This window comes from Bradyrhizobium ingae (genome assembly GCF_055791185.1).
Window position 1 is genome coordinate 222382 of the sequence record NZ_JBVUBB010000008.1, and the last position, 55242, is coordinate 277623.

The 55242-nt window shown below is 63.9% G+C and carries 55 protein-coding genes and 1 tRNA gene (1 of these 56 only partly in view); 27 read left to right on the forward strand and 29 right to left on the reverse strand.

Annotated features, from left to right (window positions below):
* From ACV1FX_RS15345 to ACV1FX_RS15355, 3 genes are all read right to left on the reverse strand, one after another.
* Positions 1–20, reverse strand: the 5' end (the start) of a protein-coding gene (locus ACV1FX_RS15345; RefSeq protein ID WP_254099838.1) for a hypothetical protein. It extends 232 nt beyond the left edge of the window; 20 of the gene's 252 nt are visible here — the first part of the coding sequence; the start codon lies at positions 18–20; the stop codon falls past the left edge of the window.
* A 24-nt stretch (positions 21–44) separates the two neighbouring features.
* Entirely contained in the window at positions 45–260 is a 216-nt protein-coding gene (locus tag ACV1FX_RS15350; protein WP_473118388.1) for a hypothetical protein, read from the reverse strand.
* 102 nt (positions 261–362) lie between these two features.
* Entirely contained in the window at positions 363–569 is a 207-nt protein-coding gene (locus tag ACV1FX_RS15355; protein WP_280966661.1) for a YdcH family protein, read from the reverse strand.
* A 24-nt stretch (positions 570–593) separates the two neighbouring features.
* Between ACV1FX_RS15355 and ACV1FX_RS15360 the strand changes: the two genes are divergently transcribed.
* Both ACV1FX_RS15360 and ACV1FX_RS15365 read left to right on the forward strand, forming a co-directional pair.
* Positions 594–842 (forward strand): hypothetical protein, encoded by a 249-nt coding sequence (locus ACV1FX_RS15360; protein ID WP_473118389.1) that lies wholly within the window; start codon positions 594–596, stop codon positions 840–842.
* 58 nt (positions 843–900) lie between these two features.
* Positions 901–1086 (forward strand): YdcH family protein, encoded by a 186-nt coding sequence (locus tag ACV1FX_RS15365; RefSeq protein WP_449376847.1) that lies wholly within the window; start codon positions 901–903, stop codon positions 1084–1086.
* Positions 1087–1200: 114 nt separating this feature from the next.
* Here ACV1FX_RS15365 and ACV1FX_RS15370 read toward each other — a convergent pair whose 3' ends face one another.
* Positions 1201–2304 carry an NAD(P)/FAD-dependent oxidoreductase gene (locus ACV1FX_RS15370; RefSeq protein WP_473118390.1) on the reverse strand — a complete coding sequence of 368 codons (1104 nt, stop codon included), beginning with the start codon at positions 2302–2304 and terminating at the stop codon, positions 1201–1203.
* Positions 2305–2515: 211 nt separating this feature from the next.
* Between ACV1FX_RS15370 and ACV1FX_RS15375 the strand changes: the two genes are divergently transcribed.
* From ACV1FX_RS15375 to ACV1FX_RS15400, 6 genes are all read left to right on the forward strand, one after another.
* Positions 2516–5200, forward strand: coding sequence for a sensor domain-containing protein (locus ACV1FX_RS15375; protein ID WP_473118391.1), 2685 nt, complete (start codon positions 2516–2518; stop codon positions 5198–5200).
* A gap of 41 nt (positions 5201–5241) precedes the next feature.
* Complete coding sequence (locus tag ACV1FX_RS15380; protein ID WP_473118392.1) at positions 5242–6705, forward strand: glycerol-3-phosphate dehydrogenase; 1464 nt, start codon at positions 5242–5244, stop codon at positions 6703–6705.
* A 75-nt stretch (positions 6706–6780) separates the two neighbouring features.
* The gene (locus ACV1FX_RS15385) at positions 6781–7950 is read left to right on the forward strand and encodes an ABC transporter ATP-binding protein (protein WP_473118393.1); all 1170 of its coding nucleotides are present in this window, start codon (positions 6781–6783) and stop codon (positions 7948–7950) included.
* Entirely contained in the window at positions 7947–8858 is a 912-nt protein-coding gene (locus ACV1FX_RS15390; protein ID WP_473118394.1) for an ABC transporter permease, read from the forward strand. The genes ACV1FX_RS15385 and ACV1FX_RS15390 overlap by 4 nt, the downstream gene beginning before the upstream one ends.
* A gap of 1 nt (position 8859) precedes the next feature.
* A complete protein-coding gene (locus ACV1FX_RS15395; RefSeq protein ID WP_473118395.1) occupies positions 8860–9672 on the forward strand; it encodes an ABC transporter permease in 813 nt (270 codons plus the stop codon).
* A gap of 13 nt (positions 9673–9685) precedes the next feature.
* Positions 9686–10186, forward strand: coding sequence for a DUF6622 family protein (locus tag ACV1FX_RS15400; protein WP_473118396.1), 501 nt, complete (start codon positions 9686–9688; stop codon positions 10184–10186).
* Here the strand turns inward: ACV1FX_RS15400 and ACV1FX_RS15405 are convergent.
* The 4 genes from ACV1FX_RS15405 to ACV1FX_RS15420 all read right to left on the reverse strand — a co-directional run bounded on the left by ACV1FX_RS15405 (position 10183) and on the right by ACV1FX_RS15420 (position 15625).
* Positions 10183–11034: a carbohydrate ABC transporter permease gene (locus ACV1FX_RS15405; RefSeq protein ID WP_458144929.1), complete on the reverse strand. Its 852-nt coding sequence runs from the start codon at positions 11032–11034 to the stop codon at positions 10183–10185. The genes ACV1FX_RS15400 and ACV1FX_RS15405 overlap by 4 nt on opposite strands.
* The gene (locus ACV1FX_RS15410) at positions 11031–11903 is read right to left on the reverse strand and encodes a carbohydrate ABC transporter permease (RefSeq protein ID WP_473118397.1); all 873 of its coding nucleotides are present in this window, start codon (positions 11901–11903) and stop codon (positions 11031–11033) included. Before ACV1FX_RS15410 ends, ACV1FX_RS15405 begins: the two co-directional genes overlap by 4 nt.
* Before the next feature lie 103 nt (positions 11904–12006).
* Positions 12007–13392 carry an ABC transporter substrate-binding protein gene (locus ACV1FX_RS15415; protein WP_473118398.1) on the reverse strand — a complete coding sequence of 462 codons (1386 nt, stop codon included), beginning with the start codon at positions 13390–13392 and terminating at the stop codon, positions 12007–12009.
* A gap of 286 nt (positions 13393–13678) precedes the next feature.
* Positions 13679–15625 carry an AsmA family protein gene (locus ACV1FX_RS15420; protein WP_473118455.1) on the reverse strand — a complete coding sequence of 649 codons (1947 nt, stop codon included), beginning with the start codon at positions 15623–15625 and terminating at the stop codon, positions 13679–13681.
* 267 nt (positions 15626–15892) lie between these two features.
* Here ACV1FX_RS15420 and ACV1FX_RS15425 point away from each other — a divergent pair, with 267 nt between their 5' ends.
* The 3 genes from ACV1FX_RS15425 (at position 15893) to ACV1FX_RS15435 (ending at position 17977) form a co-directional block, all read left to right on the forward strand.
* Positions 15893–16600, forward strand: coding sequence for a CoA transferase subunit A (locus ACV1FX_RS15425; RefSeq protein WP_473118399.1), 708 nt, complete (start codon positions 15893–15895; stop codon positions 16598–16600).
* Positions 16601–16673: 73 nt separating this feature from the next.
* Positions 16674–17324, forward strand: a complete 651-nt coding sequence (locus tag ACV1FX_RS15430) for a CoA transferase subunit B (RefSeq protein WP_473118400.1) — start codon at positions 16674–16676, stop codon at positions 17322–17324.
* A gap of 17 nt (positions 17325–17341) precedes the next feature.
* On the forward strand, positions 17342–17977 hold the full coding sequence (locus tag ACV1FX_RS15435) for a GNAT family N-acetyltransferase (protein ID WP_473118401.1): 636 nt from the start codon (positions 17342–17344) through the stop codon (positions 17975–17977).
* A 168-nt stretch (positions 17978–18145) separates the two neighbouring features.
* On the opposite strand, the gene ACV1FX_RS15440 is transcribed toward ACV1FX_RS15435, so the two are convergent.
* Positions 18146–19024 (reverse strand): formylglycine-generating enzyme family protein, encoded by an 879-nt coding sequence (locus ACV1FX_RS15440; protein ID WP_473118402.1) that lies wholly within the window; start codon positions 19022–19024, stop codon positions 18146–18148.
* A 53-nt stretch (positions 19025–19077) separates the two neighbouring features.
* A complete protein-coding gene (gene nirK, locus ACV1FX_RS15445; RefSeq protein WP_473118403.1) occupies positions 19078–20175 on the reverse strand; it encodes a copper-containing nitrite reductase in 1098 nt (365 codons plus the stop codon).
* A 285-nt stretch (positions 20176–20460) separates the two neighbouring features.
* On the opposite strand from nirK, the gene hemN reads away from it, so the two are divergent.
* Entirely contained in the window at positions 20461–21813 is a 1353-nt protein-coding gene (hemN, locus tag ACV1FX_RS15450; RefSeq protein WP_473118404.1) for an oxygen-independent coproporphyrinogen III oxidase, read from the forward strand.
* Positions 21814–21899: 86 nt separating this feature from the next.
* Positions 21900–22097, forward strand: coding sequence for a DUF1858 domain-containing protein (locus ACV1FX_RS15455; protein ID WP_473118405.1), 198 nt, complete (start codon positions 21900–21902; stop codon positions 22095–22097).
* On the opposite strand, the gene ACV1FX_RS15460 is transcribed toward ACV1FX_RS15455, so the two are convergent.
* Entirely contained in the window at positions 22098–22805 is a 708-nt protein-coding gene (locus ACV1FX_RS15460) for a Crp/Fnr family transcriptional regulator (RefSeq protein ID WP_473118406.1), read from the reverse strand.
* 137 nt (positions 22806–22942) lie between these two features.
* On the opposite strand from ACV1FX_RS15460, the gene ACV1FX_RS15465 reads away from it, so the two are divergent.
* Positions 22943–24154 (forward strand): NnrS family protein, encoded by a 1212-nt coding sequence (locus tag ACV1FX_RS15465; protein WP_473118407.1) that lies wholly within the window; start codon positions 22943–22945, stop codon positions 24152–24154.
* 176 nt (positions 24155–24330) lie between these two features.
* Here ACV1FX_RS15465 and ACV1FX_RS15470 read toward each other — a convergent pair whose 3' ends face one another.
* Positions 24331–27648, reverse strand: a complete 3318-nt coding sequence (locus tag ACV1FX_RS15470; protein ID WP_473118408.1) for a PAS domain-containing protein — start codon at positions 27646–27648, stop codon at positions 24331–24333.
* Positions 27649–27960: 312 nt separating this feature from the next.
* Between ACV1FX_RS15470 and ACV1FX_RS15475 the strand changes: the two genes are divergently transcribed.
* The 4 genes from ACV1FX_RS15475 (at position 27961) to ACV1FX_RS15490 (ending at position 31474) form a co-directional block, all read left to right on the forward strand.
* Positions 27961–28344, forward strand: a complete 384-nt coding sequence (locus tag ACV1FX_RS15475) for a phasin family protein (RefSeq protein ID WP_473118409.1) — start codon at positions 27961–27963, stop codon at positions 28342–28344.
* A 538-nt stretch (positions 28345–28882) separates the two neighbouring features.
* A complete protein-coding gene (locus tag ACV1FX_RS15480; RefSeq protein ID WP_473118410.1) occupies positions 28883–29317 on the forward strand; it encodes a phasin in 435 nt (144 codons plus the stop codon).
* 198 nt (positions 29318–29515) lie between these two features.
* A tRNA-His gene (locus ACV1FX_RS15485) sits at positions 29516–29592 on the forward strand.
* 106 nt (positions 29593–29698) lie between these two features.
* The gene (locus ACV1FX_RS15490) at positions 29699–31474 is read left to right on the forward strand and encodes an adenylate/guanylate cyclase domain-containing protein (protein WP_473118411.1); all 1776 of its coding nucleotides are present in this window, start codon (positions 29699–29701) and stop codon (positions 31472–31474) included.
* A gap of 199 nt (positions 31475–31673) precedes the next feature.
* Here ACV1FX_RS15490 and ACV1FX_RS15495 read toward each other — a convergent pair whose 3' ends face one another.
* The gene (locus ACV1FX_RS15495; protein ID WP_473118412.1) at positions 31674–32078 is read right to left on the reverse strand and encodes a nuclear transport factor 2 family protein; all 405 of its coding nucleotides are present in this window, start codon (positions 32076–32078) and stop codon (positions 31674–31676) included.
* Between the two features lie 218 nt (positions 32079–32296).
* Between ACV1FX_RS15495 and ACV1FX_RS15500 the strand changes: the two genes are divergently transcribed.
* Both ACV1FX_RS15500 and ACV1FX_RS15505 read left to right on the forward strand, forming a co-directional pair.
* Positions 32297–32557, forward strand: a complete 261-nt coding sequence (locus tag ACV1FX_RS15500) for a hypothetical protein (RefSeq protein ID WP_473118413.1) — start codon at positions 32297–32299, stop codon at positions 32555–32557.
* Positions 32558–32687: 130 nt separating this feature from the next.
* Positions 32688–33599, forward strand: a complete 912-nt coding sequence (locus tag ACV1FX_RS15505) for an OmpA family protein (RefSeq protein ID WP_473118414.1) — start codon at positions 32688–32690, stop codon at positions 33597–33599.
* An 18-nt stretch (positions 33600–33617) separates the two neighbouring features.
* Here ACV1FX_RS15505 and ACV1FX_RS15510 read toward each other — a convergent pair whose 3' ends face one another.
* A complete protein-coding gene (locus ACV1FX_RS15510; protein WP_473118415.1) occupies positions 33618–34562 on the reverse strand; it encodes an AEC family transporter in 945 nt (314 codons plus the stop codon).
* A 331-nt stretch (positions 34563–34893) separates the two neighbouring features.
* Between ACV1FX_RS15510 and ACV1FX_RS15515 the strand changes: the two genes are divergently transcribed.
* On the forward strand, positions 34894–35274 hold the full coding sequence (locus tag ACV1FX_RS15515) for a hypothetical protein (RefSeq protein WP_473118416.1): 381 nt from the start codon (positions 34894–34896) through the stop codon (positions 35272–35274).
* Positions 35275–35650: 376 nt separating this feature from the next.
* The gene (locus ACV1FX_RS15520) at positions 35651–36328 is read left to right on the forward strand and encodes an AAA family ATPase (protein WP_473118417.1); all 678 of its coding nucleotides are present in this window, start codon (positions 35651–35653) and stop codon (positions 36326–36328) included.
* A gap of 79 nt (positions 36329–36407) precedes the next feature.
* Here ACV1FX_RS15520 and ACV1FX_RS15525 read toward each other — a convergent pair whose 3' ends face one another.
* The 5 genes from ACV1FX_RS15525 to trxB all read right to left on the reverse strand — a co-directional run bounded on the left by ACV1FX_RS15525 (position 36408) and on the right by trxB (position 40560).
* Positions 36408–36590: a hypothetical protein gene (locus ACV1FX_RS15525; protein ID WP_473118418.1), complete on the reverse strand. Its 183-nt coding sequence runs from the start codon at positions 36588–36590 to the stop codon at positions 36408–36410.
* Positions 36591–36679: 89 nt separating this feature from the next.
* Positions 36680–36946 (reverse strand): hypothetical protein, encoded by a 267-nt coding sequence (locus ACV1FX_RS15530; protein ID WP_473118419.1) that lies wholly within the window; start codon positions 36944–36946, stop codon positions 36680–36682.
* A 292-nt stretch (positions 36947–37238) separates the two neighbouring features.
* A complete protein-coding gene (dapA, locus tag ACV1FX_RS15535; protein ID WP_473118420.1) occupies positions 37239–38210 on the reverse strand; it encodes a 4-hydroxy-tetrahydrodipicolinate synthase in 972 nt (323 codons plus the stop codon).
* A 455-nt stretch (positions 38211–38665) separates the two neighbouring features.
* Positions 38666–39589 carry a LysR family transcriptional regulator gene (locus ACV1FX_RS15540; protein ID WP_027525214.1) on the reverse strand — a complete coding sequence of 308 codons (924 nt, stop codon included), beginning with the start codon at positions 39587–39589 and terminating at the stop codon, positions 38666–38668.
* A gap of 5 nt (positions 39590–39594) precedes the next feature.
* Positions 39595–40560, reverse strand: coding sequence for a thioredoxin-disulfide reductase (trxB, locus tag ACV1FX_RS15545; protein ID WP_473118421.1), 966 nt, complete (start codon positions 40558–40560; stop codon positions 39595–39597).
* A 271-nt stretch (positions 40561–40831) separates the two neighbouring features.
* Here trxB and ACV1FX_RS15550 point away from each other — a divergent pair, with 271 nt between their 5' ends.
* A complete protein-coding gene (locus ACV1FX_RS15550) occupies positions 40832–41311 on the forward strand; it encodes an Lrp/AsnC family transcriptional regulator (RefSeq protein WP_473118422.1) in 480 nt (159 codons plus the stop codon).
* A 109-nt stretch (positions 41312–41420) separates the two neighbouring features.
* On the opposite strand, the gene ACV1FX_RS15555 is transcribed toward ACV1FX_RS15550, so the two are convergent.
* From ACV1FX_RS15555 to ACV1FX_RS15570, 4 genes are all read right to left on the reverse strand, one after another.
* Positions 41421–41819 carry a DoxX family protein gene (locus ACV1FX_RS15555; RefSeq protein ID WP_473118423.1) on the reverse strand — a complete coding sequence of 133 codons (399 nt, stop codon included), beginning with the start codon at positions 41817–41819 and terminating at the stop codon, positions 41421–41423.
* Between the two features lie 144 nt (positions 41820–41963).
* Positions 41964–42437, reverse strand: coding sequence for a transcription elongation factor GreA (gene greA, locus ACV1FX_RS15560; protein ID WP_027525218.1), 474 nt, complete (start codon positions 42435–42437; stop codon positions 41964–41966).
* Between the two features lie 207 nt (positions 42438–42644).
* Positions 42645–46109, reverse strand: coding sequence for a carbamoyl-phosphate synthase large subunit (gene carB, locus ACV1FX_RS15565; protein ID WP_473118424.1), 3465 nt, complete (start codon positions 46107–46109; stop codon positions 42645–42647).
* A gap of 142 nt (positions 46110–46251) precedes the next feature.
* Positions 46252–47421, reverse strand: a complete 1170-nt coding sequence (locus tag ACV1FX_RS15570) for an MFS transporter (protein ID WP_473118425.1) — start codon at positions 47419–47421, stop codon at positions 46252–46254.
* A gap of 109 nt (positions 47422–47530) precedes the next feature.
* Between ACV1FX_RS15570 and ACV1FX_RS15575 the strand changes: the two genes are divergently transcribed.
* A complete protein-coding gene (locus tag ACV1FX_RS15575; RefSeq protein ID WP_473118426.1) occupies positions 47531–47908 on the forward strand; it encodes an ArsR/SmtB family transcription factor in 378 nt (125 codons plus the stop codon).
* A gap of 351 nt (positions 47909–48259) precedes the next feature.
* Here ACV1FX_RS15575 and ACV1FX_RS15580 read toward each other — a convergent pair whose 3' ends face one another.
* Positions 48260–48964 carry a class I SAM-dependent methyltransferase gene (locus ACV1FX_RS15580; RefSeq protein ID WP_473118427.1) on the reverse strand — a complete coding sequence of 235 codons (705 nt, stop codon included), beginning with the start codon at positions 48962–48964 and terminating at the stop codon, positions 48260–48262.
* A gap of 113 nt (positions 48965–49077) precedes the next feature.
* On the opposite strand from ACV1FX_RS15580, the gene ACV1FX_RS15585 reads away from it, so the two are divergent.
* On the forward strand, positions 49078–49608 hold the full coding sequence (locus tag ACV1FX_RS15585; protein ID WP_473118428.1) for a Dps family protein: 531 nt from the start codon (positions 49078–49080) through the stop codon (positions 49606–49608).
* Positions 49609–49614: 6 nt separating this feature from the next.
* Here ACV1FX_RS15585 and ACV1FX_RS15590 read toward each other — a convergent pair whose 3' ends face one another.
* On the reverse strand, positions 49615–50391 hold the full coding sequence (locus tag ACV1FX_RS15590; RefSeq protein WP_473118429.1) for an outer membrane protein: 777 nt from the start codon (positions 50389–50391) through the stop codon (positions 49615–49617).
* A 178-nt stretch (positions 50392–50569) separates the two neighbouring features.
* Between ACV1FX_RS15590 and ACV1FX_RS15595 the strand changes: the two genes are divergently transcribed.
* Positions 50570–51562, forward strand: a complete 993-nt coding sequence (locus ACV1FX_RS15595; protein WP_473118430.1) for a helix-turn-helix domain-containing protein — start codon at positions 50570–50572, stop codon at positions 51560–51562.
* A 53-nt stretch (positions 51563–51615) separates the two neighbouring features.
* Here the strand turns inward: ACV1FX_RS15595 and ACV1FX_RS15600 are convergent, their stop codons facing one another.
* The 4 genes from ACV1FX_RS15600 to carA form a co-directional block, all read right to left on the reverse strand.
* Positions 51616–52068 carry a DUF6691 family protein gene (locus ACV1FX_RS15600; protein WP_473118431.1) on the reverse strand — a complete coding sequence of 151 codons (453 nt, stop codon included), beginning with the start codon at positions 52066–52068 and terminating at the stop codon, positions 51616–51618.
* Positions 52069–52077: 9 nt separating this feature from the next.
* Complete coding sequence (locus ACV1FX_RS15605) at positions 52078–52503, reverse strand: YeeE/YedE family protein (protein WP_473118432.1); 426 nt, start codon at positions 52501–52503, stop codon at positions 52078–52080.
* 55 nt (positions 52504–52558) lie between these two features.
* A complete protein-coding gene (locus ACV1FX_RS15610; protein WP_473118433.1) occupies positions 52559–53083 on the reverse strand; it encodes a hypothetical protein in 525 nt (174 codons plus the stop codon).
* 158 nt (positions 53084–53241) lie between these two features.
* Positions 53242–54432: a glutamine-hydrolyzing carbamoyl-phosphate synthase small subunit gene (gene carA / locus ACV1FX_RS15615; protein WP_473118434.1), complete on the reverse strand. Its 1191-nt coding sequence runs from the start codon at positions 54430–54432 to the stop codon at positions 53242–53244.
* A gap of 234 nt (positions 54433–54666) precedes the next feature.
* On the opposite strand from carA, the gene ACV1FX_RS15620 reads away from it, so the two are divergent.
* Positions 54667–55122, forward strand: a complete 456-nt coding sequence (locus ACV1FX_RS15620; protein ID WP_473118456.1) for a GatB/YqeY domain-containing protein — start codon at positions 54667–54669, stop codon at positions 55120–55122.
* Positions 55123–55242: the final 120 nt, after the last annotated feature.

Sequence of the window (55242 nt, forward strand, 5' to 3'; positions counted from 1 at the left end):
TAGTAGGTGACATCGGACATGGTCGGCTCCGAGTGCTCGTTGGCTCACGCGGCGCTGGAGGTGCTCCGCATCTTGTTGCGCGACGTTTCCGGAATGCAGCCGGCGGAAATTGCCGCCTGCAATTCCTCGAGTTCCGCTTCCAGATATTCGTTGGCCATGATCAGCGCCTTGATGGTGCTGCGCAGATTGCCGTCACACATCGCGATCGCCTGATCACAGGCTTGCTCATAGTGGCTGTTGTCGAAGGCGGCTTCGGACATGGCATTCCCCCGGAAACGGTTGATGCTCGAATGTTCTTCTTTTGTTCTTTTCGAGTCAAGAGGAATCCGACTGCGGAAAACGCATCGGGCAGAGGGCCGCGATCAGGCGATGATGTCCGGCGTGATCTGGTCTTCGATGAAGGCGATACGGTCGCGCAACAACAGCTTGCGTTTCTTCAGGCGCTGCAACCGCAACAGGTCGGGGGCGGGCGATTGATGCAACGCATCGATCGCCGCATCGAGATCTCGGTGTTCCTGCTGCAACCGGGCGAGCTCGGCTTCGAGTTCGCGCTCGTTTTCATTGGTCATGATGTGCGGTAGCCGGAAAACCCGATGAGGTTGCGAAAGCCTGTGGAAGGCCTGTGGAAAGTATCGTCCTTGCGCGACGTGATCGCAAGCGATCTGGGTCTTCCATCAACGCTCTCGCGCAAAGATATTTCAGCGGCTCGCGACGCCAGCGCACAGGGCGCATTGAAATCATGGATGATTCCTGTCGCGGTTCCTTACTCACTGTTCATTACATATGAATTTTCAAAAATGACAGGGGGACGACGGATACTTATCGACAGAACGAATCGGTGATGTACACTTCTCCGTCCGGATCGAATCCTGAGGTTCAACCCTACCGAGGAGTTTTCGAATGACAATTCAGGCACATCTTGTTGAATTGGAGCGGAAACACAAACTTCTCGAAAACGAATTGCACGAAGCTCTCGTGCACCTTTCAACAGACGACCTGCAAATTGTTGAGTTGAAGCGCCGGAAGTTGATGGTCAAGGACCAGATCGAGCGGTTGAGGCACGGTACCGACGACACGCTCCACTAGTACCCCCGTACACAGACCAGACCTGATCTCGCACCCTGCACGCAGGGTTGAGAGCTGTTGCGCTCATCCCTGCGTCGAGGTGTGATGCATCGTGCGATTGATTTCGTGCGACGCCTAGATGTTTGCGAGTTCGGCGACGTAGTCGGCGATCGCAAGCGATGACGTCAGGCCGGGCGACTCGATACCGAAGAGATTGATGAGGCCGTCCACGCCGTGATCGCGCGGGCCCTGCATCAGAAAATCCTGCGTGGCCACCGCCGGCGGGACGATCTTCGGCCGAATGCCCGAGTAGCTCGGCATCAACGCACCATCAGGCAGGTCCGGCCAGTATTTGCGGATCGCCGGATAGAATCGCTCTGCGCGTGTGGGATCGACGGCGTAGTCGATCGTTTCGATCCACTCCACATCGGGACCGAAGCGCGCCTGGCCCGCCATGTCCAGGGTGAGATGCACGCCGAGTCCGCCGGGCTCAGGCACCGGATAGATCAGCCGTGAGAACGGCGCCTTGGCGCTGCAGCTGAAATAGTTGCCCTTGGCGAGATAGGCCGGAGGAATCCGGTCGACCGGCATGCCGTCGATGTTGCGCGCCACCGTCGTCGCCGAAAGACCTGCCGCGTTGACCAGCAGGCTGCATTGCAGCGTCATCGGCGCTTCGCCGCCGGCATCGATTTCGACGCCGCCGCCTGATGCCTTGGCGCGGATCAGCGGCGTGTGAAACGCGAACGCGGCTCCCGCCGCTTCGGCCTCGCCGAGCAGCGAGAGCATGTAGGCGTGGCTGTCGATGATGCCGGTCGAGGGCGAGAGCAGCGCGGCATCGCAGGCCAGCGCCGGCTCCAGCGCGCGCGCGGCGTCGCCTGCGAGCATCTGCATGTCGAGCACGCCATTGGCCTCGGCATGCGTCTTGATCGATTGCAGCTTCTCGGTCTCTTTCGAATTCGTCGCAACGATCAGCTTGCCGCAATTCTTGTGCGGGATGTTGCGCTCGGCGCAGTAGCGGTAGAGCTCATGCTTGCCGCTGACGCAGAGCCGCGCCATCCAGCTTCCTGCCCGGTAGTAGATCCCGGCATGGATCACCTCGCTGTTGCGCGAGGAGGTAACGGTGCCGATGGCCTCCGCCGCTTCCAGCACGATCACCTCGCGCCCGGCCTGGGCGAGCTTTCGGGCGACCGCGAGCCCGACCACGCCCGCTCCGACGACGACGCAGTCAACTCTATCCATGGTGGGGCGGGAGGTTCGTGAGCGACAGGACCGACGGGCCTAACGAGAGACTTAAGGAACCGCGGCCAAGGCGGCTCTCCATTAAGGAAGAATTTATCATGTCAGGGCAATTGCCGTATCTGGCGTCACATTTTTCTGTCGTGCTGACAGGCGTTTACCCGATCCCAACCCGTGAGGCCAGACAATCCGGAGTTGAAATCTCGGGTGGCTGATGGCTGACAAGAACTGGCACGCGAGCGGCACGATTTTGACGTCTGTGCAGGCCCTGGTGTGCCTGGCCTGCACGGTCGCGCCCGCGCGCGCCTTTGCGCTGTCCGACGATTTTGCTCCGCAGAGCTATCTGGGCAGGCTCGATCCCAATCTGGTCTGGGAGGCGCTGCTCGGCGGCATCGCGGCGTGCTCGCTGCTGGCGGCTATCGTGCTGTGGATCCACTCCGCGTTGCTGCGCGCCAGGCGCACGCAGCTCAGGCGCAATGCCTTCGTCTCTTCCGCCCTGAACAACCTCAACCAGGGCGTGGTGATGACCGATGCGCAAATGCGGATCATCTTCTGCAATGACCGCTATCTCGACATCTACGGGTTGGCGCGGTCGGACCTCTGGACCGACATGAACGGGGTAGACCTTCTCAAGCTGCGCCGTGATCGCGGCGTGCTCGGGGTCACCGACGAGGAGTTCTACGAGAAGGCGGCAAGTCCCAACGGCCTGATCACCGAGCTTCCGGACGGGCGCGCCATTCTGGTCAAGTATTTCGTGCTGCCCAGGGGCGGCTCGGTGGCAACGCATCTCGACGTCAGCGAGCAGCGCAATCTGTCGCGGCAGCTTGCCTCCACCAAGCAGTTCCTGGAATCGGTGCTCGACAATGTGCCGGCATGCGTAGCGGCAAAGAACATCGAGGACGGCCGCTACATCTTCGCGAACAGTGCCTATGAGCGCTTCTGGGGATTGTCGAGGGACTACGCCGTCGGCAAGAATGCGCGGGAGCTGTTTGCGCCTAGCTCGGCGAGCAGCATCGAGGCAGCCGACCGGGCCGCGCTCAACTCTCCCAACGGACAGTTCCGCAACGAATTCGAGGTCGAGCGCGGGTCGGCGCGTCGCATGGTTGCGTCGATCCGGATCGTGGTCCGCAATGAACATAACCAGCCTGAATTCCTGCTGCTCGTTTTCGAGGACATCACTGACCGGCGGTCGCTTTCGCAGGAGCTCGAGAATACCAAAAAGTTCCTCGAGCTCGTGGTCGACAACATCCCGGTGGCGTTGATCGTCGAGCAGGTCAAGGACGGCCGCTATCTACTCGCCAATCGCAGCGCCGAAGCCATCCTCAACCGCAAGCGCGAGGAGGCGACGGGTCTGACCTCCGCGGACATCTTCAACCCCAAGGAAGCCAAGCTGATCATCGCCCGCGACGAGGCGGCGATCAAGAAACGGGGGATGATCACCGAGGAGCATCCGATCTCGACCAAGGATGGCCTGCGGCTGTTCCTCACCCGCCGCGCCACCGTGCTCAGCGATGCCGGCGAGCCGGAATATCTGATCAAGACCCATGAAGACGTGACCGACCGTCGGCAGACCGAGTCGCGCATGGCGCACATGGCCTATCATGATGGCCTGACCGATTTGCCGAACCGCGCCGCCTTCCTCCAGGCGCTGACGCAGATGATCGAGGCCTGCGAGGGCACCAGCGAAGAATTCGCGGTGCTATGTGTCGACCTTGACGGGCTGAAGGAGGTCAATGACGTCTTCGGCCATGCGCTCGGCGACAAGCTGCTGGTGGAGGTCGCCCAGCGGCTCCAGGACGCAGCCCGGGGCGGCGTGGTGGCGCGCCTGTCCGGCGACGAGTTCGGTCTGATCATCGACGGCAAGCAGCCGGAGGCGGGCCTTGCGCTTGCGCGGCAGCTCGGCAATGCGCTTGCCAAGGAATTCCAGATCGACGGTCGCGCGGTGCGCGCCGGGGTTACCACCGGCATATCGGTCTTCCCGCACAACGGGGCGGATGGTGCTTCGCTGCTCGCCAATGCCGGCGCGGCGCTGTTCCGCGCCAAGCAGAAGTCGCGTGGCACGATCAGCCTCTACCAGCCCGAGATGGACCAGCAGATCCGCGACCGTCGCGTGCTGCACCAGGACCTGTCGAAGGCGATCAAGAACGGCGAGCTCTCGCTCGCGTTCCAGCCGCAGGGCATCGCCGGCCACACCGTCGCCGAGAGCGAGATCATCGGCTTCGAGGCGCTCGCGCGCTGGCAGCATCCGGTCCGCGGCCAGGTCTCGCCGGCCGAGTTCATCCCGATCGCGGAGGAAAGCGGCCTGATCGTCGAGATGGGCGAGTGGATCCTGCGCCAGGCCTGCCGCGAGGCAGCCTCCTGGGCCAAGCCGCTCCAGGTCGCGGTGAACCTGTCGCCGGCGCAGTTTGCCCATGGCGACGTGGTCGGCCTCGTCCATTCGATCCTGCTGGAGACCGGGCTCGCCCCCGGCCGGCTCGAGCTCGAAATCACCGAGGGCGTGCTGATCGAGGATTTTGATCGCGGCCTCGCGCTGCTGCGTCGCCTGAAGGCGCTCGGCGTGCGCATCTCGATGGACGATTTCGGCAGCGGCTATTCCTCGCTGAGCTATCTCCAGGCGTTCCCGTTCGACAAGATCAAGATCGACCGCGCCTTTGTGATCAATCTCGGCCGCAACCCGCAATCGGCGGCGATCGTGCGCGCCGTGATCGAGCTCGGTCATGGCCTCGAAATGTCGATCATCGCCGAAGGCGTCGAGACGATCGAACAACTCGCCTTCCTCGCCAAGGAAGGCTGCGACGGCGTGCAGGGTTATCTGCTCGGCAAGCCCCTGCCGATCGGGCAATATGGCCGTCTCATCGGCCGCGCCGAGACGATGGAGCTTGCGCTCAAGACCGGCTAGTGATTGGCGAAGTCCTTGCTTCGTTCGTTCACGACGGCCTCATGGCGGATTACGACCTCGCGATCATCGGCGGTGGCCTGAACGGCGTCAGCATCGCGCGCGACGCCGCCGGGCGCGGCCTTCGTGTCATCCTGTTCGAGCAGGGCGATCTCGGCGGTGCGGCCTCCTCGGCGACGCCGCACCTGATCCACGGCGATCTCTCGGTGCTGGAGCGTCGCGGTTTCCGCCGTGTGCGCCGGGCGCTGGCCGAGCGGAAGGTGTGGCTCGCGATTGCCCCGCATCTGGTCCGTCCGATGCGCTTCGTGATCCCCGCGCATTCCGATGAACGTCCACCCTGGCTGCTGCGCGCCGGTCTCCTGCTCTACGACCGCCTAGCGGGGCGCGGCGGCTTGCCGCCGTCCGCGACCATCGACATCACGCATCATCCGGTTGGCAACGCGTTGAGACGGCCGTTCGGTCTCGCCTTTGAATATTCGGACTGCGTCGTCGATGATTCCAGGCTCATGGTCCTGACTGCGCTGGATGCGGCGGAGCGTGGTGCGGTGATCCGTCCCGGCGCGCGTTGCGTGCGGGCCGATCGCACCGATATCTGGCGGCTCGTCGTCATCGATCGCGGCCACCGCAGGGTCATCACGACCCGCGCGCTCGCGAACACCAGCGGCGGATGGAGCGTGAGCGTCGCCGAGACCGTGCTCCGACAGCCGCCACCGCGCGCGGGGGCTGCCGTGCAGATCAGCCAGATCGTCGTGCCGCGGCTGTTCGAGTCCGACAATGTCTACGTCTTCCAGAACAGCGATGGCCGGCTGATCTTCGCAAGCCCGTTCGCGCGTGATTTCACCCTGATCGGTACCGTCACGCGCGCCTTCAGGGGCGATCCGGCGATCGTCGCCATGCCGGCGAGTGATGTGACCTATCTCTGCGAGGCCGCCAGTCGCTATTTCCGCGAGCCTGTCGCGCCGGCCGACGTGGTCCGGACGATGTCGGGTGTCAATCTGGCGCCGGAGGTCGCGCGCAGGCGGGGTGGCGCGCCTGCATTCGATGCGCGGCGCCGCAAGGCGCCGCTGCTCACGATGTTCGGCGGTGACGTCACGACCGCGCGGTGGCGCGCGGAGCGGGCGGTGACCAGGCTGACGCCGTTCTACCCGATGTCGCGGCCCTGGACGGTGGCGGCGGCGCTTCCGGGCGGGGACTTTCCCTGGCAGAGCTTCGAGGTGGAAGTCGATGCCGCGCGCGAGCGCTGGCGCTTTCTCTCCGAGGCGCAGGCGCAGCGCCTCGTCGGCGCCTATGGCTCGCGGCTTCCAGTCGTGCTGGGCGAGGCGACGAGTCGTGCCGAACTGGGGCCGGCTTTCGGTCCTGAACTCACGGGAGCCGAGGTGCGATACCTGATGCAGACCGAATGGGCTCGCTTTCCCGACGACGTCCTGTGGCGCCGCTCCAAGCTCGGCCTGACCATGCCGCCCGCCGACCGCGAGGCGCTGGCGACGTTCATGGCGAATGCGGTGTGAATGATCAGCACCGAACCGGTTGAGCCGGGGACGTTCCGCCGCTAGCGTGCGGCTGCATTGGGGCCGGCAGGGAACATGGCTGACGAACTACAAGCGATCAAGGCGGCTGCCGCGGCGAGGCCCGGCGCGCGTCCGGGGGCGGATGGTCCGCTGCTGCGCATCGACGGCGTGGTGAAGAGTTTCGGCGCCTTCCGCGCTGTCGACGGCGTGTCGCTCGACATCCGGGCAGGCGAGTTCTTTGCACTGCTGGGTCCCTCCGGCTGCGGCAAGACCACGCTGCTCCGCATGCTGGCCGGTTTCGAGGCGCCGGACGAAGGGCGCATCCTGCTCGGCGGTGACGACATCGCGCAGGCGCTGCCGCATGAGCGGCCCATCAACATGATGTTCCAGAGCTACGCGCTGTTTCCGCATCTGTCGGTGCGCGACAACATTGCGTTCGGTCTGAGGCGCGCCGGCATGGCGCGCGCCGATATCGCCACGCGCGTCGCCGAGATGGTCGCGCTGGTGAAGCTGGAGGGGATGGAGAAGCGCAAGCCGGACCAGCTCTCCGGCGGCCAGCGCCAGCGTGTCGCGCTGGCGCGTGCGCTGGCGCGCCGCCCGCAACTGCTTCTGCTTGACGAGCCGCTGGCTGCGCTCGACAAGAAGCTTCGCGAGAATACGCAAGCCGAGCTGATGGAGCTGCAACGCCGGCTCGGCATGACCTTCATCATCGTCACCCACGACCAGGAAGAGGCCATGACGATGGCGACGAGGATCGGCGTGATGGACGCCGGCAGGCTCGTGCAGGTCGCATCGCCGCGAGAGCTCTATGAAGCGCCACATTCGCGCTGGATCGCGCAGTTCGTCGGCGATATCAACCTGTTCGAAGGCGAGGTGCAATCGCATGAAGCCCATCGCCTCGTCATTGCGACTCGCGATGCCGGAGCACTCGTGGTGGCTGAGCCCGGCACGCCAGTCGGCAAGTCCGAGCTGACCGTCGCGATCCGTCCCGAGAAGGTCAAACTTTCGCGCCGTGGGCTCGGTGGTGATGCGGACCAGGGGCCGGCGATCAACCGGCTGGAAGGCACCGTCAGCGACATCTGCTATCTCGGCGGCATCACCACCTACAGGGTGAAGCTCGATGCCGGCGGCACGGTGCAGTCGGCGATCGCGAATACGGTGCGCCGCGATGCTGATGCGTACAGCCTGAACCAACGCGTGGTGGCATGGTTCACGTCCAACGATTGCGTGGTGCTCGAGCAATGAGCGCGCGCCGCATCTTTGCGAGGCCCGCTCGCTTCGCCGCGATCGCGCCTTACCTCTGGATGGCGCTGTTCTTCCTGGTGCCGTTCGGCTTCGTGCTGAAGATCAGCCTCTCGCAGACGGCGATCGCGCAGCCGCCTTACGAGCCGGTGTTCGACCTGACGGCAGGATGGGCGGCGCTCGAGGCCGCCTTCAGCTCGCTGTCGGTCGACAATTTCAAGCTGCTGGTCTCCGACGACCTCTATGTCTTCGCCTATGTCAGAAGCCTCACGGTCGCGATCACGGCCACCGCGATACTGCTCCTGATCGGCTATCCCATCGCCTATGGCATGGCGCGGCTGCCGAAGCGCTGGCAGGCGGTGGCGATGGTGCTGGTGATCGTGCCGTTCTGGACCTCGTTCCTGATCCGCATCTATGCCTGGATCAACATTCTGCAGCATGATGGGCTCTTGAACAAAATCCTGCTCGCGTTGCATGTCGTCAGCCAGCCGGTGGTGTGGCTATCCACCGACAGCGCGATGTATCTCGGGATCGTCTATTCCTATCTGCCGTTCATGATCCTGCCGCTTTATGCGACGCTGGCCAAGATGGAGCCGGCGCTCGAGGAAGCCGCCGCCGATCTCGGCGCGCCGCCGGGAGCGGTGTTCTGGCTCGTCACTTTTCCGCTGTCGCTGCCCGGCGTCGGCGCCGGCGTCTTGCTGTGCTTCATTCCGATCGTCGGCGAGTTCGTGATCCCGGATCTCCTGGCCGGGTCGAACTCGCTGATGATCGGCCAGACGCTATGGCTGGAATTCTTCACCAACAAGGACTGGCCCGTCGCTTCCGCAGCCGCCATCATCCTGCTGGTCGTGCTGCTCGCACCGCTGTTGCTGTACGAGCGGGTCCAGCGGCGGCAATTGGAGAAGCGGTGAGATGCGCAAGGTCGCTCGCCTGTCCCGCTTCAACGTCGCCTCGCTCGCGCTGGGGCTGGCGTTCCTTTACCTGCCGATCCTCATTCTCGTCATCTATTCCTTCAATGCCTCGCGGTTGGTGACGGTGTGGGGCGGCTGGTCGCTGCGCTGGTACCGCGAGTTCTTCAACGACAGCGCCATGATCGAGGCGGCCTGGATGAGTCTGCGTGTCGCCGTCGCATCCGCCAGCATCGCGACCGTGCTTGGAACGCTGGCCGCCGTGGCACTGTCGCGCGGCGAAGGATTTCGTGGCCGCATGCTGTTCTCGGGCATGCTTTATGCGCCGCTGGTGATGCCCGAGGTGATCACAGGCCTGTCCCTCCTGCTGCTGTTCGTCGCCCTGAACGCCGAGCGCGGCTTCTGGACCGTGACGATCGCGCACACCACGCTGACCATGTGCTTCGTCGCAGTGGTGGTGCAGTCGCGCCTCGGCTCGCTCGACCGCTCGCTCGAGGAAGCCGCCATGGATCTCGGTTGCGCCCCGGTGCGTGCATTCCTGTCGGTCACGCTGCCGCTGATTGCGCCCGCGATCGTGGCCGGCTGGATGCTGGCATTCACGCTGTCGCTCGACGATCTCGTGATCGCGAGCTTCACCACCGGCCCCGGCTCGGCGACGCTGCCGATCCGGATCTATTCCGAGGTCCGGCTCGGGGTGAAGCCCGAGATCAACGCGATCTGCACGCTGGTGATCGGCCTGATCGCAATCGTCATCGTCATCGCCTCGCTCGCCTCGAAGCTGTCGAGCTCGCAGGGCGAGAGCGCGGCGCCGCTTTGAGCAGGGAATAATCATGACCTTCGTTTATCAGATACTGATCCATACCCCGGTCTGGGTGTTCGCGCTGCTTGCCTTCCTGGTGTGGCAGGGCATCAAGGCCATGCAGCCGCGCACGACGCCGATCTGGCGCGCACTGATCGTGCCGGTCGTGTTCATCGTCTGGGGCGTCTCGCGGATCGGCTTCGGACATCAGGACAGCGCGTGGCCGCTCGTTGCGTGGGGTGCGGCGGCGCTGGCGCTGCTGCCGCTCGGCATCCTGACGCCGCGCCCGTTCGAGGTGGATCACAAGAGCGGAGAGATCATCCGGCCGGGCAGCGCGTTTGGCCTGATCCGCAACCTCATCGTATTCGGCCTGCAATACACGGTCGGCGTGATTTCGGCGATCGACGCTGGTGACCGCGCGCTCGCTATCATCGCCGGCCGTGCCATCTCGGGCGCGACCGCGGGCTATTTCATCGGCTCGACGGCCGCCCTCCTGATTGCGTATCGCAGGAAGCGTGCTGCCGATGATTAAGACTTCACCGCACCCGCGGTGAGGCCGCCCACCATGTAACGACGGAAGGCGTAGTAGATCGCGGCAGGCGGCAGCGCGTAGATGAAGCCGGTCGTCATCAACAGCTCCCACGGCGAGTCGTCGGCTGCGAGGAAGTTGCCGAGCGCGACGGGGAGGGTGATCTCGCGATCGTTCGACAGCAGCAGGAACGCGTAGAGATATTCGTTCCAGGCGAGCAGCACTGCATAGGTGCCGATTGCGACCAGCGAGGGCATCATCAGGGGCAGATAGACCAGGCGGAAGATCTGCAGCGTGGTGGCGCCGTCCATCACCGCGGCTTCATCGAGCTCGACCGGCAGCTTGTCGGAAGCCTGCTTCAGCACCCAGATCGCATAGGGCGAGGCGATGGTGACCATCGCAAGGATCAGCGACCAGTGATTGTTGAGGAGGCCGTAATTGCCCATGGTCCGGTACATCGGCACGGCAAGGAACGCCGCCGGGATGAAATAGGTGAAGAGCGCAAGGTTCATCACCACGCGCCCGCCGGGCACCTTGAGCCGTGAGATCGAGAACGCTGCGGCGGTGGCGATGAACAGCGTCAGTGCGCCGACGGCTGCCGCGATCACCACCGAATTCCAGAACTGGACGTAGAAGTCGCGCAGGAAATAGTGCTGCTGATTGAACACAATCGAGAAGTTGTGCAGCGTCGGATGGTCCGGCCACAGCTTTCCGGAGAACGCGTCCTCCTTCGGGGAGATCGCGAACAGGAACATGTGATAGATCGGCACCATCGTCCAGATGAAGACCGGGATTCCGATCAGCAGCAACTTTGCTTCGGTCGCGACTTCGCGCAGGGTAGGGAGCTTCATCGCGACAACCGTTTCATCATGAAGTACACGAGCGGCAGGACGAACGGCATCGCGCAGACGATGGAAGCCATCGCGAGCGAGAGCTGGTCGAGCCGGAGATAGCGAATGCCGAGTGTCGACAGCACGTGCGTGAGGTCGGCCGGGCCGCCGCCGGTGAGCAGATAGACGCTGTTGAAGTCCCCGAGCGTCCAGATCATCGAGAGCAGCGTGCAGGTCACGTAGAGCGTCTGCATCGACGGCCAGGTGATGTAGCGGAATTTCTGCCACCAGCTCGCGCCGTCGACATCGGCGGCCTCGAACAGATCGTGCGAGATCGCAAGGCGTCCGGTGATCAGGATCAGCGTCCAGAACGGCAACGATTTCCAGATGTGCACGGCGATCGCCATGGACAGCGCAACGGTCGGATCGTTCAGCCAGTTCGGGCCGTCATCGCCGGTGAGGCTGAAGATGAAATGGTTGACCATGCCCCATTCGGGATTGAGCATGAAGCGCACCGACAGGATGGTCGGGATCGAGGGCACCGCCCAGGGCAGGATGAAGATCACCGAAAGCCATTTGATCCAGGTGCGCTGCTGAGCGAAGAAGCCGGACAGGAACAGCGCGATCAGCATCTTGATGTTGATGCCGATGACCAGGAAGATCAGCGTGTTGACCGCGGCGCGCGCGAAGATCGGGTCGTTGTAGAGCGCGACATAGCTCTCGGGATGGCGCGCCAGCCACAACCCGTAACAGACGGGATAGACGACGAAAGCCAGGAAGACCAGGAAATAGGGTGCGAGCAGCACGATGCCCCAGACCTGCGCCGGGGTCAGCCGCGACGACAAAGGCGGCGAAGCTATCGCCTGATCGCCAGAGAGCGTGATCGCCATTCTTTTCGAACTCTCTTCTCAAACTCTTCAAATGAGCTACCGGCCGCAAAATGCGGCCGGTGTTGTTTTTACACCTCTCCCGGCAAAGTGGGGAGAGGGGGATTTAACCCGCCACCTGCTTGATGCGCGCGATCAGCTCGTCGACGGCCTTGTCGACCGGGACCTTCTCGCTGACCACCCGGTTCATCGCCTTGGCCCAGACGTTCTCGTTGTTCAGGATCGTGAACTTCCAGTTCTTGGTGAAATCGAACGGCGCGGTGCCGCCGGTGAACTGGCTGTAGACTGCCTTGCGGTGCTTGTCGGCTTGCCAGAACGGGCTTGCCTGGCTTTCCTTCGTCACCGGGAACCAGCGGCCGAGCGCACCCTCGATGTAGGGGCGCACGTTGTCCTCCTGGAGCAGGAAGCTGATGAACTGCTTGGCCTCGGCCTTGTTCTTGGCCGCGGTGAAGATCAGCCCGGTCTTGACGTCGGAGCGGTAGCGGATGGTCGAACCATCAGGCGCCTTCGGGAAGGACGCGGTGATGATGTCCTGCTCGTAGGCCTTCTTGCCGGCCTCGCGCTGTTCGGGCGTCAGGTTCGGGTTGGTGGAATCCTCGAACCACTTCGCCGCGATCGAAATCGTGAAGTTGTGGGTCATCACGATCGTCTTGTTGTGGAAGGCGACGTTGTTGTCCGGGTCCTTCCAGGTCGTGGAGGAGGGCGGGGTGCAGCCCTTGATGTAGGTATCGGTATAGTCCTTCATCGCCTTGATCAGGCCGTCGCGAACCTTGGGGTCGTCGACCAGCAGCTTGCCGTCGTCGTCGACGAGCTTGACGTGGTAGGCGTCCATGAAGGTGTAGAACGACTGGAAGGCATCGGTCGATTCCACGCCCATCGGCTGGCCCACGGCATAGATGCGCTGGCCGGTCGCTTTGCGGATCGCCGGCTGCACCTTGTCGCACCAGAACGACCAGTAGCCTTGCCAGTCGTTCGGGATGTCGCTCTGCTTGAAGCCGGCCTTCTCCAGCATGTCGTTCCAGATCTGGACGTGCATGCTCTGCTGCTTCAGCGGGAAGCCGTAATAGGCCTTCTTCTTGGCGACGTCGTTGTAGAGGATCGATGCTTCCAGCGTGTTCGGCACGAACCGGTCCTTGATCGGCTCCATGACGTCCGACAGGTCCTCGAGCTTGCCCTCATAGGCCCACTTGCCCTGCGCCTGCACGTCGTAGGAATCGGAATAGGCGACATCCGGCACGGTGCCGGCATCGAGCGCGGCCACTGTCTTCGGAATCATGTCCTGGATCGCGTACTGCGACAATTCGACCTTGATGCCGGTCTTGGCCTCGAATTTCTTGATCGTGTCGATGAGCGCGTCGTCTTCAGATTTATAAAATCCCTTGCCCCACCAGACCGTGATAGTCTTCTGCTGGGCAAACGCGGGCGCCGTGGCTGCAAACAGCCCGACCGCAGCAACCGCGAGTGAAAATGCGCCAATAACCCTTGATTTCACGTTTTTCTCCCTCAAGTCGCCGGTGTTTAACCGGTCGGGGAAAACACTAGCGCATGGGCGGAGGCTGATCTAGCGACATCTTGTCAGACCTAGGTCGAGTGGAATTTCACCCGCGAACAGTCTTAACGTCGCGCCATCGATCCAATCGCCGCATCAATTCACGGCAATCAATTCGCGCTGTGGCGATTGCGCGTCGTTATGGCGCGGTGAGATTGGGTTGAATCAGTGCAAGCGAAGGCAGCACCTCTCGCCGCCGAGAGAGGTTCGTACTCGATCTCGTCGCGCTTTAGTTCGACTTCGCGCCGTCCTTCGCGCTTTCCTTCGCGTTCTCCGCCGTCGGCGCAGCCGCGGCATCGGGCGTGGCGGGCTTGGCGCCGGTGAAGCGCTCGAGCACCGAGCGCACGGCGTCGCGCGTCTTGGGATTGCGCACGGATTCGAGCAGCGGCGCGGACGCCGGCGAGCGGCGGATCAGGCTTTCCGGATCGGGGAAGATCAGCGGATCGTCCCAGGGCCCCTGAACCACGAAGGGCAGTTCGAAGCCAGACGCGCCGTTCAGGCTCGCCACGCCCTTCATGTCGTATTCGCGCGTCGGCACCGAGGCCGTGCCGGTCAGCGTGATCTTCGCCGTCGGTCCCTCGATGTGGATGTCGTCGGCGGTCGCGATGCCGTCGGCGAATTTCACCGACAACGTCATGTTGCTGTAGGGCGTCGAGCCGCTGCGGAAGTTGCCGCCGCCCGACAGCGGCCGCCGCTCCAGGCGCTTCAACAGCTGTTCGGCGTTGAAGCCGGAGATCGCGCCGTCATGCCCGGTCACCGAAGCGGTGCCGTCGAGCGATTGCACGAGGCCGAAAGGGCTCGAGCCGGAGGCGACCAGCGACACGTTGATGTTGCCGCGGCCGGACAGCTTGTTGATGCCGAACAGCTCGGAGGTGCAGGCCTGCAAATCGACGTCGGTGAACTGGAATTGCGCCTTGATGTCGGCGACCGTGTCGGAGCGCGCAATCCCGAACGAGCCCCTGGCGATGCCGCCATAGACCTGCGCCTCGCCGACCGAGAGCGCCAGCGTGCCGTTGCGCAAATTGGCGCCGATCGCGGTGCGGCCGAATTTCGATGGTCCGACCGTGAGCCGCGCCGCCGACAGGCGCATGTCGAGATCGGTGGTCGACAGGCCATTGAGGTCGAACAGCTGCCTGTTCCAGTCGCGCGCGCCGCTTGCCAGCAAGCGGAAGGTCGAGATGTAGGGCGTGAAGTCGAGCGCGTCGGCTGCAAGCGTTGCCTGGAGGGTCTGCCGTCCGTTGTTGGCGTAGGTCATCACGCCTTCGGCGACGTTGCCGTCGAGCTCGACATTGACGTTGGTGAGCGCGATCGAGGCGCCTACCACATTGGCGCGCGCCTTGAGCGCGAAACGGCCGAAGCCGCCGCTGCCCGGCTGCGGCTGCCCGGTCCAGCGCAGCGCGTTGCGCAAGGACGGGCTGTCGATGGTGAGCGTGCCTTCCATCATCGCGCTGGTGCGGTTGGCGACGCTGCCGTCGAAGGCGAGCTTGAGCGGCGGGCTGGTGATCCGCGCCTTCAGGCCCGAGCGGTCGCCGGAGAGCGCTGCGACGAAATCGGAGAAGCTGATCGAGCCGTCGACACGCTCACCGCGCCAGTCGAACTGCCCGGTGGCGGCAAAGGAGCGCGAGATCGAGGGCCAGGCCAGCGACAGGTCGATGTCCTCGAACTTTTCGGTGCCGTGGCTGGCGATGTCCTCGTAATCAAGCACGCCGTCCTGGACCCGGATCTCCGAGAATGACACCTGGTTGTCGGCGCCCGGCTTCATGGTGCGCGCGATGGTCTGGATGAAGGGGGTCCAGTTGCTGTCGCCATTGGCCTCGAGGCTGACGTGGATATGCGGCCGCAGCAGCATCAGGTCGGCGATCTCGAAGCGCTGGAGCAGGAGCGGCAGCAGCCGCAAATTGGCGGTGAGCACGTCGACGTGCAGAGCCGGATCGCTGTCCCCGCCGGGGCCCTTCAGGCTGACGTCGTGGAAGGAGACGTAGCTCGCCGGCAGCACCGAGATGTCGATCGGGCCTGCGACATTGAGCTCGAGCCCGGTGACGGCGCGGATCTGGCCCTCGACCGCCTTGCGCAGCGCGTCGCGGTTGATCAGCCAGGAGGTCGCGACCAGGGCGATCAGCACAATGCCGAGCAGCGCCGCAATCGGCGTCCCCAGGCGCTTCATTCCTTGGGCCATCGTCAATGGCATGTCCTGATCGGGTTGGGTTGTCGGGCGCTCAACGGGACGAGCCGGGAGCCTAACGCGCCCCACGTACAAGTCCCGCAACTTGATGGGTTTTCTTGTCGCTTTCAAGGCCGCGGAGGCGGTTATGCCCACGCCGTGGGCAGCCTCTATCATCGGGCCCGCGCGCCGGAAACCCCGTATGATTGACGGCTCAAGATCATTTCGCCTAATAATCCCGGCAACAACGGGCCTAACGCCTCACACCCCAAGGTTTTCCGCATGAACAAGGTCTATCCCGACGCCAAGTCGGCTCTCGACGGCATTCTCAAGGACGGCATGATGATCATGTCGGGCGGTTTCGGCCTCTGCGGCATCGCCGAGGCGCTCTCGGACGCGATCCGCGACTCCGGCGTCAAGGGCCTGACGGTGGTTTCCAACAATGCCGGTGTCGACGGCATCGGGCTCAGCCGCCTCTTGGAAACCCGGCAGATCAAGAAGATGATCTCCTCCTATGTCGGCGAGAACAAACTGTTCGCCCAGCAATACCTCGCGGGCGAGCTGGAACTCGAATTCAACCCGCAAGGCACGCTCGCAGAGCGCATCCGCGCCGGCGGCGCGGGCATCCCGGCCTTCTACACCAAGACCGGCGTCGGCACGCTGATCGCCGAGGGCAAGGAAGTGAAGGAGTTCGACGGCCAGAAGTACCTGATGGAGCGCGGCCTGTTCGCCGACCTCGCCATCGTCCACGCCTGGAAGGGCGACACCGCCGGCAACCTCATTTACCGCAAGACCGCGCGCAACTTTAACCCGATGATGGCGACCGCTGCCAAGATCACGGTGGCCGAGGTCGAGCACCTGGTTCCGGCCGGTGAACTTAATCCCGACCACATCCACACGCCCGGTCTTTTCGTGAAGCGCATCATCGAGGTCGGCACGGCCAAGAAGCGCATCGAATTCCGCAACACCCGCCCGCGCCCCGCCGCTTAAGGCGCGCATGATCCGGAAAAGTGGATACCGGTTTTTCGGCAAGATCATGCGTAAACGATAACAGGAGAGCCTCATGGCCTGGACCCGTGAACAGATGGCCGCGCGCGCCGCAAAGGAATTGCGTGACGGCTACTACGTCAACCTCGGCATCGGCATCCCGACGCTGGTGTCGAACTACATCCCCGACGGCATGGACGTCAGCCTGCAGAGCGAGAACGGCATGCTCGGCATGGGACCGTTCCCCTATGAGGGCGAGGAAGACGCCGACCTCATCAACGCCGGCAAGCAGACCGTGAGCGAGCTGCCCTCGACCAGCTATTTCTCGAGCGCGGACTCCTTCGGCATGATCCGCGGCGGCCACATGGACCTGTCGATCCTCGGCGCCATGCAGGTGGCCCAGAACGGCGACCTCGCCAACTGGATGATCCCCGGCAAGATGGTCAAGGGCATGGGCGGCGCGATGGACCTCGTCGCCGGCGTCAAGCGCGTCGTGGTGGTGATGGAGCATTCCGCCAAGGACGGCGCGAAGCTCCTGAAGGGCTGCACCCTGCCGCTGACCGGCGAGCGCGTCGTCGACATGGTCGTCACGGATCTTGCCGTCTTCACTATCGACAAGCACGGCGACGGCGGCATGGCGCTGATCGAACTCGCCGACGGCGTCACGCTCGACGAGGTCAAGTCCAAGACCGAAGCGGAATTTCGGGTTGCGCTGAAGAATACCTGACCGGTCATGGGGCGCGCATGACGATACGGTCTGCGCGTCCCGATGACGCGGCGTTCATTGCACGAACCATCCTGTCCTCGATGCGCGGCCACCGGCCTCGCGGTTGGTTCGACATCGCGCTCGGCTGGCCTGAAGCCGAGTGCCTTGCCTTCGCGGCCAGGATCGCCGTCACGCGCACGGTGTCGATCTGGCACGTCTCCCGATTCCTGATCGCTGAAGTCGACGACAAGTCGGCCGCCGCGCTATGTGCGCTGCCTGTTGCCGGTGCCGGCCTAGCGGCGTGGCGGGCGCTCGAGGAAGTCGCGCGCGAGACGGGACTTGGCGCATCCGAGCTCGAGGCCATCCACCGGCGCGGTGCTTACTTACGCAATTGCTGGCCTGCCGGCGATGACGATGACTGGCTCATCGAGCATATAGTGACTGACCCCGCCTATCGCGGCCGCGGCCTGGCGCAGGCGCTGATTGCTCGAGCGATGGAGGCGGGACGGGCGGCGGGATTCTCGCAGGCCACGATCCCCTTTCTGATCGGCAACGAGGCCGCCGAGCGTTGCTACGCCAAGGCGGGCTTTGTTCTCGCGGAGGAGAAGCGCGACGCGAGTTTCGAAGCGCTGATCGGCGCACCGGGCTTTCGCAGATTCGTGCGCGCGATTTGATTCACGCAGTCGTGTCCCGGACGCGCTGCAACGCGGAGCGTTGCGGCGCTGAGCCGGGACCCAGAAGGCAACACATACACCGTGGGTGACATGGGCTCCGGCTCTGCAGCGCACCGCTGAAGGAGCGCTGCGCCGCGTCCGGAGCACGAGACCTTGCTGAAGATTCGCCTATGACCTCGCCGACCACGCCCTGCCGAACCGTTGCGACACGCTCGCCACCCACGACGTCTCTTCCCTCACCAGGCGGAAGCCGAGATTGGCGGGCGGGACGCCTTGGGCGCAGCCGCCGGCGCGGGCGTCGCGGATGAAGTCGGTGACATAGGCCCGGTGAGCTCCCTCGGCGACGCGCACGCCGCAATTGATGGTCTGCCGACCCGCATTGCCGTTCTCGTCGACGCGCTCGCGCACGAAGCAGGTTGAGGTCCACTCCCAGACGTTGCCGGCCAAATCCGAGACACCATGCTCGTTCAGGCCGAACTTGCCGAACGGATGGGGCGCGGCGTCCGACCGGTCGCGTTCGGATTCGCGCTCGTAGCGGCTGATCCAGCGTTTTGAGGGATCGGCAGCGTCGATGGGCGAGCCGTCGTCCCGGAACTTGCTGCCGGCGGCAAAGGCCCATTCCTCATCGCTCGGCAGGCGCCAGGTCTTGCCGGTCTTGTGCGACAGCCAGCCGGCATAGGCTTGCGCATCGTGCCAGCTCACCTGCACCGCCGGGCGATCGGGGGCGACCGCGACATCGCGGTCGAGCGCGCGGCACGCGCCGTCCTGCACGCAGAGCTGATAGTCGGCCGAGGACACCTGCTGCCGCATGATCGCAAGCGGCTTTGCAAAGCGCAGCTTGCGCAGCGGCGCTTCGGCCTGTCGGCCCGCGCGCGTAAAATCACCGGCAGAACGATAGGTGAAACTGCCGGCAGCGATCTCGACGATCGCCGGCTCCCCCGCCGCGCCACGCGTGCCGGCATCGCCGACCAGGGGCGCAACGGCAAGCGGCGTTGCGAATCCGGCGACGCAGGCGAGCGCCAGTTTGAGCTTGAATGCAATCAGCATGATGATCCCCCGAAAGAAGAAGGGGCCGGTGATCGCCGGCCCCCTCGTTGCGATCAGTTGGTATTGGGGGCCGGGATGTCCGCAGGCGCCTTCACCTGGGTCATGAGATCGTCGTTCCACTTGCCTTCGACCTTGAAGTGCGCGGTGGCGCCGAGATCGGCGGCCTCGATCAGGTTGTGCGTGACATAGGCGTAGATGCCGGGCTGCAGGAATTTGTACATCGCCGCTCCGGCCGAGCCGCCGCGGATGAACCAGGTCTCGAGCCCGGTCTCCGGCGCGTTTGAGAACTTGCCGGTCTCCCAGACATAGTCGCCATGGCCGCCGATCAGATGCGGGCGGCTGTCGCGATTGGCCTGCGAGTGCACGATCAGCACGTTCTCGCCGACATTGGCGGTCAGGGCATTCTTGCCGGTGAGCGCGCCGACCTTGCCGTTGAACACGACGTGGGAAGGAACGAGCTTCTTCATCACCTCCTCGGTGTCGGTGTAGGCCTCGCCCGGCGAGTCGTATGACTTGAAGTTGCCCTTCTCGTCGCGCGGCACATACATGTCCTGCTCGCCGATATAGTAGACCTTATCGTACTTCAGCGCGTGACCCTTGCCGTCGTTCAGCCCGTCGCGCGGCAGCACCATCACGGCGCCGTTCATGCCGGAGACGACGTGCCAGGGGATCATCGCGCCGCCGGGCGCGCAGTGATAGACGAACACGCCGGTCTTGGTGGCCTTCCAGCGCAGCACGACCTGCTCGCCGGGATTGATCAGTGTGAGTGCGCCGCCGCCGAGCGCACCGGTCGCCGAGTGGAAGTCGATATTGTGCGGCATGGTGTTGGTGGCAGGGTTGACCAGCGTCACTTCGACATAGTCGCCTTCATGCACCACCATCAGCGGGCCCGGCATCGACCCATTGAAGGTCATGGCCTGGAAGGTGGTGCCCTTCTCGTCGATGACGACCTTCTTCTCCTGGATCGTGAGCGTGAACTCCATGATCTTCGGCGCCTGCCTGGTGGCCTGCTCATGCGCATGCACGAAGGGCGGTGCGACCAGCTCGATCTTCTGCCGCGGCAGCTTGAGATCGTCGGCGGCAAGAGCGGGGGTCGCCAGCATGAGGGCGGTCGCGGCGGCGCTGATCAATGCGGCTCTGCGGGTGAACATCGGAAGCATCCTTCATCTGAAAAGTGTTTTGATGACGGGACCCACTCTGCGCTTCCTGGTGCAAGAGAACTTGCGCTGCAACAACCTTTCGCCTGATTTGCATCCGGAGCAGTACTTAGGTCGGTTGCCGGAGCAGGGGCCGCGAGCAACTCATTCGCATGTTCGAGTCGGATCTTTCGCACTTTGAGCAAGCGCAAGGTCGACAGTTCAGATCCGGGATAGGCGAAGGGCCTGTGGGTGCGGATTTTGTACCCCCCAAACCGTTGAAGCAGGATGGATCAGGACATGAGGGCGGATCTGGCGGCAAGCTACGGCGACGAACGTCTGCCGCGCTATACGAGCTACCCGACCGCTCCGCACTTCTCGCCTGCTGTCGGCGCCGAGGCCTACAGCCGATGGCTCGCCGAGCTTCCCGCCAGCGTCAACGCTTCGCTCTATCTGCACGTGCCGTTCTGCCGCAAGATGTGCTGGTACTGCGGCTGTCACACCCAGATCGCCCGCCGCGACGATCTGATCGACGCCTATCAGCGGACGCTGCGCCGCGAGGTCGACCTGGTGGCCGACACCATCGGCCGCCGCATCAAGGTCGCGCACATCCATTTCGGCGGCGGCACACCGACGATCATGGCGCCCGAGGCCTTCACCGAATTGATGGCGGCGATCCGGCAGGCTCACTTCGTGCTGCCATCGGCCGAGATCGCGATCGAGATCGATCCGCGGACGCTGACGGCTGAGATGACCGACGCGCTGGCGCTCGCTGGCGTCAACCGCGCCAGTCTCGGCGTGCAGAGCTTCGATCCGCGCGTGCAGCTTGCGATCAACCGCGTACAGAGCTTCGAGCAGACCGCGACCGTCACGCAGAATCTGCGGAGCGCCGGCATCACGGGCGTCAATTTCGACCTGATCTACGGCTTGCCGCACCAGACCATCGCCTCCTGTCTCGACACGGTGCGGCGCAGCCTGGAGCTTGAGCCCGACCGTTTCTCGGTGTTCGGCTATGCCCATGTGCCGACCTTCAAGAAGCATCAGCGCAAGATCGACGAAGCCTTTCTGCCCGACGGCCCGGCGCGTCACGACCAGGCCTGCGCGATCGCCAACGCGCTGAAGGACGCCGGCTATGTGCAGATCGGGCTCGACCATTTCGCACGTCCCGACGACGCCATGGCGCTTGCCTTCGCGAGCAAGACGCTGCGCCGCAATTTCCAGGGCTACACGACCGATGTGAGCGACGTGCTGCTCGGCTTCGGCGCCAGTGCCATCGGCCGTCTGCCGCAGGGCTATGTCCAGAACGAGGTGTCGATCGTGGGCTATGCGAAGGCCATCGAGGCTGGCCGTCTCGCAACCGTCAAGGGCTACGCGCTGACATGCGACGATCGGCTGCGCGCCGACATCATCGAGCGCATCATGTGCGACTACGGTGCCGATCTCGGCGCGATCTGCGCCCGGCACGGCGCGCGGGCCGATAGCGTGCTGCAATCGGCGCCGCGGCTGAAGACGCTGATCTCCGACGGTGTCGTCAGGCTCGACGGCGACCGGCTCGCGGTCGCCAGGGAGTCCCGCTTCCTCGTCCGCAGCGTCGCCGCCGCCTTCGACGCGCATCTGGACGCCGCCAGGCAGCTTCACAGCCGGGCGGTGTGACGAGCCAACGGAACCGGCGCGAGCTTGCGCTTCGACAAAGAGGCTATCGACAGAGTGATTACCGTCTCATCGGAACGGAGTTGCCCATGTCCTTCCGATCTGACGATCTCGTCGACGACATCATGCGCGCGGCGCCGCATACGATCCGCGTGTTCCTGGAATTCAAGATGGCGTGCGTCGGCTGTCCGATCGCCTGCTTCCACACCGTCGACGATGCCTGCCGCGAGCATGGCATCGATCGCGCAACATTCTTGGCGGCGCTATGCGAGAGCGTGCCCGCCTAGTCAGCGTTCGCCATTCGCGCTTTGCTCCGCGAGCACGACGATCCTGTGCGGTTCGCGCAGGATGATGCGCTGGCGGCCGCTTTCGACGAGGCCCTGGCTCTCCCAGCCGCTCAGGATGCGGCTCACGGTGTGCAGCGTGGTGCCGGTCATCTGCGCGATATCCTGCCGGCTGATCGGAAAATCGATCTCGATGCCGTGATCGAGCTTCTTGCCGGATTGCTTGGCGAGCCGCAGCAGCGCATGCGCGACGCGCTGCTCGACCTGCTGGGTCGACATCTCCAGCACGCGGGTGTGGCTCTCCTGCAAGCGCGTGCCGACGGTCTGCAGCGTGTTGGTCGCGAGCGCGGGAAACCTCTGCACCAGCCGCGGCCATGTGCCGGTCGGCCAGGCCAGCACGACGCTGTCGTCGACCGCGGTCGCGGTCGCCGGATATTGGGTGAGCCCGATCGCCATCGCGAGCCCGAAGGTCTCGCCGGGCGCCACATAGCGCACCACGATCTGCTCGCCCGTCGGCGTGGTCTTGGCGGCGCGGACATGGCCGTGCAGCAAGAGAAAGAAGGAATGCGCGTCCTCTCCTTGCGCGAAGACCGCGCTGTTCTTCGGATGGCGTGACGAGCGCGCCTCGCGCAGGATCTCTTCCAGCTCGTCGTTCGTGAAGCCGGCAAACAGCGGCAAATGTGCAACCAGTGACGGGTCGACCTTGGCCATTCTGCCTCCATGGCGCGAGCCTTTCAGGACTTTGTGATTGCACGCCATTCGCTCGGCAATTTGCGTTAGCGCAAAACCTGGCTCCCGCGCGCCGGTATTTTTGTGTGCAAAGCCCGATTGAGCCGGAGTTTACCGATATGGCTGGCGTTCGTACCCGCAACCACCAAGGCTGGCCGCTGCTGGCCCACAGCTTTCGTCCGTTCTTCCTGCTGGCCGCGATCCAGGCGGCAACGTCGATCCTGGTCTGGCTGCCGCTGTTCTACGGCGAGCTGTCGCTGAGTTCTGCGCTCGCGCCGCGCGACTGGCATGTGCACGAGATGCTCTACGGCTTCCTGCCGGCTGTGATCACCGGGTTCCTGTTCACGGCGATTCCGAACTGGACCGGGCGGCTGCCGATCCAGGGCACGCCGCTCGCCGCTCTCGCCATCGTATGGCTAGCCGGCCGCATCGCGGTGACATGCTCGGCCGGGCTCGGCTGGGCCGTCGCGCTGGCGGTCGATGCTGCGTTCCTGGCGCTGGTCGTCGCTGCGGCCTTGCGCGAGATCGCCGCTGGCAAGAACTGGCGTAACCTGCCGGTGGTGATGCTGGTGTTGCTGCTGCTCGCCGGCAACGTCGCGTTCCACCTGGAGGCGCATATCGCGGGCGCTGCGGATTACAGCATCCGGATCGGCATCGCCGTGGTCGTGTTGCTGATTTCTTTGATCGGTGGCCGCATCATCCCGAGCTTTACGCGCAACTGGCTGGTCAAGATGAATCCGGGCCGCCTGCCGGTGCCGTTCGGCCGCTTCGACGGCGGCGTGATCGCCCTCAGCGCGCTGGCGCTCGTGTGCTGGATCGTGGGCCCGCTGAGCGCGATCACCGGCATCGCTATGGCGCTCGCAGGCGTGCTGCACATCGTGCGTCTCGCGCGCTGGGCCGGCGACCGCACTGCGCGCGAGCGGCTGCTGCTGATCCTGCATATCGGCTACGCCTTCGTGCCGCTCGGCTTCCTGCTGCATGCGGCAGCCAGCTTCGGCGCGCTGCCGGCAAGTGCGGGCATTCACGCCTGGATGGCAGGCGGGGCCGGCGTCATGACGCTCGCGGTGATGACGCGCGCAACCCTCGGCCACACCGGGCAGGCGCTCACGGCCTCCGTCGCGACGCAGGCGATCTACGCCGCGATCGTCGTGGCGGCGCTGGCGCGCATCTGTGCCGTGGTCTCGCCTGCACATGGCGAGGTGCTGCTGCATGTCGCAGCGTTCGGCTGGGTCGCGGCATTTGCAGGCTTTGCGATCGCCTTCGGCCCGCTGCTCGTCGGCAGCCGTTGGCGCGCGCTGGCCATCCCGCGCGCGGTGGTGCCGGCGCGGTGATCGTCGTCCCGGGGCGCGCGAAGCGCGAGCCCGGGACCCATAACCACAGGGAGCAGTTTGGCGAAGATGGGTGGCTGGCAGCCCGCGCCGCAACTTCTCCCTGTGGTTATGGGTCCCGGCCTTCGCCGGGACGACACCGAATTTGTTGAAGCAGCTCCCGCTGCAGCGCGCGCGGCCTATGTCCTCGCCAGCGACGGCGCGAACACGACCTCGATCAGCGTGCCGGTGTTCGCCGCGCTCTTGATGTTGAACCTTGCGCGGTTGGCTTCGACCAGCGCGCGCGTCAGGGACAGGCTGAGGCCGGCGCTTTCGGAGGCGTCCGGGGGCGGCGGGGTGCGGAACGGCTCCATGGCGGCGGCGACTTCCCGCTCGGAAAGGCCTTGGCCGGTGTCGCGGATGCGCAGGGCGACCTCGCCGCGGTCGGTGAGCGCGGTCGAGACGATGACCTGGCCGCCGGCGCTCGCGAGCCGGATCGAATTGCCGATCAGGTTCATGGTGACCTGCCGCAGCGCGCGGGCGTCGGCCGAGACCTGCGGCAGCGCATGGGCGAGCGAGGTGCGGATGATGATGCGCTCGCGGTTGGCCTGCGGCTGCATCACCACCACGCAGGCCTCGACGAGATCGTTGAGGTTGAGATTGCCGAAGGTGAGGTCGAGCTTGCCGCTCTCGATCCGCGAAAGCTCCGAGAGATCGTCGATGATCGCGATCACGCGTTCGCCGGAGGCGCGGATGTCCTTCATGTAGTCACCGTAGCGCTCGTTGCCGAGCGCGCCGAAGCGCTCGGAGATCATCACCTCGGCAAACCCGATGATGGCGTTGAGCGGCGTGCGGATCTCGTGGCTGATGCGCGCCAGCATGTCGGCCTTGGCATTCGCCGCGCCGTCGGCGAGGCGCTGCGCCTGCTTCAATTCGCTCTCGCCCTTCTTGCTCTGCGAGAGATCGCGGAACACGGCGAAGAAGTTCGGGCCGTCGGGCTGGGTGCGGCCCATGATCATGGCGAGCGGAATGACGCCGCCCTTGCGCTCGCGACCCAGCACCTCGCGGCCATGGTCGAGCAGGCTCGCGATGTTGCCGCCCCTCATGCTGTCGAGATAGTCGATGACCACGCGCTGGCTTTCGGGCGCGAACAGCGTGGTGAGGTTCTGCTGCAGCAGCGCCTCGCCGTCATAGCCGAACAGCGCCTCGGCGCTGCGGTTGCAGGCATGGATGTTGCCCTCGGCATCGAACATGATGATGCCCTCGGCCGTGGTGTCGAGGATCGCGGCGAGGTCTTCCGCATTGGCCTGGCCGGCCTCGAACTCCAGCTCTTCCTCGAACGCCGGCTCGACCTCTTCCGCGGCAGTGACGGCTTCGGCAAAGACGGGCGCCGGCGCCGGCAGCGCGCAGATCAGCGCGTGCGCGGTGTCGCCGTCCCAGATGATGGTGTGCAGGTGGGCGTCGGTCACGTCGGAGCCGTCGATCGCGCTGATCGTCACCGGCGTGCCGGCCTCCGACGTGCTGCTCTCAGACGACACGCCCGGCGCGACATAGAGCGCATCGAGGCCGCCGGCCTCCTCCAGCGCGCCCAGGCTCGGATGGCCGATGCGCGCAAGGAAAGCGGGGTTGGCATAGAGCAGGCGGTCGAGCCGGTAGATCAGGATGCCCGTCGGCACGAGATCGAGCAGCATGCGATCGCGCAAGGACGCGCCGCGCGGCGGCGCCTCGGGCTCGACCAGCCACTCGGCCAGCTCGCGCGGCGCCTGCTCTGCGGGCGGGGCAGGCGGCTCCTCGATGGTCGTCGCCTGCGCAGTCTCTTGCGGCTCGACGGAAGCTGCGGCCGCGTCCCTCTCGCGCTCGAGCCGCTCGGACAATTGCCGGGCGAGCTCGTTGAAGGCGGAGTTCTCGACCGGCGTCAGCGTCGGCGATTTGTTGTCGCCGAGCGGGCGGAACGGCACGACGTTGGGGGGCGTTTCCACGTGTTGATCCAAATCGGCTTGTTGTGAATTCGCGTCGATGATCGTCTCTGGCAGTTCGGCAATGGGCTCTGGAATGTCGGATGCGAGCGGCGGTGGCTCTGCATTGGATTCGGGCTCGGTGACCGGCGGGGCGGTGTCGGCCGCGAGGCTCTGCGGGGCAGGCGGATCGGTGAACAGCTCGAAGCGCCTCAGCGCATCGAGCCGGTTGAGGCCGTCGAGATCGCGGCAGACGCCAAAGCCCTTGAAGCCCGAGAAGTTGCGTAGGCGGTCATAGACCGGAAGGCCGGCAAGCTCGACGGCGAGGTGCTCGCCGCCATCGACCGGCCAGTTCACGGTGATGCCGGCCCAGGTGTCGCGCGTGGCGAGGGCCTTCGCGATGCGCCCCTCGGGATCGAGCCCGAATTCCTGTGAGATCTCCGACCACAGGCGGCCGAAGCCGGCGGCGGTGTGCGCGCCCATCAGGCGGATGAAATCGTCCGAGCCGAGCACGAAACGCCCCACGGCATCCATCTGCCACAGGAAGCGCAGGGGCTGATTGCGCGGCGTGGCGGGCGCGTCCACGGCTGGCGGCGGCTGGTCCATTGCGGCAGTGATCGGCTCGGCTTTGGGCGAGACGATGTCGTCGTCCGGCTTATCAACCACTTGTGCGCTCGCGGCAGTTGTGGCGGCGGGCGTCTCAGCCGCTGCTTCGATCTTCGGCTCCGTTTCGAGCGGCTCGGCGAAGGCATCGAACAGCGCGAACTCGGCCGGGGCCTCGTTCGCCAGCGCCGGCTGCTCGTAGTCGGGCAAAGCCGCTGTCGCCGGGGGCTCGGATTGAACGGGGGCCGCGGCGGCCTGCTCGGGCGTCGTCTCCGGCGCGGCATCGTGCGGCACCTCGGCGGCCTCACATGCACCGCGCTCGAACAGCGCGACGAGGCCAGTATCGGCACCTGCGCCGACCCGTTGCAGCACCAAATGGCCGATGCCGAGCGGCGTCCTGGCCCGCCCATGCGCGAGCGCATCGCGGCGCGCCTCGTCGAGGCCTGCCGCCTTGAGATGAGGAAAGCCGAGCAGGGTGCGCGCGGTCTCGCTCGCGCCGATGAATAGGCCGTCCGGCGCAAAGGCCGCCATCGGCACGTCGGCGCCTTCGACGAGGCGCTGCAGCCGTTCGACCAGCGGCATGATGCGGCCGCTCGACGACATCGCGGCCACCAGCACGCCGTTGCTGCCGTCGGGAAATTCGAGCCGCGCGCAGGCGCAGGTCATCAGCGTGCCGAGCGAGCTGCCGAAGCCGCGCAGGCGTTCGAGCCGTACTGCGCCGCCGGGTGCCAGGCGCCGGCCGAGCTGTGCCACCTGGCGGCGGTGCGGATCGGCCGGGCCGAAGGTCTTCTTGGCGAGCACCGCGGCATTCGCCTCGCCAAAGAGTCTTGCGCCGACCGGATTGGCCCAGACCACCCGCGCGCCGTCGATCGACCACAGCCATGCCGGCAAGGGAGAGGTCGCGTGCACGGCCAGCCGCGGATCGCTCACGCCTTGGAACTGGAAATCCGAACTATTCATCCAACCGGCTTGTTCTCGTGGTCAGGCGGGCGTTTGATCGTCATCGTCGGGCAGCTTGCGGGAATGGCAGCCTTAAGAAAGGGTTAGTATCGCCTGCGCTCGCTGGCAGGTCCACGGCCGCCGGCCCCGGAGAGCGACCATAGCCGCGATAACCTTAATGTTGCTGAACCTGCAAGCCCGCCCGCGCGTTGCATGTGGGTAAGGGCTGCGGGGCCAGATGGAAGCGGGCCGCCATCGCGCCGGTCATGCTGGCGGCACTTCCGAAAGAACGGCGGCCCGAAAGGCCGAGCCCAAAGCAACAGGAGTGGCAGCATGAGCGAACCAGCCCGTGAACGATTCGAGATTCCCCAGGAGATGCGATCCATGGCGGAGACGAGCTTCAAGCAGGCGCGTGATGCGTTCGAGAAATTCCTCAGCGGCGCCCAGGCCGCGGCCGGCTCGATCGAGGAGCGCGGCGAGACCATGCGCGCCGGCGCCAAGGACCTCAACGCCCGCGCGCTGGCCTTTGCCGAGAGGAACGTGCAGGCCTCGCTCGACTACGCCCAGTCGCTGATCCACGCCAAGGACCTGTCCGAGATCATGCGGCTGCACGGCGAATATGTGCAGGCGCAGATGAAGGCACTGGCCGAGCAGGCGAGCGAGATGGGACAGGCCGTCAGCCGCGCCGCCATCGACGCGACCAAGCCGAAGCATTGAAGCTCGGGTCTTCGGCGGGGGCCCAATGCACTGGATGTCATTCCGGGGCGCGACGAAGTCGCGAGCCCGGAATCCATTCACCCACCCGATCCGCGGCCGGATGGATTCCGGGCCGGGGCCGCAGGCTCCTTCAACCTCTCCCGCTTGCGGGGGAGGTCGGCGCGAAGCGCCGGGTGGGGGCTCTTTCCACCCAGGGATTTTCTCCACAAATCTCAGACGATTCCGACGCGGAGACACCCTCTCCCCAACCCTCTCCCGCAAGCGGGAGAGGGGGCAGACTGCTTTCGCAGCTCGTTCCAGCCTCGCAACCCCAGGGTTCCCCCGCCAGGAACTACTCCCTTACCGAGATTAAATTGCGGCGTTGCACCTCATGTCGCATTGCGATGCACAATGTTGACATGATATCCGTAGATGATCGTGGGCGCTGGGCGAGCCATCTCGTTTTAAGCGTTTCCACCTTGACCGTACCCGTCCCGCCTTCATGGCCGGCGGGCGCCAGACGGCTCACTCGTTTCTTCGACAATTGTGAGGGATATCCATGACAGGTGCGACTGATCCATTCTCCGCCTCGATCATTCCGTTCGAGGTCCCCGAGCAGATGCGTGCGTTCGCTGAAAAGGGCGTGTCCCAGGCCCGCGAAAGCTACGCCAAGTTCAAGGATGCTGCCGAAAGCCAGAACGGCACCATCGAGGCGGTGTTCGCCTCCGCCAACAAGGGCTTTGGCGAGTACACCGCCAAGCTGATGGAATTCACCAAGGCCAACACCAGCGCGCATCTGGACTTCGCCCAGGAGCTGCTCGGCCTCAAGTCGCCGTCGGAAGCGATGGAGCTGTGGACCACCCACACCAAGAAGCAGCTCGAGACCTTCCAGGTGCAGGCCAAGGAGCTTGCGGAACTCGGCCAGCGCGTGGCCAACGAGACCGTCGAGCCCATCAAGGCCAGCGCCTCGAAGTTCTACAAGCCCGCCGCCTGAAGCCGATCGGCACCTTCTTAGTTAAGAAACCCGGGCCTTGTGGCCCGGGTTTTGTTTTGGAATAAGGTGATTTACGCCGGATTTTCGGTCGCTTGCGGCCTTGCCAAACAGGGCCGTTGCACCTAGTTTCCGGCCCGTCCAGCCCCCTCGGCGCTTTCAGCCTTCCAGGCAGCCTCAAGGGCGGTTTGCCGCGAAAATGCAGTTGTAGCTCAGTTGGTTAGAGCGCCTGTCTGTGGAACAGGAGGTCGGTGGTTCGAGCCCACCCAACTGTACCAGCGCTTCCCAAATTGCCTACGCACCCCCAAGCACTGTAACGACCTTGCCGCGCTATCACGGTTGCGGAATGATAACCGGCGTAACTCACCCTTCCTCGGGACAGCAATGTCAGAGCTTGGCGAGGTCAGCCGCAAGCTCGTCGCAGTCTTCGCAGCGGATGTCGAAGGCTATAGTCGCCTTATGGGCGCTGATGAGGTTGGCACGCTCAAGGGGTTGACTGAACGCCGCGCAATTCTCGACCGGCTCATTGGGGAGCACAGGGGCCGCATAGCCAATACGGCTGGCGACAGTGTCCTTGCGGAGTTCGGAAGTGCAGTCGACGCCGTGCAGTGCGCAGTGGAGGCGCAAACCGCGTTGGCCGAAGCGAACTCTTGTCTCGCGCCGGATCACCTCATCAGCTTCCGCATCGGTATCCACATCGGTGACGTAATGATCCGCGCTGGGGACCTCTTCGGCGACGGTGTGAACATTGCCGCACGGCTGCAATCGGTTGCGAAGCCTGGAGGTGTTTCTATCTCGGGTGCGACGTACGATCAGGTGCGTAAGGTCTTGCCGATGACCTTCGTGGACCTTGGTGTTCAGCAGGTGAAGAACATTCAAGAGCCGATCAGGGCCTATCAGGTGGGTCCGCCGAGGCCGATGCGAGAGGCTGCTCCGGGACGTGTTGTTGACGCCGAGAGCGCGCCTCCGCTGCCTGACAAGCCGTCCATCGCCGTGCTGCCGTTCGAGAACATGAGTGACGACCCCGAGCAGGAGTATTTTGTCGATGGCATCGCTGAAGACCTGCTAACGACTTTGTCGAAAATCCCGGAACTACTGGTCATAGCGCGAAATTCGAGTTTTGTATTTAAAGGACGGGCGCGGGACGTCCGCGAAATCGGCCGAATAATCGGCGCTCGTTATGTGTTGGAAGGGAGCGTACGTAAGGCGGGCAAGCGCGTCAGACTGACGGCACAGTTGATCGACAGCCTTAACGGACGCCACGTTTGGGCAGACCGTTTCGAGGGTGACCTCGACGATGTATTCGAGCTTCAGGACCGGATAACGCAGGACATCGTCGAAGCGCTCGAGGTGCGGTTGACGCTTGGTGAAGAAATACGGGTGTGGCGCAAACGCTCTGGCAGTCCGTTGGTATATGAGCGTTGCCAAAAGGCTCGTATCCTGTACGTCAACTTTGCTAAGCATACTCACGCGCAAGCTCGCAGCGAAGCCGAAGGGGCCTTGGCGATCAACCCTAGCTATGTACCGGCACTTCATATGTTGGGCTTTACTCTGACAGACCAAGTTCGCTTCGGTTGGGCCAAGGACCGAGCGACGACTTACGAAGCAGCATTAGAATGCGCGGCTCGCGCTCTAGCAGCCGATCCGGATGCCTATCTGGCATTCGAGCTGGTGGGGTATGTCCGGCTATTCCAACGCCGCCATGAGGATGCGTTGGTTGCCGGAGAAAAGGCGATTGCCCTCGGCCCAAATAGTGCGAGCGCCTATCATATGGCAGCTATGTTTCACGGCTACGCTGGCGATTTCCGAAAGGCCGCCCAGTATGAAGAGCAAGCGCAGCGGCTCAGCCCGCTTGCCCGCAACGAATCGAGGATCGACGAGGCGCGGGTGAGATTTCACCTCGGTGACTTTGTAGCGGCACGAGAAATCGCCTCTCGTGTCTTGGTCGAGAAGCCACATTGGCTTACCGCGCAAACGGTTCTTGCGGCTGCGCTCTGGAACCTTGGCAGTGAGGACGAGGCGCGCATCACGGTAACGAAGATACTGGTCGACCACCGCAATCTGACCGCGAGCCGCTGGGAGCAGGGATTGCCCTACCGCGACCAGAAAGACCTCGATGCACTAATGGCGCCGCTGCGCTTTGCCGGGTTGCCGCTATGAGCCCGAGCCACGCACTTGTGCGAGTGACTGGACTTGAGACGAATACAAATCACAGACACAAAGCGGCCGTCACTCGATGCAAATTCCTGGGTTCAATCGCTTAGCCTGACACCACGGATTGTGCTTTGAAGGCGAAGCGCTTGTCCCTGCCGGCATGCCCAAGCGCTTCCGCGTCGATAGCAGGAGCCAAGTCCGCACCCTAGGCGATCACGGCTTTGACCTGCGCGGTGTCCGCATACTCAATCAGCTCAATGATCTTGCCATCCTGAAATCTGAACAGGTCCAGGACCTCGGTGCTGAAGGTCTTCCCGGTCGGATGATATCGGACGACAAGGCGCGACCGTACTGCGGCATGCTGACCGTCGACCAACTCGCTGAGGATTTCGCGCTCTACGAACTCGAAATTGGCAATGAATTGACCGAAAGCCCCATGCAAAGCCGGGTGCCCCTGAACACTTCCGACTATTTCGAGCGCGCTCTTGTCGCCCATCAAATTGAACACGCCTTCGGGATGAAAAGCTGCGACGAGGCCGTCTACGTCGCCGCTGCCGCGCGCCGCGTAAGCGCTCCTGATGACTTCGAGCATGTCTTCGCGATGTCCCATATCCGCCTCCCGAAACACGCCTCATGGCAGGGTAGCTACCTTCGCGTGCAAAGGCAAAATCATAATACTGGGCGCAAATTCGATTGATGCCGGCCTCGCCTGACATCACGCACCGATCCCCGAAAGGTGAAGTACGCTGCTGTCGGCTTGCATCCCCGATCCCCACGTCAAGTCTGAGCAGCGACCCGGTGGATGGGCCGACAGCTCGGTGAATGTGCATGGAGATCCTGTTCGACCTCATCCTCGATGATCTGGCCGGCCCCATCTTCGAACTGCTCCTTGAACTCGTTTTCCGACTGGTCGAAGCTCTCTTTCACCTGATCGGCTGGCTGTTTGAGCGCTTTCGGCGCTGGCTGGATTTGCAGCCCAATATCGATCCCTCGCAGTTGTCGATGCTGCAGAGGTTCGGCCGATTGTCGATCGGCGTGGGCTTGAGCCTTTGCATCCTGGCGCCCTTGCTCTGGCTGATCTGGCGCTGACTACGTGATCCACGCCACGTCTTTCGCGTCGATGGCCGGAACAGCCGTCCTGCCGTCCGGCTACTTGAACCGAGCGCGCCGGCCTTGCGACGAATCTTCATGGGGCTGCGAGCCCAAGAGGCACACGGCCATGACGCACTATAAGCGCAAGCCGCTCCCAATCGATGCACAGAAGTCAACGCTATGGGCTGTCTCGGCACTTGCATCCGTCGGTGTCGGCGTCGGCGTGGCGAGTGCGGGCTTGGGCGTGTTCGATCTGGTCAACCGGCAAACGGGCCGGGCCCACCGAATGGCGATGAAAGGCGGCGGCGCGGGCGTTTCCCTTCCCGTTTCAGGTTCTTTCAGTGCCTCACCCTACGGCTACTTCAAGACCAGCCGCGAAGTGAACTTTCACGACTTCAACGGGATCTGGATCGAAGTGGGCGAACTGAATCTGGCCGTTTATGCGTGGAACAAGGTGACTTTTCGGGACGGTGCTTCGCCGACCAGCCCGGTCCTTGGATCAACGAAAATGGATGGGCGAACCTGGGCTCTTCCCGGCGCCGGCAAACAGCACGGCATCACGGAGATCATGTTCAGCGACGGCAAGCCGGTCGGAGACGTCGACATCGAGATCAACATAAACGTGAAGCCGAAGGAAGACGTGCGCACGAAAGCCCAGTTCAGCGCGCAGATCGGATACAAGGTGCCGTCCGATGCCCTGTTCGATTTTGACAGGGATAATCTCAAGCAGACGGCGGTGTGGGCGCTTCAGGACGCCGGCGATTGGATCAGGACGTTCAAGGACACCGGTGGCAAGGTCCAGATCACCGGGCATACCGACAGTATCGGAAGCCCTGAATACAACATGGGCCTTTCATTGCGGCGTGCCCGAGCCGTGGCGAATTGGTTCATTGCTGAAAAATACTGCACCGCCGCCGACGTCATCGTGATCGGAAAGGGCGAGACCCGGCCCATCGAACCCAACACGCGTCCGGATGGAAAAGACAATCCTTATGGACGCGAGAAGAACCGCCGCGTCGAAATCGTTGTCCTGACCTAGAGCATGATCCGGGCAGGGCTACTTCAACCCCGCCACGATCACCACCACCACCGGCAACGTCACCGCCGCCAGCAGCGTCCCGAGCGCAACCGCGCCCGAGACCGGGTTCACCAGCCGCTGATACTGAACCGCGAAGATGTAGGCATTCGCGCCGGTCGGCATCGCCGCGAACAGCACGACCACGCCGGCCGCGACCGGCGGCAAGTCGAACAGCTTCGCCAGGACGAACGCAAACGCCGGCATCGCCAGCAGCTTGAGCGCGCTCATCACGACGATGCTGAGCTTCTCGCCCTTCACCTCGAAGCGGAACAGGTTGATGCCGAGCGCGATCAGCGCTGTCGGCGATCCCGCCTGCGCAAGCAGCTCGATCGTCCTGTCGACGACGGGGTGCAGGCCGAGGCCCGTGAAGCGCCAGAGGAGGCCGCACCCGATCCCCAGCATGATCGGGTTGCGCGAAAGATCCAGCAACACCGGGGGGATGACCGACAGGACCGAGCCCTTCTGCTTGCGGCCGACCAATTCCATCTGCAGCGTGCCGCAGAGCCAAAGCAGCGGCGTGTTCACCGACAGGATCAGCGCCATCGGCCCCGCGGCCTCGTTGCCCAGCGCCGAGAGGGTGAGGGGAATGCCGAGCATCACGATGTTGCCGTAGACCGAGCCGATCGCGAACACGATGCCGTCCTCGCGGTCCTCGCGCCGCTCGCGCAGCAAAGCCGACAGCGCCATCGCCGCGATCCAGGTGATCGCCAGCGCGCCGTAATAGGCGCCCCACATCCGAAAAGCGCTCAGCTGCGGGAATTCCGAGACCACGATGGTGCGGAACATCAGCGCAGGGATGGCGATGCTGAAGGCGAATTCGGAGATGCCCCTGTGCGCGCCCTCGGAGACGAAGCGAAACAGCACCGCCGCATAGCCGGCCGCGATCAGGGCAAACACCGGCGCGACGATCAACACGGTAGCCATGCGGTCCTCACCTTAGAGGGGATATCCGCTGACCACCCCACACGCTTTTCGATGCCGGCATATTGCCCCTGATCGGCCCGACCTGTCAAATGAGTTTCGTAAAATCCGTAAATTGACGTATTGGTCTCGGCGGCTACTTTGGATGGGGTTGTTTTCGAGGTTCTTGTTTTGGCGGTCATGGCGCGACCTCTCTCGCAAGCGGGAGACGTCGCAGAAGCTGCCCCTTCTGTTGCAGGGAGCGCACAGCCTCCGGTTTTCGCTACGCGGCTCGGTTGCCATTGCTCCGGCGTTCACCCACAATTCCCGCCGACTCGGGAAGATTGGGGGGATCATGCTGGCGTTTCGCATCGACAGGTTCCTGGTTGCCGCGATCTCGGCGATCGCGCTGGCCGTCATCGTCCGGCCCGCCACCAGCCACGCCTACACGCCGGAGCAGCAGCAGGCCTGTACGCCCGATGCGATGCGGCTGTGCGGCGAGTTCGTTCCGAACGTCGACGCCATCACCGCCTGCATGGTCCAGAAGAAGTCCCAGCTCTCGCCGCAGTGCCGCGCGTTCTTCCGCCAGGGGCCGGAACCGGGCGAGGCGGCTGCCGGCCAGCCCGTCAACATCAAGCCGGTAGCGAGGAAGAAGACCTCGAGCAAACCGGCCGCGAAGAAGACGACGGCGAGCAGCAAGTCCGGCAAGAAGAAGCCGAAGGCTGACGACACCTAGCAGAAGTGTCCGGGCTCCGCTTGCTGAGTAAAAATCGCTCAGTGATGTTGTGTGACGTCACCTGAAGGACTCCTTTTGTTCGCATCCCACCGCGAACTCTCTGCGGCAATGCTTCACGGAAAAGAGCCGGGATTCGATTTGCTCGGACAGGTTGCGTGCCGTTATTTCCCGAACGATTGCTCGAAAAGTGCACGATCCGCCGGCGCGAACGGCCATTCATGGCAATTCATGTCCAGGACGCGGCATGCAGTGTGACTCAAAAGCCAACACGCCTTGTTATTTCGTGGCCTCCGCGCAACTCCCGGTAAATTTTTCTTTCACGAATCAGCGCGCTGATTCATTTTCGCGACCTGGGGTCAATCTGGAGGCCAAGGGTATGAACGTTATTGTTTTTGCATCGCGTAAAGGCGGCTCGGGCAAGAGTACCCTTGCTGCTCATCTCGCCGCGCAGATCAAGGCGAGCAAACAGGTCCTGCTTGTCGATGCGGATCCGCAGGGCTCGCTCACGCTGTGGCACAAGCTGCGTGGCACCAACGAACCGCCGATCAAGGCCGCCGTCAATTCGGTGAGCGGCATCGTCTCCGCCGCCAGGCGCGACGGCTATGAATGGGTGTTGATCGACACGCCGCCGAATCTGTCGGCCGTCGTCGACGACGCGATCAAGAACGCCACCATGGTGATCATTCCGGCGCGTCCCGGCGTGTTCGACGTCAACGCGGTGCAGGAAACCATCCAGATGTGCCGTGCGGCGCGCAAGCCCTACGCGGTCGTGCTGAACGGCGCTCCCGCCCGTCGCGACGAGGCCGAGAGCCCGATCGTCACCATCGCCCGCGAGGCGCTCGCCAAATTCCGTGCACCGGTCTGGGGCGGCCAGATCACCAACCGCTCGGATCTGTTGATGGCGCTGAGCCATGGTGAAGGCGCACGGGAATATCAGGCGGAAAGCCGTGCCGCGCAGGAGATCGCAAGGCTGTGGGCTGCGGTCGAGCGTTCGGTCAAGGCGATCCGTGGTACGGCGTCGGCATCCGGCGCAATGCATAAGCAGGCTGCGTAGTTTTTATTGTTCATTTCCTGGGTAACGAAAAACGCGCGGTTGGCCCGCGCGTTTTGCGTTTCAGGTGCCGGATGATGGATCAGGCCACCATCAGCATGTAGAACACGATCACCGGTGACAGCGTGAGGATCACCGACCAGATGCCGGCGGCCCAGAGGATGTCCTCGGTGGTAAAGCCCTGCTGCTCGGCGGCCTGACAACCAGGCGCCATATCATTTTGAGTATTCACTAATCGCCCCCGCGAATTCTTCGCTTGTGGCATCGAGTGATACTAGAAACGTTTTAACATCCGCCTCGCGGGTTCCAGCGCAATTCGAACGCGGATGCTACCGCGGATTAACTATCCTCGCCTCAGCCCGCGAGCCAGACGCGAAACAGCAGCACCGGCATCAGGCCGAGCATCACCGCCCAGAAGCCGAACGACGAGATCACGAGAAGTCCTTGCATGAGATCGGCGGGCGCGAAGTCCTTCGCGGCCGTCGGTTGGTTACGATGTCCCATGGTTTCCCCCAATGGATTGGTTCTTGAGAGAAACGATAGGGCGCGATGCGTAAACGAGCCGTGGATGCGCCATGCGGCGCCTGCGAAGGCCGTTGAGGCGCAGTTAACCACGAACACGCTCTCTTCCCCTCTCCCCTTGCCGGAGAGGGTGCCGCGCGAAGCGCGGCGGGTGAGGGGTTGTCTCCACAGACTCAAGTCTTGCACCTGAATTCGCGGATGCAACCCTTCATCCGGCGCTTCGCGCCACCTTCTCCCGCAAGGGGAGAAGGAAAAGAAGAGTTAGAGCCATTCGCTGTGCCTGCGCCTGATCTCGTCGATGCGCTCCGATGCCGATCTCGCGATGTCTTCGGTCAGGCCGATGTCGCGGCGCAGCCAATCGGACATCGGATATGTCTCGACCCGTCCCCATTCAGGTCTGCATGAAAGGCGTTGCCATAAGGCGGTCAGGGCGTGGAGCCACGTGCGATTCCCCGTCAGTCGATTTTTCCAACCTCCGCGCGATCTCGCGATCGAGCGTGGCGGCGAGCTCGCTTCCGATCTCGACCATGGGCAGTCGCACCTCCGGACTTTCAATGAGGCCTGTTCGCCACAGCCAGTACTTGGCCGGCGCCGGGCTCGGTTCAGTGAACAACAGCCGCGTCAGATCCGAGACCTCCTGCCAGCGCGCGAGCGCGGTGTCGGCATTGCCGCGCTTCAGCTCGGCCTGGATCGCGGCGAAGGTTGCGGTCTCGATGTGGGCGGAGAGCAGGATGGCGCCGTCGGCGCCGTCGCTCAGGGCCTCGTGGGTGTGCGCGTCCTCGCCGGTCAGCACGCGAAAGTGATCCGGCTTGTCGCGGAGCAGCGCAACCGATTGCTCGCGGTTCGCGCTGCAATCCTTCAGGCCGGCGATGTTGGGATGTTCGGCGAGGCGGAGCAGCGTCTGGTTGGTGAGATTGACCGAGGTGCGATAGGGAATGTTGTAGAGCACGATCGGCCAGGCGGCGTGATCGGCGAGCGCTTCGAAATGCGCAAGCAGGCCGCGCTGCGAGGGCCGCAAATAATAGGGGCTCGCGATCAGGTAGCCGTCGATCGGCCAGTCCGCGGTCTCATCCAGGCTTTCCTTCAGCCGCGCGGTGTCCGCGCCGGAGAGGCCAAGAACGATCGGAATGCTGCGGCGGTGCGCGGCGAGCTCCTCGCGCACGATTGTGACGAGGCGTTCGAGCTCGGTGCCCTTCAGCGTCATGCCTTCGCCGGAGGTCGCGCCCAGGATGAAGCCGTCGACGGCCTCGCGTGCGTAGTGCCGGGCGAGCTGCCGCAGCGAGCGCTCGTCGAGACGGCCGTCGCGAAACGGCGTCACCAGGGGCAGCCAGAGGCCCTGCAATTGTTGTCTCAGCTCGGTCATGTTCCATCTCCTTTTCAGTTGAGGTCTGAGACGGAGGGCACATGAAAAAACCCCGTCCAGACGGCGGGGTTTTCGGGATCGCGACGATGACGAAGGTCTAGCGCGCGCAAGTATCCCTGAGCCCCGGTTGGGGGGCTTTTTTCGAGGCGATCGCCTTCGAGAGGATTGCGCACGAATTCGTGATCATGGTGCAAATGATGCGGGGGATATGTGGAACTGTCAATACACGCGGAAAGCGAAGGCCGAATTGGCAGAAAAAAAGCCGGACCCGAAGGCCCGGCTTAGGTATTGGCCACGTGAGGCCGACACAATCACCTTCCAAGAGGGATTACTGAACTCCCGCGCCACTGGAGGAGGGGGACAAATGCGCAACGCGAAGGCTCAGCGTGCAAACAGTATGGGCTTGCCCTGAGCCTTGCAGCAACAGCCGAGGTCGCATGTCAGTCATGCGGAAATCAGGACGGCCAGCGCTGCGCCTTGCTCACTACGAAGTCGCGGAACACCTGCACGCGCGCGACCGTCTTCAACTCCTCGGGATAGACGAAATACGTATCGAGTTGAATCGAGTCCGATTCGCCGAACAGCTGCACGAGGCGGCTGTTTTCTTCGACGAGATAATCCGGCAGCGCCGCAATCCCGAGGCCCTGCTGACAGGCGCGCACGAGACCGAGGATGTTGTTGACCTTGAAGTAGGCCTCGCGCGGGCCGGAGCCGTTGCGCGCAGCTTCAACCAGCCAGTTGCGGTTCTGCAAATGCGGCGCGAAGTTGCCGTCGGCGAGCGTGATGATGCGGTGAGCATCGAGCTCCTCGAGCGTGCGCGGCGTGCCGAAACGCTTGATGTATTCCGGCGAGCAATAGGCATGGAAGCCCATCGCGAAGAGCTTGCGCTGGATGAGATCCGGCTGCGTCGGCTTGCGGGTGCGGATCGCAACATCCGCCTCGCGCATCGACAGGTCGAGTTCCTCGTCGGTCACGATCAGCGAAATGCGGATCTCCGGATACAGGGCCGTGAACTCGCCGAGCCGCGGGATCAGCCAGTTGATGCCGACGCCGGGCGTCGTCGTGATCTTGAGGTCGCCGCTCGGCCGCTCGCGGCTGTCGGTCAGTTTGGCGCGCGCCGCCTGCAGTTGCATGAACACGTCATGCGCGGTGCGGAACAACAGGTCGCCCTGCTCGGTGAGGATCAGGCCGCGGGCATGGCGGTGGAAGAGCGAGACCGAGAGTTCCTGCTCCAGCGCCGAGACCTGGCGTGACACGGCCGACTGCGACAGGCCGAGCTGCTCGCCCGCATGCGTGAAGCTGCCCGCTTCCGCCGCCGCGTGAAACACCTTCAGCTTGTCCCAATCCATATCGGTAAATCCGTCGCGTGTTCGAGGCATGGTCGTTATTCCGCTGCCGCGCGCTCGCTGGCGCGCAGGGCCAAGAAACGTTCGGCTTCGAGTGCGGCCATGCAGCCGAGGCCTGCGGCCGTGACGGCCTGGCGATAGGTTTCATCGGCGACGTCGCCGGCCGCAAACAGGCCGGGCATCGAGGTTGCGGTCGAGTTCGGGGCGACCTCGACATAGCCTGACGGTTTGAGTTTCACCTGGCCTTTGACGAGCTCGGTCGCCGGTGCGTGCCCGATGGCGATGAAGACGCCGTCGGTTGGCACATCGGTCAAGGCGCCGGTCTTGACGTTCTTCAGTCGCACATGGGTGACCTTGTTCGGGTTCTCGGTGCCGCAGATCTCGTCGACAGCCGAGTCCCAGACCACCTTGATCTTCGGGTGCTTGAACAGACGCTCCTGCAGGATGCGCTCGGCACGGAAGTGATCGCGACGATGCACGATGGTGACCTGCGAGGCATGGTTGGTCAGGTACAGCGCTTCCTCGACCGCGGTGTTGCCGCCGCCGACGACCACGACTTCCTTGCCGCGGTAGAAGAAGCCGTCGCAGGTGGCGCAGGCCGATACGCCGCCGCCCTGGAATTTCCCTTCAGAGGGCAGCCCGAGCCAGCGCGCCTGCGCGCCCGTGGCGAGGATCACGGTGTCGGCGAGATAGACGTCGCCCGAGTCGCAGGTAAGGCGGAACGGCCGCTGCGCGGTCTCCAGCTTGGTGACCAGGTCGGAGACGATCTTGGTGCCGACATGGACCGCCTGCTTCTCCATCTGTTCCATGAGCCAGGGGCCCTGGATCACGTCGGCAAAGCCCGGATAGTTCTCGACGTCGGTCGTGATGGTGAGCTGGCCGCCCGGCTGGATGCCCTGGATCAGGATCGGCTCGAGCATCGCACGCGCGGCGTAGATCGCCGCGGTGTAGCCGGCGGGGCCGGAGCCGATGATGACGACCTTGGCATGGATGGGCGCGCGCATGTGGACCGGTGCCTCTCTCTTGGGGGAGTTGCAGCGCGGGCGCGGATAGTGCCTGGGAAGGCGCCGCGGAGGCGCTGAAATGTCAGTACCCAATCTAAGCCTTCTGGCGAGCTATGCAAGAATTGCAGCCCATATCGGCGGATTTTTCCCCCCGGGAACAAAAGAGCGTTGCGCTGCACGCGCAATAAAATTGCGCATCTTGCCGGGACTGGTTATGAGGATTGCCACGAACCCACCCGATACCGCCGATAAGGCCAGGAGTTCCAATCACGTGTCGCGGAACCTAGACGAGATCGATCTCAAAATTCTCGCCGAAATCCAGGCCGACGGGCGAATCACCAATGTCGAGCTGGCCAAGCGCGTCGGCATCTCGCCGCCGCCATGCCTGCGCCGTGTCCGGGCGCTCGAGGAGGAGGGGTATATCCACGGTTATCGCGGGCTGCTGGATTCGCGAAAGCTGGGCTTCGACGTCACCGTGTTCGCCGCCGTTCATTTGTCGAGCCAGGCGGAGGCGGACTTGCGCGCATTCGAGCAGTTCGTCCGCGCCGAACCCCTGGTGCGCGAATGCTGGATGCTGTCGGGCGAGGTCGATTTCATCCTGAAATGCGTCGCGCCGGACATGGCGACATTTCAGGATTTCGTCACCCATCTCACCGCCGCGCCGCATGTGCGCAACGTTCGGACCTCATTGGTGCTGCACAATTCGAAATTCGAAGCCGCCGTGCCGCTCGAGGTGAAGGGGCGGCGCTAGAGCATGATCCGGAAAAGTGTGGCGCGGTTTTCCGAAAAGATCATGCTTGAACAACAACCTAAAGCGCGATGACGATCCATGCTAATCTCATCGCGCTTTAAAGCAAGACTCACTCTCGCCGCATCGCGTCCACGCTGATCGGACCGCCACCGGCTGAGGCAAGATAAAGACAGGCAAAGCAGAACAGGATCGCCAGGGTCCCGTCATTGACGAGCGGGAAGAAGCTGTGCGGCAAATGCTCGATGAAATAGGCGAACGCCATCTCGCCCGACAGGATGAAGGCGACGAGGCGTGTGAACAGGCCCAGCATCAACAGGCCGCCGAACACCAGCTCGATCATGCCGGCAATGCCCCAGAGCGACAGCGGCGTTACGTCGGCGAACATCTCGACGGGCGGAAACTTGAACAGTTTTGCGACGCCGAACTGGAACAGCAGAAGCCCGGTGATGCAGCGGAACAGGCTGAGCAGGTAGGGCTGGCTCCGCGCGGCGATGCGATCGATGTCCATCGTGTCCTCCCTTGGTGCCTCCAGGAGAGCATGGCGGAGGACGTCGTGGTTCACAATTGCGGCCGTTCACGATCGAGCAAGGACCGAGAGACAAAAAAGCCGCGCAGGGTGCGCGGCTTTTTCACTCGGGGCGTGCGGCACGGATTACCGCCACTCGACCTTGGTGATCTCGTAGGCCTTGGCGCCGCCGGGCGTGTTGACCTCGACGGAGGCGCCCTTCTTCTTGCCGATCAGCGCGCGGGCGAGCGGTGAGGTGATCGAGATGCGACCCTTCTTGGCGTCGGCTTCGACCTCGCCGACGATCTGCCACACCGTCTTCTTCTCGGTGTCCTCGTCGACCAGCGTCACAGTGGCGCCGAACTTGATGGTGTCGCCGGACAGTTTCGAGATGTCGATGATGTCGGCGCGCGCAAGCTTGTCCTCGAGCTCGGCGATGCGTCCCTCATTGTGGGACTGCTCTTCCTTCGCGGCATGATATTCCGCGTTTTCCGACAGGTCTCCGTGGGAGCGCGCCTCGGCGATATGTTCGATGATCCGCGGCCGATCCACGGACTGGCGATGCTTCAATTCTTCTCCGAGCGCGGCAAATCCGGCCGAAGTCATCGGAACCTTTTCCATCTCTTCTCTCGTCCTTCGGCGGCGCGCCCCACAAAACGGAGCGCGCAGCAACCTTGATTCGTCGGTGATTCCGGGGCTGAACACGCGGCCACCGGAACATTATGTGGGGCTGGCGCCGGAACAGAACAACCACATGGCCGGACAGTTCCTCCGGCCATTGTAGCTTCATTGCCAATCACTTAGCGCGGGCCTCGCCCCCGCTAGCAATCAGGTTTCCGAAAAGTAGCTCTGCAGGGTGCGAACCTCAAGGTCCCCGCCCAGATAAGCGCGGATGCCCTGCGCGGCCGCCACGGCCCCGGAAAGAGTGGTGTAATACGGCACTTTATGCAAGAGGGCCGCGCGCCGCAGCGAACGGCTGTCGGCAAGGGCCTGCGGACCTTCCGTGGTGTTGAAGACGAGCTGGATGTCGCCATTGGTGATGGCGTCGACGATGTGCGGCCGGCCCTCCAACACCTTGTTCACCTTTTCGGTCGGAATGCCCTGATCGGCCAGGAAGCGCTGGGTGCCCGAAGTCGCCAGCACCTTGAAGCCGACGGACTGCAACAGCCGCACCGCCTCCGCGATGCGGTTCTTGTCGCTGTCTCGCACCGAGACGAACACCGTGCCCTTGCGTGGCACGCGAGTGCCGCCGCCAAGCTGGCTCTTGGCGAACGCGACCTCGAAGGAGCGGTCGATGCCCATGACCTCGCCGGTCGAGCGCATCTCGGGGCCGAGCACCGTGTCGACGCCGGGGAAGCGGGCGAAGGGGAATACCGATTCCTTGACGCCGACATGCTTGAGCTGGGCCTTCTTCAGCTTGAAGTCGGCGAGCTTCTCGCCGGCCATGATGCGGGCGGCTATCTTGGCGACCGGCGTGCCGATCACCTTGGCGACGAACGGCACGGTGCGCGAGGCGCGCGGATTGACCTCGAGCACGTAGATGTCGCCGTCCTTGATGGCGTATTGCACGTTCATCAAGCCGACGACGTCGAGGCCGAGCGCGAGCTCGCGGGTCTGCCGCTCCAGCTCCTCGATCATCTGGGCATCGAGAGAGTAGGGCGGCAGCGAGCAGGCGCTATCGCCGGAGTGGATGCCGGCTTCCTCGATGTGCTCCATGATGCCGACGATGAAGACGTCCTTGCCGTCGCAGAGGCAGTCGACGTCGACCTCGGTGGCGTCGGAGAGATATCGATCGAACAGCAGCGGGTTCTTGCCGAGCACGGTGTTGATCTGCCCGGTCTTGTCGTTGGGGTAGCGCGCCTTGACGTCGGCGGGCACCAGCTCCGGCAGCGTGCCGAGCAGGTAGTCGTTGAGCTGGTTCTCCTCGCGAATGATCTGCATCGCGCGGCCGCCGAGCACGTAGGACGGGCGCACCACCAGCGGCAGGCCGAGATCGGCGGAGACGAGCCGCGCCTGCTCGACCGAATAGGCGATGCCGTTCTTCGGCTGCTTGAGACGAAGCTTGTCGAGCACGCGCTTGAAGCGGTCGCGGTCTTCGGCGAGGTCGATGGCGTCGGGCGAGGTGCCGAGGATCGGCACTTCGGCGGCCTCCAGTGCACGGGCGAGCTTCAGCGGGGTCTGGCCGCCGAACTGCACGATCACGCCGTGCAGCGTGCCCTTGCTGCGCTCGGTCGCGATGATCTCCAGCACGTCCTCGGCCGTGAGCGGTTCGAAATAGAGCCGGTCGGCAGTGTCGTAGTCGGTCGACACCGTCTCCGGGTTGCAGTTGACCATGATGGATTCGTAGCCGGCATCATGCAGCGCGAAGCAGGCGTGGCAGCAGCAATAGTCGAACTCGATGCCCTGGCCGATGCGGTTCGGACCGCCGCCGAGGATGATGACCTTCTTGCGGTCCGACGGCTCGCTTTCGTCCGCAACTGCGCCCGCGAACGGGGCCTCGTAGGTCGAATACATATAGGCGGTGGGTGAGGCGAACTCGGCGGCGCAGGTGTCGATGCGCTTGAATGCCGGACGGACGCCGAGCGCATGACGTTTTGCCGTCACATCGGCTTCCGTGCTCTCCGAGAGCACCGCCAGACGCGCGTCCGAAAACCCCATGGCTTTCAGAGTGCGCATGCCGAAGGCATTTTGCGGCAGGCCGTTTTTGCGGACCTTCTCCTCCATGTCGACGATGCAGCGCATCTCGGCGAGGAACCAGGGATCGATCTTGCAGGAGTTGAAGATCTCCTCGTTGGACCAGCCGAGCCGCATCGCCTGCGCCACCTGGAGCAACCGGTTCGGCGTCGGTGTGCCCAGCGCGGCGCGGATCGCGTTCTTGTCGTCGCCCTGGCCGAGCCCCTCGATCTCGATCTCGTCGAGGCCGGTGAGGCCAGTCTCGAGACCGCGCAGCGCCTTTTGCAGGCTCTCCTGGAAGGTACGGCCGATCGCCATGACCTCGCCGACCGACTTCATCGAGGTCGTCAGCGTGTGGGAGGCACCGGGGAATTTCTCGAAGGCGAAACGCGGGATCTTGGTCACCACGTAGTCGATCGTCGGCTCGAACGAAGCCGGCGTCGCGCCGCCGGTGATGTCGTTGGCGATCTCATCGAGCGTGTAGCCGATCGCGAGCTTGGCTGCGACCTTGGCGATCGGGAAGCCGGTGGCCTTCGAGGCCAGCGCCGACGATCGCGACACACGCGGATTCATCTCGATCACGACCATGCGGCCGTCGGCCGGATTGAGGCCGAACTGCACGTTCGAGCCGCCGGTCTCCACCCCGATCTCGCGCAGCACCGCCAGCGAGGCGTCGCGCATGATCTGGTATTCCTTGTCCGTCAAGGTCAGCGCCGGCGCCACCGTGATGGAATCGCCGGTGTGCACGCCCATCGGATCGAGGTTCTCGATCGAGCAGACGATGATGCAATTGTCCTTCTTGTCGCGCACCACCTCCATCTCGTACTCTTTCCAGCCGAGCACGGATTCTTCGATCAGCACTTCGTTGGTCGGAGACGCATCAAGGCCGCGCTCGATGATGTCGAGGAACTCTTCCTTGTTGTAGGCGATGCCGCCGCCGGTGCCGCCCATGGTGAAGGAGGGACGGATGATCGCGGGCAGGCCGATCTCGGACAGCGCCATCATCGCCTGGCCCATCGCGTATTCCTGGTAGCGCTTGCGGCGATCGCTCTCGCCGAGCGTCCATTGCCGCTCGCATTCTTCGCGCGCCACGCCGGTCAGCCTGTCGCGCTCGGCGTGATATTTGTCGCGGAAGGATTTCTTCAGCGCCGAGGCATTGGCGAGCCGCGACTTCGGCGTCTCGAGCCCGATCTTGGTCATGGCCTCGCGGAACAGCTGGCGATCCTCGGCCTTGTCGATGGCGTCGGCTGTCGCGCCGATCATCTCGACGTCGAACTTCTCCAGCGTGCCCTGCTGGCGCAGGCTCAGCGCGCAGTTCAGCGCGGTCTGGCCGCCCATGGTCGGCAGCAGCGCGAAGCCGCCCGGCGTGACGTGGCGCTCTTTCTCGATGATCTTGGCGACGATTTCAGGCGTAATCGGCTCGATATAGGTCGCATCCGCCAGCTCCGGGTCGGTCATGATCGTCGCCGGATTGGAATTGACCAGGACGATCCGATAGCCCTCTTCCTTCAGCGTCTTGACCGCCTGAGTGCCCGAATAGTCGAATTCGCAGGCCTGTCCGATCACGATGGGACCGGCGCCGATGATCAGGATGGTCGAGATGTCGGTTCGTTTGGGCATCACCGCTCGCGGGCTGGATTTTTGGGCACAAAAAAAGGGCGCGCTTGCCGCGCGTCCCCTTTAGCCGAGAGCGCGGGTTTCCCTCGCGCGCGGGTGGGTCTTAGACCAGTTTTCGGGGCGGCGAAACCCCGAAAAATGCCCATCAACCGGCAATTTTCACGGGTTTTGGCCGCGCCTGCCAGCCGCGGGCAAGATGCACCAGAAGCGAGGCCGCAACGCTCGATCCGCCGATCCAGCCGAGATCGGTCGGCGACAGGGTCGCGAGCACCGCGCCGCCCAGAGCCCCGCCGATGGCGAACCCGAGATACATCGCCGAGGCATTGAGCGAGAGCGCGATCATGGAGGCCTGAGGCTCGATCCGGATGATGCTGGCGACCTGAGCCGGATAGAACGCCCAGCCCGAAAGGCCCCAGAGGAAGATCGCGCCCAGTACCGCGTAATGCGCCTGTCCGGGCAGCAGCTTCAGGACCAGCGAATGCAGGATCAGCGCACTCGCCATGCCGGCAAGCCCGAGGGCTGCGGTGGCGATCGTGCCGAGCCGGTCGGCCAAGACCCCACCGAGCATATTCCCGATCGCAGCCGCGCCGCCGAACACCAGCAGCGCAAGGCTGATTTGCGAGGCATCGAAGCCGAGGCCGTGCAGCGGAACCGCAAAATAGGTAAACAGGGTGAAACCGCCGAGCGCCCATAAAATCGTGATCAGAAGGGCGATCAAGATATTGCCGTGACGCGCTACCGCCAGCCGATCGGCCAGCGAGGCCGTGTTCCGCGGCAGGCCGCGGGGCAGGCCGAACAGGAGACCTGCGAGCGCCACCCCGCTGATCAGGGCGACCATGGCGAAGGTCGCGCGCCAGCCGAGCAAGCTGCCGACGAGATTGCCGAGAGGAACGCCGATGACGGTCGCGACCGTCAGGCCCGAGGTCACGAGCGCCACGGCACGCCCGCGCCGCTCCGGCGAGGCGACTGCCACGGACACCGCGAGCGCCGTCGGCATGCACAGTCCCGAGCCAAGCGCCATCAGCATGCGCGAGGCCAGCAGCAGGGCGTAGTTCGAAGCCACTATCGCCGCGAGGTTTCCGGCGATGAAGGTCGACAGCGCGAGCACCAGCACCGTGCGGCGGTCGATGTTGTTGAGGACCACAGCGAGGATCGGGGAGCCGACCGCATAGGTGAGGGCGTAGGCGGTGACCAACTGGCCGGCGGCCGAGACAGAAATCGAAAGGTCAGCGGCGATCGACGGTAAAAGCCCAGCTATGACAAAGGCTTCCGTGCCGATCGCGAAGGCCGCCAGGGCCAGCCAGAATACGCTCATTAGAAAGATCCCATTGTTCAATGTTTATTGAACTATTGATCGCCGGTGTTATCATGTCAATTGGTTCAAGAACTATTGAACATAGCTTTCGCGATGCTATGATTCAGCCATGAGCCGCACGCCGTTGCACCCCACCCGCGAGCAGATCGAGCTGCCGATGGTCCTCGATTGCCTGAGCGATCCGATCCGGCTGGCGATCGTCTATCAGCTTGCCCAGCAGGAACGTGTCAGCAGCGAATTGCGCTGCGGCGATTTCAGTGGCCTGGGAGCCAAGTCGAACCTCGCCTATCACTTCGCCAAGCTGCGCGAATGCGGGCTGATGCAGACCCGTGTGGTGGGGACCAGCCGCTTCATGCGGCTGCGCCGCGAAGATCTGGAAGCGCGCTTCCCGGGCCTGCTCGATGCCGTGATCAACTCGGCCGCCAAGGATGCCGATCGGCTGCAGCTTCTGTCCGAATGTGAGGTGGTTGACGCGGACCAAAATTGAGCCGATCGCGCGAGAGCGCCCAATTTGCCCGACGAGTCAAAACCTTCGCAAAATCCAGCGAGGCATCGGAAGTCGCCGGCTACTGTGCATGGGGTGTTTTCGAGATTCTGAATTTGGCGCGGTCTGTCGAAGCGTGCCCGCCTTCGCCCTTCGGGCTTCGTCGCGGCAGCCTTCGCTACGATGGGGCTTGCCGAGCCGAAGCTGGCGGAGCCAGCGAAGGCTGGAGACCCGGCCTGGATTTGAACCAGGATAAAGAGCGATGCACCGCCCTCGCGTTGACGCTTCCGCCACCGGGCCGACTGGATCATTACCGATCGCAGTCGGGCAGGCTACCGGCACTCCCGATTAACCCTAACCGCGTGCAAAGGGTGGCCGCGCGATGAAGGTCATGCGCCAGCGGTTGTGGCCGATATTGGTGTGCGCGCGCTGCACCGAAAATCCCGCGGCCGCGAGCTTGGCGGTGATCTCGTCCTCGCTGTAGCGCTGCAGTCCGATGCGCGAGCGCAGGTGGCGGTAGTCGGACAGCGCGGTCGAGACCAGTCCGACCAGCGCATCCTTCAGAAAGCCGTGACGCGCGCCAAAACTAAGAAGGGCCAGCACGTCCCTGAACATGCCGACGTCGGGCTGGAGGATATCGCCGAGCACGAGCTTGCCTGAAGGTTTCAGGAGCCGGCGGATCACAATGAACGCGGAATCCAGTTCCGCCGGCGTCATGTATTGGACGACCGAGTTCATCACCAAGAGATCGATGGATTGTTCGGCCATCTTGCGCACGTCTTCAAGCGAGCGGACGCGGATCTTGGTGTTCGGCGCAAAGCGCGCGATCAGACGGCCGCGCACCCCCGGTGCGGGCTCTGCCAGGATCAGCTTGCCGCAGGCATTCGCCACCTCGCTCGCCGACAGCGCCTCGCCGCAGGCATAATCCAGCACCGTCGCATCGGGCGAGGAGATATAGCCGATGATGTCCCGCGCGATGATCTGGAAGTGCAAATCGCGATGCAGCTTGCTGACATAGATCGTGTGCGTGGAGTCGTAATAGTCGATCCAATCGTTCATGGTCTTCGAAGGTCCCGGCAAAACGGTTCCGGCCCAGGAACCGCGCGTGCTCGCCTGCGTTAGGGGTGCGACGGCACGCCGTCAATGTCCGCGTCCTAACAGGAAGGTCTCCCGTGAGCAAAAAGCCTGATAACCATAAGATCTCGTCCGATCTCGACACCCCGACCGATCTGGCGCCCGGCTCGGTCGACAAGGTTTCGGAAGCGCTCAACGTGTTGCTTGCCGATGCCTTCGCGCTGTACCTGAAGACCAAGAATTTCCACTGGCACATCAGTGGCCGGCATTTTCGCGATTACCACCTGCTGTTGGACGAGCAGTCGGACGCGATCTTCGCCACCACCGATCAGCTCGCCGAGCGCGTCCGCAAGATCGGCGGCGCCACGCTGAAGTCGATCGGCCAGGTCGCCAAGCTCAAGACCATCAAGGACAATGATGAGGATTACGTCCCGCCGCGCGAGATGCTGCGCGAGCTGATGCAGGACAACAAGCATGTCGCAGCCGCCATGCGCAAAGCCCACGAGGTCTGCGACGATGCCGGCGATGTCGCCAGCGCCAGCCTGCTCGAAGTCTTCATCGATGAGACCGAGCGCCGCACCTGGTTCCTGTTCGAGGCAAGCCGCCAGGAAGGCAGCAACGCGGCGTAGGCACCGCTACGGCCCCAACGGACCGAAGCGGTAGTTGACGCCGAACATCGCGGTGTCGATCCGGCGGGTCAGCTGGATCGGCGTCGTGAAGCCAGTCGCCGCTCCGGTACCTTGCAGAGTGGGCGTCGTCGATCCGAAATCCAGATAGTTGTACTCGGCGAACACTGACCAGTTCGGCGCGAGCAGGTATTCGATCCCGCCTCCCGCCGTCCAGCCGGCGTGCGATCCGGCCCCCGCATATGGACTGGTGATGCCCATCCCGTTAACGGCATAGTCAACGGTCGATTGCGTCCAGGCGGCGCCGCCCTTGGCATAGATCAGGAGTTGCGGCTGAATGGCGTAGCCGATGCGTGCGGTCGCCGTTGCGAACCACGACATTCGCGAGCTGAGATCGTAGACATTGGGAAATAGCGGATGAGCCGGTCCGGGGACGAACTGATGGCTGCCTTTCAGGTCGGCGGCGTCGTACAGGCCCTGAACGCCGAACACCCAGCCGCCCGCCTGATAATCGCAACCGACCTGACCGCCGCCGAGCGCGCCGCTGGTGCGCTCGCTACCGAGATCGAGCGGCGATGCAAGGTGCGGCCTCACGTCGGTGAAGCTCGTACGGCCGGAGCCGCCGCCGACATTGGCGCCGACATAACAACCGGTCCAGCGGTAGGCGACACTGGCAGGCGCCTTGGTCACCAGCGCCCCCGGCGGCAGATCGGCGGAAAATGCCTCGGCTTCAACGCCAATGACGCCGGCCAGAGCCAGCGCTGCGACCATACGATTTGCGATCATGCCCACCCCTTATTCCTCCGAAAATGGATTCATGTCCGATCATTAGGGGCGCGAGGGCCGCTCAGCTTGGACTGTGCGGCCCTGCCAATCCGGACCAGACGGCAACCAACGGATTGTTCGAACCAAATTCGGTTGGCTGTCGACCCAACGGAACAACCATCGATCGCAGGAGAGGGATTTGACTGATACGGCGCCGTTCCGGCCCGTCCACATTTCGACGCAGGAGTTTCCTCAAGACAAGCGCCTCGCGATGTGGCGCGAGATCTACGGGCGCAACATCGGCAATTTCGACATCGAGCCGATTGGCAATAGGCCGTTCCACGCCGACGTGACGTTTCATTCGTTGCCGGGCGTCGGAATCGCCGTTGGCTCGCGCTCTGCGGCGCATTACCAGGTCACACGGGCGCTGGCGGGCAGGGGCAGGGATAGCATCGTTCTCTCGATGCTGCGCAGCGGATCGGCCACCGTCACGCAGTTCGGCAAGGAGACGGCCATTGGGGTCGGCAGCGCCTGTCTGCTGACCTCAACTGATGCCTCGACAAGCACCCTGCACAACCGCGGCAGCTTCATCACATTGGCGCTGTCGCGGCCGCTGATCGCTGCGATCGTCCCGCATTTCTCGTCGACATTGGGCCGATCCATTCCGGCCGGCAATGCCGCACTTCGGCTGCTGGGCCGATATGTCGAACTGTTGCAGGCCAGCGGCGATCTCGTGTCGCCGCAACTTGCCGACAGTATGTCCGCCCACATCACGGACCTCGCAGCGCTCGCGATCGGCGCGCGGGGGGATCGCGCGGACGCCGCAAGGCGACGCAGCGAGGGGGACGTCCGCTTGAGCGCGATCCGGGCGGACATCACGTTGGCGCTCGACCGCCACGACCTGTCGGCCGGCATGATCGCGGCAAACCAGGGAATTTCACCGCGTCATTTGCGCAGGTTGTTCGAGCAGGGCGGCAGTTCGTTCTCGGCCTTCGTCCTTGCCCAACGATTGGCGAAGGCCCTTCGCATGTTGACCGACCGACGATATAAGCGACTGAATATCACGCAGATCGCCTATGAGGCGGGCTTCAGCGACCTGTCATATTTCAATCGGACGTTTCGCCGCCTCCACGGCGCGACGCCGTCCGATGTCCGCAAGGCCGCGATGTCGGCCTCTGACATCGAGAGGTAGCGACGCGTGGCTGATTGGTTCGTGACAGCCCGTGACGATTGCTCCGCTGTCTTTCACTCGTAGGATGGCGTCGCAAGCGTCGGCTGTCGCTCGGCGAGCATGCGTGCGGCGGCCATGCCGACCAGCATCGCGATCATGAACAGCATGGACGCGCGCGTGCCGTAGCCGAGTGCGGCGAAGGCCGGGCCCGGACAGAAGCCGGCAAGGCCCCAGCCGATGCCGAAGATCGCGGGACCGGCGATGATGCGCTGGTCGAGATCGGCTTTCGTCGGCAGCTGAAAGCTGTCGGCGAGCAGCGGCCGCGGCCGCTTCAGCACCAGGCGGAAGCCGATGAAGGCGGTCGCCACCGCGCCAAGCATCACGAACATCAGGCTCGGATCCCACGTGCCATCAGCGATGGCTGCGAGATCGAGAAAGTTGAGGACCTTGGCTGGATTGGCCATGCCGGAAATCAGGAGGCCGCCGCCGAACAAGAGACCGATGATGAACTGGATCAGGATCGACATGTGCGCGCCTCAGAACAGGTGCCGGACGACGAAGGTGGTCGCAACGCCCGTGGCCATGAAGGTGAGCGTTGCGACGATGGAGCGCACCGACAGCCGCGAGATGCCGCAAACGCCGTGGCCCGAGGTGCAGCCATTGCCCCAGACCGAGCCGAAGCCGACCAGGAAGCCTGCAATGGCGAGCATGATGCCGCCCGCCGCGATCGCCTGCGGCGGCAGCGCGCCGGTCCCGAGCCGCCAAAGCATGGGCGCGGCGACGAGACCGGCGAGGAACGCGAGGCGGCCCGTCCAGTCGCGATCGATCACCGGCGGCAACAGCCGCGCCGCGATGCCGCTGACGCCGGCGATCCGGCCGCTGACCGCCATCAGCATCACCGCGGAGAGACCGATCAGTGCGCCGCCGATCAGCGCGGCGATCGGCGTGAAGGTCGTGGCCATGGGTGCTTCCTCGTCACGTCGCGAACAATCCGGGCGTAATTCTACGCCCGATCGCTCACCGCTGCCACAGCCGCACCAGCGGCCCGTTCGCGCCCATCACCGGGTCGGTCTTCGGCACCGCGACCTTCGGAATCGTCTTCAGCGCCTTGGCGTGGTTCTCCGGCGTTGGGCGCGTGACTTCCATCTTCGAACCGGGTGGATAGGCGCCGACCACGCAGAAATCGTTGCTCGCGGAGAGCCGCTGATGGCCGGTGCCGGCCGGCAGGATCGCAACGTCCCCGGCGGAAATCTCGAGCTCCTGGCCGTGATCGCCGCCGAAGCGCACGCGGGCGTGGCCGCGCGCAACGCCGAGCACCTCATGCACGGTCGAATGATAGTGAAGATAATCGTACACGCCGTTGCGCCACATGCCGCCCCACCCGTTCGCCGCGAACAGGCTTTCGATGGTTTCTTCGGGACGCTTGGGATCGAGCTTGACCGCGCCCTGATAGACCAGGAACGGCAGGATGTTGTTCGGCACGAGACCGTCGTCTTCGAAGACGATCGCCAGCGGCTCGGCATTGTCGTGGACGACGGACATCGCGGGCTCCTGCATTGGGATAGCAGGGTTCAACGACCCGTGTGAATTGACGTTCCCTCGTCATTCCGGGCTCGCGCTTCGTGCGCCGAGGAATGGCGGAACAAAGATGCCCGGGACCAGCCCGGGCATGATGTCGTGGCAGCGATTGTGCGAAGGGCTTACGCCCGTTTTCTCTCGCGCATCAGATCGGCAAAGCGCTGGAACAGATAGTGCGAATCGCGCGGGCCCGGCGAGGCCTCGGGGTGGTACTGCACCGAGAATACCGGCTTGCCGTCGAGCTGGATGCCGCAATTGGAGCCGTCGAACAGTGACACGTGGGTCTGCGTCGCGCCCTTTGGCAGTGTCTTCTCGTCCACGGCAAAGCCGTGGTTCATCGAGGTGATCTCGACCTTGCCCGTGGTCTCGTCCTTCACGGGATGGTTGGCGCCGTGATGGCCCTGATGCATCTTCTTGGTCTTGGCGCCGACGGCAAGGCCGAGCATCTGATGGCCAAGGCAGATGCCGAAGGTCGGTGTGCCCGATTTGATCACGTCCCTGATCACCGGCACGGCATATTTGCCGGTCGCGGCCGGATCGCCGGGTCCGTTCGACAGGAACACGCCATCCGGCTTCATCGCCAGGATGTCATCGGCGGACGTCGTCGCCGGCACCACCGTCACCTTGCAGCCGACGCCGGCGAGCAGGCGCAGAATATTGCGCTTGATGCCGTAGTCGATGGCAACGACGTTGTAAGTCGGATTCTCCTGGTGGCTGAAACCCTTATTCCATTCCCAGGGCATCTCGTCCCAGGTGAAGCGCTGGCCGGAGGTGACCATCGGCACGAGGTCCATGCCCTCGAGGCCCGGCCATTCGCGCGCCTCTTCCTTCAGGCCGTGCAGGTCGAACTCGCCATTCTTCGCGTGAGCGATCACGGCGTTCGGCATGCCCTTGGTGCGGATCAGCGCGGTCAGCGCGCGCGTGTCGATGCCGGACAGGCCGATGATGCCGCGTGCCTTCAGCCACTGGTCGAGATGGCGGGTGGCGCGATAGTTCGAGGGATCGGTGATGGCGGTGCGCAGGATTACGCCGCGCGCGCCGGGCGTCGCGGCCATGTTCACCGTCTCGATGTCTTCCTCGTTGGTCCCGACATTGCCGATATGCGGGAAGGTGAAGGTGATGAGCTGCCCGGCATAGGAGGGATCGGTCAGGATCTCCTCATAGCCGGTCATTGCCGTGTTGAAGCAGACCTCGCCGACGGCGTGTCCTTCGGCGCCGAGGCCAAAGCCTTCGAGCACCGTGCCATCGGCAAGCACCAGGAGCGCGGTCGGTTTATGGTCCGGCCAGGCGGGATCGTTTTCGGATTGTGTCATGAGCCCGCTACATAGTCCGGCGCGGCGCTGCCGTCAAAGCGAAGAAGCGCGGATTCACATGCGTTTTTGCATGTTTGACAGGCCTCCGCGGCCAGGGGGGAGTGCGAACCGCAATTTTGCGCCAAATTGGCGCCGGCTGGGGGAATAATGGACCGAAACCTCATATCTTCCGGTCTGGCCTCCCCGGCGCGAACGGCCTAAATCAGGCGCGACACAATGGAAGGAACCAGGACCATGATGCGCGACGACATCAACGCCGCGGTGAAAGAGGCCATGAAGGCCAAGGACGAGCGCAAGCTCGGCACGCTGCGCATGGTCAATTCGACCATCAAGAATGCCGACATTGAGGCGCGCGGCGCCGGCAAGCCGCCGTTGAGCGATACCGAATTGCTCGGCGTGCTCCAGAAGATGATCAAACAGCGCCAGGAGTCGGTCGAGCTTTATGAAAAGGGCGGCCGCGCCGAGCTCGCCGCGCAGGAGCGCGAGGAGATCGCTGTCATCTCGGCCTACCTGCCCAAGCAGATGTCCGATGACGACGTGAAGAAGGCGATTTCGGATGCGATCGCCGAGACCGGTGCCGCCGGCATGAAGGACATGGGCAAGGTGATCGCGGCGTTGAAGGCGAAGTACACCGGGCAGATGGATTTCGCGAAGGCGAGTGGCTTGGTGAAGGCGGCGTTGACGGGCTAGCGCGCTCTCTTGCCCTCTCCCCTTGCGGGAGAGGGCGGCTTCGCGCAGCGAGGCGGGGTGAGGGGTCTCTCCGCGCGCGAATCTCTGGACATGTCACTTGCGGTTAGAACCCCTCATCCG

Bases quoted from the DNA above. Each gene is read 5' to 3' on its own strand.
- ACV1FX_RS15350 (WP_473118388.1), bottom strand. From the start codon at position 260: ATGTCCGAAGCCGCCTTCGACAACAGCCACTATGAGCAAGCCTGTGAT.
- ACV1FX_RS15355 (WP_280966661.1), bottom strand. From the start codon at position 569: ATGACCAATGAAAACGAGCGCGAACTCGAAGCCGAGCTCGCCCGGTTG.
- ACV1FX_RS15360 (WP_473118389.1), top strand. From the start codon at position 594: ATGAGGTTGCGAAAGCCTGTGGAAGGCCTGTGGAAAGTATCGTCCTTG.
- ACV1FX_RS15365 (WP_449376847.1), top strand. From the start codon at position 901: ATGACAATTCAGGCACATCTTGTTGAATTGGAGCGGAAACACAAACTT.
- ACV1FX_RS15370 (WP_473118390.1), bottom strand. From the start codon at position 2,304: ATGGATAGAGTTGACTGCGTCGTCGTCGGAGCGGGCGTGGTCGGGCTC.
- ACV1FX_RS15375 (WP_473118391.1), top strand. From the start codon at position 2,516: ATGGCTGACAAGAACTGGCACGCGAGCGGCACGATTTTGACGTCTGTG.
- ACV1FX_RS15380 (WP_473118392.1), top strand. From the start codon at position 5,242: ATGGCGGATTACGACCTCGCGATCATCGGCGGTGGCCTGAACGGCGTC.
- ACV1FX_RS15385 (WP_473118393.1), top strand. From the start codon at position 6,781: ATGGCTGACGAACTACAAGCGATCAAGGCGGCTGCCGCGGCGAGGCCC.
- ACV1FX_RS15390 (WP_473118394.1), top strand. From the start codon at position 7,947: ATGAGCGCGCGCCGCATCTTTGCGAGGCCCGCTCGCTTCGCCGCGATC.
- ACV1FX_RS15395 (WP_473118395.1), top strand. From the start codon at position 8,860: ATGCGCAAGGTCGCTCGCCTGTCCCGCTTCAACGTCGCCTCGCTCGCG.
- ACV1FX_RS15400 (WP_473118396.1), top strand. From the start codon at position 9,686: ATGACCTTCGTTTATCAGATACTGATCCATACCCCGGTCTGGGTGTTC.
- ACV1FX_RS15405 (WP_458144929.1), bottom strand. From the start codon at position 11,034: ATGAAGCTCCCTACCCTGCGCGAAGTCGCGACCGAAGCAAAGTTGCTG.
- ACV1FX_RS15410 (WP_473118397.1), bottom strand. From the start codon at position 11,903: ATGGCGATCACGCTCTCTGGCGATCAGGCGATAGCTTCGCCGCCTTTG.
- ACV1FX_RS15420 (WP_473118455.1), bottom strand. From the start codon at position 15,625: ATGGCCCAAGGAATGAAGCGCCTGGGGACGCCGATTGCGGCGCTGCTC.
- ACV1FX_RS15425 (WP_473118399.1), top strand. From the start codon at position 15,893: ATGAACAAGGTCTATCCCGACGCCAAGTCGGCTCTCGACGGCATTCTC.
- ACV1FX_RS15430 (WP_473118400.1), top strand. From the start codon at position 16,674: ATGGCCTGGACCCGTGAACAGATGGCCGCGCGCGCCGCAAAGGAATTG.
- ACV1FX_RS15435 (WP_473118401.1), top strand. From the start codon at position 17,342: ATGACGATACGGTCTGCGCGTCCCGATGACGCGGCGTTCATTGCACGA.
- ACV1FX_RS15440 (WP_473118402.1), bottom strand. From the start codon at position 19,024: ATGCTGATTGCATTCAAGCTCAAACTGGCGCTCGCCTGCGTCGCCGGA.
- nirK (WP_473118403.1), bottom strand. From the start codon at position 20,175: ATGTTCACCCGCAGAGCCGCATTGATCAGCGCCGCCGCGACCGCCCTC.
- hemN (WP_473118404.1), top strand. From the start codon at position 20,461: ATGAGGGCGGATCTGGCGGCAAGCTACGGCGACGAACGTCTGCCGCGC.
- ACV1FX_RS15455 (WP_473118405.1), top strand. From the start codon at position 21,900: ATGTCCTTCCGATCTGACGATCTCGTCGACGACATCATGCGCGCGGCG.
- ACV1FX_RS15460 (WP_473118406.1), bottom strand. From the start codon at position 22,805: ATGGCCAAGGTCGACCCGTCACTGGTTGCACATTTGCCGCTGTTTGCC.
- ACV1FX_RS15465 (WP_473118407.1), top strand. From the start codon at position 22,943: ATGGCTGGCGTTCGTACCCGCAACCACCAAGGCTGGCCGCTGCTGGCC.
- ACV1FX_RS15470 (WP_473118408.1), bottom strand. From the start codon at position 27,648: ATGAATAGTTCGGATTTCCAGTTCCAAGGCGTGAGCGATCCGCGGCTG.
- ACV1FX_RS15475 (WP_473118409.1), top strand. From the start codon at position 27,961: ATGAGCGAACCAGCCCGTGAACGATTCGAGATTCCCCAGGAGATGCGA.
- ACV1FX_RS15480 (WP_473118410.1), top strand. From the start codon at position 28,883: ATGACAGGTGCGACTGATCCATTCTCCGCCTCGATCATTCCGTTCGAG.
- ACV1FX_RS15490 (WP_473118411.1), top strand. From the start codon at position 29,699: ATGTCAGAGCTTGGCGAGGTCAGCCGCAAGCTCGTCGCAGTCTTCGCA.
- ACV1FX_RS15495 (WP_473118412.1), bottom strand. From the start codon at position 32,078: ATGGGACATCGCGAAGACATGCTCGAAGTCATCAGGAGCGCTTACGCG.
- ACV1FX_RS15500 (WP_473118413.1), top strand. From the start codon at position 32,297: ATGGAGATCCTGTTCGACCTCATCCTCGATGATCTGGCCGGCCCCATC.
- ACV1FX_RS15505 (WP_473118414.1), top strand. From the start codon at position 32,688: ATGACGCACTATAAGCGCAAGCCGCTCCCAATCGATGCACAGAAGTCA.
- ACV1FX_RS15510 (WP_473118415.1), bottom strand. From the start codon at position 34,562: ATGGCTACCGTGTTGATCGTCGCGCCGGTGTTTGCCCTGATCGCGGCC.
- ACV1FX_RS15515 (WP_473118416.1), top strand. From the start codon at position 34,894: ATGCTGGCGTTTCGCATCGACAGGTTCCTGGTTGCCGCGATCTCGGCG.
- ACV1FX_RS15520 (WP_473118417.1), top strand. From the start codon at position 35,651: ATGAACGTTATTGTTTTTGCATCGCGTAAAGGCGGCTCGGGCAAGAGT.
- ACV1FX_RS15525 (WP_473118418.1), bottom strand. From the start codon at position 36,590: ATGCCACAAGCGAAGAATTCGCGGGGGCGATTAGTGAATACTCAAAAT.
- dapA (WP_473118420.1), bottom strand. From the start codon at position 38,210: ATGACCGAGCTGAGACAACAATTGCAGGGCCTCTGGCTGCCCCTGGTG.
- ACV1FX_RS15540 (WP_027525214.1), bottom strand. From the start codon at position 39,589: ATGCCTCGAACACGCGACGGATTTACCGATATGGATTGGGACAAGCTG.
- trxB (WP_473118421.1), bottom strand. From the start codon at position 40,560: ATGCGCGCGCCCATCCATGCCAAGGTCGTCATCATCGGCTCCGGCCCC.
- ACV1FX_RS15555 (WP_473118423.1), bottom strand. From the start codon at position 41,819: ATGGACATCGATCGCATCGCCGCGCGGAGCCAGCCCTACCTGCTCAGC.
- greA (WP_027525218.1), bottom strand. From the start codon at position 42,437: ATGGAAAAGGTTCCGATGACTTCGGCCGGATTTGCCGCGCTCGGAGAA.
- carB (WP_473118424.1), bottom strand. From the start codon at position 46,109: ATGCCCAAACGAACCGACATCTCGACCATCCTGATCATCGGCGCCGGT.
- ACV1FX_RS15570 (WP_473118425.1), bottom strand. From the start codon at position 47,421: ATGAGCGTATTCTGGCTGGCCCTGGCGGCCTTCGCGATCGGCACGGAA.
- ACV1FX_RS15575 (WP_473118426.1), top strand. From the start codon at position 47,531: ATGAGCCGCACGCCGTTGCACCCCACCCGCGAGCAGATCGAGCTGCCG.
- ACV1FX_RS15580 (WP_473118427.1), bottom strand. From the start codon at position 48,964: ATGAACGATTGGATCGACTATTACGACTCCACGCACACGATCTATGTC.
- ACV1FX_RS15590 (WP_473118429.1), bottom strand. From the start codon at position 50,391: ATGATCGCAAATCGTATGGTCGCAGCGCTGGCTCTGGCCGGCGTCATT.
- ACV1FX_RS15600 (WP_473118431.1), bottom strand. From the start codon at position 52,068: ATGTCGATCCTGATCCAGTTCATCATCGGTCTCTTGTTCGGCGGCGGC.
- ACV1FX_RS15605 (WP_473118432.1), bottom strand. From the start codon at position 52,503: ATGGCCACGACCTTCACGCCGATCGCCGCGCTGATCGGCGGCGCACTG.
- ACV1FX_RS15610 (WP_473118433.1), bottom strand. From the start codon at position 53,083: ATGTCCGTCGTCCACGACAATGCCGAGCCGCTGGCGATCGTCTTCGAA.
- carA (WP_473118434.1), bottom strand. From the start codon at position 54,432: ATGACACAATCCGAAAACGATCCCGCCTGGCCGGACCATAAACCGACC.
- ACV1FX_RS15620 (WP_473118456.1), top strand. From the start codon at position 54,667: ATGATGCGCGACGACATCAACGCCGCGGTGAAAGAGGCCATGAAGGCC.